This is a genomic window from Pseudomonas sp. 20P_3.2_Bac5 (genome assembly GCF_025466035.1).
Lineage (GTDB): Bacteria > Pseudomonadota > Gammaproteobacteria > Pseudomonadales > Pseudomonadaceae > Aquipseudomonas.
Genome location: NZ_JANLOA010000114.1, coordinates 1 through 56,810 on the forward strand (window position 1 = coordinate 1; position 56,810 = coordinate 56,810).

Genomic DNA, 56,810 nt, shown 5'->3' on the forward strand with positions numbered 1-56,810 from the left:
AGACCCCTTCAGAACGTCTGCCCCAAATTCAGATAAACCGCCTTCTCATCTTCGCTGTTGAAGCCATAACTGAAGCTCAGCGGCCCCAACGGCGTATCGAAACCGACGAAGACACTCGCCGCGTTGACATAGCCACTGTCGAATTCGTTGTCGTTGTTCCAGATCCGCCCGCGCTCCAGCGAGCCACCCAGGTACAGCGGGAAGTCCAGCGGCAGGTAGGCGCGCGGCGTCAGGCGGCGGTAATACACCATGCGCATCAGGCTCAGGTTCTGCCCGGACAGCGAGTTCTGGCGGAAGCCCGAAAGCTGCCGCGGCCCACCCATCACCATGCTCGACACCACCACGTCGGCATCGTCCAGTGTCCGTCCATAACGCCCGCCCAGCACCCAGGTGTTCGGGCCGCTGCTCAGTGCCTTGTCCAGCTTGAAGTCCCATTGCCGGTAGCGTTGATCGGAACCGAGGTCCGGTTCGAACTGGCGCAGGGTCAGGCGGATGTCTTCGCCGCTGTGAGGGAAGTAGACGTTGTCCAGAGTGTCGAAGGAGTACTTCAGCTCGTAGAAACCTTCGTTGAAGTTGACCTTGGGCAGGTCCTGGTCGCCGATTCGCACCTCGGCCTTGCCCCAGGCCTGGCCTACGCCGAAGCGCACTTCACCGCTGTTGCCAATCTGCCGACCGAGGTTCAGGCCGAAGCCGTAGCGCTCCAGGCGGTATTCGGCGACGGGGTCGTTGTCCAGCGTCGCCTCGATGTTCTGCGAGCCGAGGTTCAGGTACGGTGCGACGAAATAGCGCGAGCCGGTGTCCAGCGGCTGGTAGAACTCGCTGTACAACTCCTGCACGTCACCAATCTGTGCTCGGGTCAGCCATTCCGCGCCGAGCCTGTTGATGCCGTTCACCCGGTAGCTAGCGCCGAGGTTGAAAGCGCTGTCGCCGCGCATGTCGTCCGAGAGGTTGAGGCCCAGGCGCAGGTAGTCGGTGCCGCCGCGGCGACCGCGGGCGTTGATTACCAGGGTGTTGTCCTGGCCCTTGTGCACCACGCGGTATTGCACCCGGTCGAAGTAATCCAGGCCGTACAGGGTGCCCATGTCGGTCTGCAGACGGTCCAGTTCCAGCGGCTGGCCGACGGGTTGGCGGATGTAGTAGCGGATCACGTCGTCGCTGACCTTGGAGTCGTTCTCCACTTTGATCGCGGTGATCACCGGGGTCCGTTGCCCTGGCGAGCGGGCCACCGCCAGCTCGGCGCCGCTGCCTTCGACATGGCGCAGGGCGGCCAGGCGAGGTCCGAGAATTTGTGTCGCGCGGTAGCCGGCTTCGACCATTTCCGGGGCGCGCCCGAAGTCGGTGACGCCGAAGCTGGCCAGTGACGGCTGGATAAGTATGTCGTCGCGCTTGAGGGCGGCCAGTTGTTCTTCGGAGTTGCGGCGGGTCATCAGGGTGATGGACTGGTTGAGCACATCGACAACCGTCGCCAGTTGTTTGCGGTTGCGCAGCGGCGTGCCGATATCGACGACGATCGCCACGTCGACACCCATTTCCCGCACGATATCCAACGGGATGTTGTCCACCATGCCGCCATCGACCAGCAACCTGCCCTCCAGCTCGACCGGGGCGAACACCGCCGGGATCGACATGCTGGCGCGAATCACCTGGGGCAGGTGGCCGCGGCTGAACACCACTTTTTCACCGCTGGCGATGTCGGTGGCCACGGCGCGGAAGGGGATCGGCAATTTGTCGAAGTCGCGGGTATCGCTGGTGTGGGCCAGCAGGCTCTCCAGCAGCAGCGCCAGGTTCTGGCCCTGGATCACCCCCAGCGGGAGGCCGAGGCTGCCGTCGTCGCGGAAGCTGATTTTCTGTTTGATCAGGAAGTCGCGGTCGTCCTGTTTGCGGCGGAACGGGACGTCCTTGCGCGGCGGCGCATCGGAAAGGGCCTGCTGCCAGTCGATCGACAGCGCCAGTTTCTCCAGTTCCTCGATCTTGTAGCCGGAGGCATAGAGCCCGCCGATCACCGCGCCCATGCTGGTGCCGGCGATGGCGTCGATCTTCACGCCCTGTTCTTCCAGCGCCTTGAGCACGCCGATATGGGCCAGCCCGCGGGCGGCACCGCCGGACAGCACCAGGCCGACCTTGGGCCGGGTAGCGCCAGGCTTGGCGGTCTCGGCGGCGAACAGGGAAAGGGAGGTGGACAACAGCAGCAGACAGAGCAGCAGGCGGCGCATCGTGGCTCTCGGAGCGAAGGGCAAAGACCGCTAGTATAAGCGCCACACATTTTGTTTGAGGTTGTTACCGTGAGCGCGCCGAAGCCGGAAATTGTCATCACCTATTGCACCCAGTGCCAATGGCTGCTGCGCGCGGCCTGGCTGGCCCAGGAACTGCTCAGCACGTTCAGCGACGAGCTGGGCCGCGTGGCGCTGGAGCCGGCCAGCGGCGGTACGTTCCGCATCACCTGCGATGGCGTGCAGATCTGGGAGCGCAAGGCCGACGGCGGCTTCCCGGAAGCCAAGGTGCTCAAGCAGCGGGTACGCGACCAGATCGACCCCGAGCGCGACCTCGGTCACAACGACCGCTGAGTTTCAGCTTTGCCCGGCGGCGGCCTTGCGAGGTTCGGCGCTGGCGGCGAGGCGACTGGACACCACGATCGCCAGGATAATCAGCGCACCGCCCAGCAGCATGCGCGGGGTGGGCGTTTCGGCGAACAGCAGCCAGGCCATGGCGATGCCGTAGATCGGCTCCATCGCGAAAACCACTGCGGCGGTGCGCGCCTTGATCACCGCCAGCGAGGCGACGAACAGGCTGTGGGCGACTCCGGTACAGAAGACGCCGAGCAAGGCGATCCACAGCCAGTCCATCGCTGGCACCTCGGCCAGGCCCGGCGCCGCGAACGGCAGCAGGCACAGGGCGACCACGAGGTTCTGGCACAGCGCCGCTTGCACTGCCGGGATGCGCCCGGAGCCGGCGCGGTTGGTCAGTGACAGCAATGAGAACAGCAGCCCCGAGAGAAGCGCCCAGAGCAGGCCGCCGGTGGCCTCGCTGGCCAGATTAAATTCCGGGGTGACCAGCACCAGACCGATGCTCACCAGCGCCACCAGCACCAGCTCATTGCCGCGAATCCGCTCGCGGAACAGCAACCCTTCGAGGATCACCGTGAAGGCAGGGAAGCTGGCGAAGCCCAGGGTGGCGATGGCCACGCCACCAACCTTGACCGCGATGAAGAAGCTCACCCAATGCCCGGCCAGCAGCACGCCGCCCAGTCCCAGGCGGCGCCAGTCCTGGGCTTGCAGCGGTCGCCAGGCCGAGCCAGCGAGGCGGGCGAACAGGCCGAGGGCGAGCACCGCGAAGGCGGCGCGGCCGAAAACGATGATCGAGGGCGCGGCGCTGGCGAGCTTGCCGAAAACGCCGGTCAGGCCGAAAAACAGCGCGCCGATATGCAGGGCGCCGAGGGCGGTGCGGTGGTTCATGGGAGTCCTTGATGAGCAGGCGACAGCGCGGCCAGTGTAAGGCGGGCCACGCCGGGGTGTCTGTCGCGATCCTCGCGTCAGTTGTCGCCAGACTCGCGGCGCAGTGCACCGGGGCTGCGACCGAAGGCCTTGAGCATGGCGGCGGCGAAGGCGCTCTGCGAACTGTAGCCGACCCGGCTGGCGATCTCGCCGACCGGCAAGGACGTGGCTTGCAGCAATTGCCGAGCACGCAGCAGCCGGCGCTGGCGAATGTAGTCCATCGGCGTGATGCCGCGCTCGGCGATGAAGCGGGCATGCAGGCGTGCGCTGGACAACCCGGCCAGCCGCGCCAGGTCGGCGACCTGCAGCGGATAGGCCGCGTACTGCTCGATATGGGCGTCGAAGGCGGCGTAGGGCAGTTCGCGCTGGACCGGGCTGGCGCTGACGCCGGCATTCAGGCTGGCGAGCAACAACACCGCGCCCTGGCGCGCGATCAGCGGGTCGCTCACGGGGCTGTGGGCCAGCCAGTCCACCAATTGCTGCTGGCGAGTGTCCAACAGCAGCGGGCCGGGCCGTTCCAGCAGACGGTGGCAGTCACCCGCATGCGCGCCGAGGCTGCTGGCCAGCCAGTTGTCGGCGGGCACATCCAGCACCAGGCAATGGCTGCCGGTGTCGCTGCCGCACGTGTGGTGGGCGCCGGCGGGCACCACCATCAGGTCCTGGCGCTCGACCCGCGCGCCGCGTCCGTCCACTTCGAAATCCAGGCGCCCGCGCAGGCCGAACACCAATTGCGGGTGCTCGTGGCTGTGGGCGATCAGGTCGTCGCGGTAGTGGCGCAGGGTGAGGATCGGGCCGCGGCTCATTGCGAGGGTCCAGGCGGGTGAAAGGCGCCAGTTTACTCTCGCCGCGGCTGTCATGGGACTGCCGCATGGCTGTCATGTTCGATTAACCGCCGACTGGCAAGCTCGCCCAAAGTCTGCCGGAGCCCCGCCCATGACCAGTGCCGCGTTGATCAAACCCTCGCGCAAGCAGCGCGTACGCACCCTGTGGATTTCCGATGTGCACCTGGGCACCCGTGACTGTCAGGCCGAGCACCTGTCGCAATTTCTCAAGCGCTATCACGCCGACCGGATCTACCTGGTCGGCGACATCATCGACGGCTGGAAACTGCGCGGCGGCATGTATTGGCCGCAGGCCCACACCAACGTGATTCGCCGCCTGCTGACCATGAGCAAGCGCGGCACCGAGGTGATCTACGTCACCGGCAACCACGACGAATTCCTCCGGCGTTACTCGAAACTGGTGCTGGGCAACATTCATCTGGTGGACCAGGCCGAACACCTCACCGCCGACGGCCGCCGCCTGCTGGTGATCCACGGCGACCAGTTCGACGTCATCACCCGCTATCACCGCTGGCTGGCCTTTCTCGGCGACTCGGCCTACGAATTCACCCTGACCCTCAACCGCTGGCTGAATCACTGGCGGGCGCGCTACGGCTATGGCTACTGGTCGTTGTCGGCGTACCTGAAACACAAGGTCAAGAGCGCGGTGAACTTCATCAGCGACTTCGAGGAAGCCATCGCCCGTGAGTGTGTGAAACAGGGCTTTCACGGGGTGGTGTGCGGGCATATCCATCACGCCGAAATCCGCAAGGTCGGCGAGATCGACTACCTCAACTGTGGCGACTGGGTGGAGTCCTGCACGGCGCTGATCGAGCACTGGGACGGCCAGATCGAGCTGTATCGGCTGGCGGATGACCAAGCGCGGCAGGCGCAAGCGGACGCGGCGCGGCTGGCTGAATCCGTGCAGGGTTGATTTCAGCCAGGATTCTAGAAACTCACCTTCCCGCGCAGCATGTCGCGGTACATCGCGAAATCTCCCAACAGGCTGTAGAGCGGATAGCTGAAGGTGGCCGGGCGGTTCTTTTCGAAGAAGAAATGCCCGACCCAGGCAAAGCCGTAGCCGGCGAACGGCACGGCCAGCAGCAACAGCCACTTGCCGCTGCCGATGGTGTAGGCGAGCAGCGCAATCACCAGCGTGGTGCCGACGAAGTGCAAGCGCCGGCACGCGGGGTTGCTGTGCTCGCCCAGGTAATAGGGATAGAACTGCTCGAAGCTGTTGAAGCGCTGCAGATTGTCCACGGCTTTAGCCTCCCTGTTCTTGTAAGTTTGCAACCTATAGGGCGTGGAGCCTGAACTGAGTCTAGAGTCAGTAGCTGTATCAGCAAGTGACAATAGGCGCCACTTTAGTATCCTTTGCGTCTCCCCAAAACCTGAGCCCGCCATGAACGAGAGAACCACGTCAGCAAGCTGGGCCTCCGGGATTGTCAAAGCGCTCGAGCTTGAAGGGCTCGACTGTCCTGGCCTGTTTCGCAAGCTCGGCCTGGACTTCGCCGCGTTGGATGACCCTGACGCGCGCTTCACCCAGGACTCGATGACCCGTCTCTGGCAACTGGCCGAGGAATTGTCCGGCAACCACGCCATCGGCCTGAACATGGCCCGGGTGGTGCGACCGGCGTCGTTTCATGTGGTGGGTTATGCGCTGATGTCGAGCCGGACCCTGGCCGAGGGCTTCGAGCGTCTGGTGCGTTACCAGCGGATCATTGCCGAAAGCTCCGACCTGAGTTTTCACCTCGGCCCGGAAGGCCATGCCCTGATTCTTACCGTCCACGGCGACCATCTGCCGCCGACCCGACACAGCGCCGAAGCGTCGCTGGCCTGCGCGTTGTCGTTGTGCACCTGGTTGAGCGGACGGGTGATCCAGCCACGGCGGGTGCTGATCCAGGGCCCGCAACCCCACGATATCGAACCCTACAAGACGGCATTTCACTCGCCGCTGGTGTTTGGCGCGCCCTATGACGCGCTGATCTTCGATCCGCAAGACCTGCAGGCGCCGCTGCCCACCGCCAACGAGGCAATGGCGACCCTGCACGACCGCTTCGCCGGGGAATACCTGGCGCGTTTCTCCGAAAGCCGGGTGACCCACCGCGCCCGCCAGGTGTTGTGCCGGGTGCTGCCGCAGGGCGAACCCAAGCGCGAACTCGTGGCCCAGGCGTTGCACCTGTCCCAGCGCACGTTGCAGCGTCGTTTGCAGGAGGAGGGCACCAGCTTCCAGGCCCTGCTGGATGACACCCGGCGCGAACTGGCCGAGCAGTACCTGGCCCAGCCGGGCATGACCCTGCTGGAAACTGCCTACTTGTTGGGGTTCGCCGACCCGAGCAATTTCTTCCGGGCCTTTCGCCGCTGGTTCGATGTCACCCCCGGCGAATACCGCGCCCGCCGCCACGGACTGAACCAGTCCGAGGCGACGCCAGCGCCGGTCAGTGACGCCAGAACGCCGGCATACATAGAACCAGCACAGTAATGATCTCCAGGCGGCCGAGCAGCATGCCGCCGGCAAGGATCCACTTGGCGGCGTCCGGCAGGGTGGCGAAGTTGCCCGCCGGGCCGATGGTCTCGCCAAGGCCGGGGCCGACGCCGGACACGGTGCTGGCGGCGCCCGTCAGGGCGGTCATCCAGTCGACGCCGAGCAGCGACAGTAGCAGGGCGATCACGCAGATGGTGATGGCGAAGAAGAACGAGAAGGTCAGGATCGAACGGACGATTTCCTCGTCGAGCCGGTGACCGTTGTATTTCTGCTTGATCACCGCCCGTGGGTGGATCAACTGGTTCAGCGAGGCTTTGAGCAGGATGTAGGCGACCTGGAAACGGAAGATCTTGATGCCGCCCGCGGTCGAGCCCGAGCAGCCACCGATGAAGCCCAGGTAGAAAAACAGCATCAGCGAGAAGTTGCCCCACAGGCTGTAGTCGCCCAGGGCGAAGCCGGTGGTGGTGACCACCGAGGTGACGTTCAGCGCGACGTGGCGCAGGGCGTCGAGCCAGTGCAGCTTGGTGGTGGCCCAGTACCAGGTGCCGAGCACCAGCCAGGTCACCACCAGCAACAGCAGCAGGCCCTGGACCTGCTGGTCCTTGATCAGCGCCTTGCGGTTGCCGCGCAGGGTGGCCACATACAGGGTGAACGGCACGCTGCCGCAGATCATCACCACCACCGCGACCCAATGCACTGCCGGCTGTTGCCACTTGGCCAGGGACAGGTCCGAGGTGGAGAACCCGCCGGTGGAAATCGCCGACATGGCGTGGTTGATCGCATCGAACGCGTTCATGCCCGCCAGCCAGAAGGCCAGGCCGCCGACCGCGGTGATGCCGATGTACACCAGCACGATGGACTTGGCGACCATGTGCGAACGCGGCATGACCTTCTCGGAGCGGTCCGACGACTCGGTCTGGAACAGGCGCATGCCACCGATGCGCAGCAGCGGCAGGATCGCCACCGCCATGCCGATGAAGCCGATACCGCCGAGCCAGTGCAGCAGCGAGCGCCACATCAGAATCCCCGGCGACATGTTGTCCAGGCCGCTGAGCACCGTGGAGCCCGTGGCGGTGATGCCGGACATGCTTTCGAAGAAGGCGTCGGTGTAGCTGATGTGCTGGGTCAGCAGGAACGGCAGTGCGGCGAATATACACACCACCAGCCAACTGCTGACGGTCAGCAGGTACATGTCCCGCGGGCGCAGATGCACGTGTTCCGGCCGGCCGGGAATCACCAGCGCGAGGCCCGCGATGAAGGTGATGAGGCTGGACCAGAGGAACGACGGCATGTCGCTGGTGCGTTCGAAGATGACCAGCGTCGCCATCGGCACGACCATGCTGACCGCCAGAGTGATGAGGAAGATGCCGATAATGAAACCGATGATCCTTAAGGTCGGCAACGCCATGTGATCTGCTCTGACTCGAAACGGAAGGGCGCCATTCTACCTGCGGGCCTTTTTAAGTAAACGTCGCTGTGGTGTTTGATCGGCAGGGCACTAGAATGGGCCCTCATTTTTCGACCTGGAGGGTAGCCGATGGAGGCTCTCGACGTTTTGCTCAACCGTGTTTCCGTTCCGCGCCTGACGGACCCGGCGCCCAACGCCGCCCAGCGTGAAGGCCTGTTCCAGGCGGCCTTGCGTGCACCGGATCACGGCCAGTTGCGGCCTTGGCGTTTCCTCACGGTCGAAGGCGAGGCGCGGACCCGTCTGGGCGAGCTGTTCGCCGAAGTGGTCGCGCTCAAGGGTGATGCTACCGAAGCCGCCCTCGACAAGGCGCGCGCCATGCCACTGCGGGCGCCGTTGCTGGTGCTGGTGATTGCCCGGACCCAGGAACACTTCAAGGTGCCGGTGTCCGAGCAGGTGCTGGCGGCGGGGTGTGCCGCCCACGGGATTTTGCTGGCGGCCCATGCGCAAGGCATCGGCGCGGTGTGGCGGACCGGCGAGATGGCCTACTCGGCGCATGTGGCCAAGGGCCTGGGTCTGGAAGCGGGGGAAGAGTTGATTGGCTTCCTGTACCTCGGCACGCCAATGGGTGAGCCGCGGACTGCGCCGGTATTGAAGACCGAGGACTTTGTCAGCGCCTGGGGCTGATTTCCGGGCTCATCGCGACGGCTAGGCGTGCCGAACCGTCGCGAACGCTACAAATCAGGCACCCCCACCCGCCTGAACCGGCAATACCAGCGTCGCCACAAACCCGCCCTGCGGGTGGTTGGCCAACTGCAAACTCCCGCCATGGCGCTCCGCCGCCCGCCGCGCAATCGCCAGGCCCAGACCATGCCCCGGCGCACTCTGCCCAGGTGCACGGAAAAACGGCTCGCCCAACTGCTCCAGATGCTCCGGCGCCACGCCCGGCCCGTGATCGCGCACGCTGATGACGATCCGCTCGCCCTCCTGTAATGCCGTGACCTCGATCGGTCGACCTTCCGGACTGAAGCGCAAGGCATTGCGCAGCAGGTTGTCCAGCGCCCGCTCCACCATCGTCGGCCAGCCCTGAAGCGTGAGGCCGGGGGCTTCCTGGATCTGGATCTCCTGCTCCGGCGCGCTCAGTTGCGCGTCCTTGCACACGCTGTTCAACAGCGCATTGAGGTCGACGGGCTCGGCGTGGGCATGCTCGGCATCGACCCGCGCCAGCACAAGGATCTCGCTGATCAAGGCTTCCAGCCGGTCGCACTCGCGGGTCAGGCGTGGCCAGTAGGTTTCCCGTTGTTCCGGTTCCGCTCGCTCGGCCAAGGCCAGGGCGATGCGCAACCGTGCCAACGGCGAACGCAACTCGTGGGAAACGTCGCGCAACAATTGGCGCTGGCTGCCGATCAGGCTTTGCAGGCGTGAGCCCATGCGGTTGAAGTCGTTGGCCAGAACGCCGAATTCATCACGACGGCTGGCCAGCCGCGCCAGGCTGTTCTGCTGGTAGCTGGCCTGGCCGAGGTCATGTACCGCACCGCGCAGGCGACTGAGCGGGCGGGTAATGGACAGCGTGACCAGCAGGCTGAACAGGGTCAGCACCACCAAGGTGATGCCCAGTGCACTCAGGGGCCAGATCAGGCTCTCGCGGTGCCAGGCATCCAGTTCGGGATGCGGGATGCGATAAATCAACAGGTAGGTAGTGCCGCTGCCGGGGCTGGTGTATTCCTCGGTGAGGCGGCGCCAGGGCAGCGGGCGATCGTCATTGCCTTGCCGCGCTTCGAACACCGCCGCCCGGCGCGGGAACGTACCCGGTACCACGGCTTCGCCGGCCTCGTTGAGCACCTGCGTATCGATGTGGTAGCGGTGTTTGCGTTGTTCGAGGTAGCGCTGGGCGATTTCCGGGCCTTGCTGCTCGTAGCGCTCTGCCCAGTTTTTCGCCAGAACGTTGAGTCCCGGATGACGACTGAGAATCCAGGCGTCCTGGTTGAGTGTGTGCCCGAGCAGGATCGACAGACCGGCGACCAGGGCGATGGCGAGCCAGAAGCTGGCCAGGATACGCCAGAACAGTGAACGCAAGGGCAGTCCCTCTAATGACGGAAGCCCGGCCTGCATGAGCAGGCCGGGCGGGGGAGGTGTGACAGCTTACTGGGCCTTCTTGCCGTTTTCAGCTTTCCAGGCCTGGAACTGTTGCCATTCGGCGCGGCGTTCCTCGCGTTTCTTCTGCAGTTCGTCGAACTGCTTCTGCTGGTCCGGCTTGAGCAGGGCGCGGATGTCAGCCTGGGTCTTGTCCTGTTTGGCCTTGAGCTCGTCCTTCATGGCTTTCTGCTCGGCGGCCGGCAGTTTGTCCAGGTAGCGCTGGGTGACATCGCGGCGGTTCTTCATTTCTTCGCCCATCAGCTTGCCGACTTGCTGGCGCTGCTCGCGGGACAGGTCCAGTTGGGCGAAAGGCGCGTCACCGCGGTGGTGCTCGCCGTGGCGTGGACCAGGGCCTGGGCCGCCTTCGGGCATGGCCATGGCGACGGTGGGCAGGGCGGCAGCGAACATCAGGGCGATAAGGGTCTTGCGCATGGTGTCTCTCCTATCTGTAGGCCGGTCGTTACCGGATGTGGCCAGTCTATGGAGATCAAGGTCAGCGGCGGTCAGCCAAGGGTAAAGCCTGGGTAAAGACCGCCGGGAACCTGACTGACACAGCGCTTACAGGCTGTAGTAGTAGCCGCGGCTGCGCAGCGCGACGATGCGCGGGCGACCGTCAGGGTGGGGGCCGATCTTCTTGCGCAGGTTGCTGACGTGCATGTCGAGGCTGCGGTCGTAGAGCGTCAGTTTGCGGCCCAGGGCGATCTGCGCCAGCTCTTGCTTGTCCAGCGGTTCGCCGGGTTGGCGCAGCAGGGCTTCGAGGATGCGGCTTTCGGAGAGGGTCAGGGTCAGCTCGCGTTCGTCGATCTCGACCACGCCACGCGCCGGGCTGAAGTTCAGGTCGCCAATTTCAAGCTGGCTCGGTGCTGCGGGGGCATGGCTGCGGCGTAATACGGCGCGCAGGCGGGCGGTCAGTTCACGAGGGTCGCAGGGTTTGGCCAGGTAATCGTCGGCGCCCAGTTCCAGGCCGAGGATGCGGTCCAGTGGTTCGCCGCGGGCCGATAGCATCAGCACCGGCAACTCGGGGTGCTCGCTGCGCAACTGCTTGAGCAACTCCAGGCCGCTGCCGTCGGGCAGCATCACATCCAGCACCACCGCTGCCGGAGCCTGTTCGGCCAGGGCTTTGCGGGCGCTCTGGCCATCGTGGCAGGCACGGACCTGGAACCCTTCCTGGCTCAGCCAGTGGGCGAGCAACTCGCAGAGTTCCTGGTCGTCGTCAATCAGTAACAGCTCACTCATGTCTCACTCAATTCAACCATTGCTTGCGCCTTCTGTGGCTACCGCTGACAAAGATACCGCAGAGCACGGCGATCAGGGTGACCGCGCTGCCGATCACGAACCATTGCTGCTGATCGGTCAGCAGTTTAGGGGCCGTGCTGGCCTGAGACTCCTTGAGCATCAGCTTGAGGCGCTGGTTTTCCTGGCGTAGTCGGCCCAGTTGCGCGTTTTCGCGCTCGCTGTCGGTATTTTGCAGTTGCTGGGTCAGTGCTTCGCGTTGAAGCTCGCTCTCTTTCAGTCGCTGCTGCAACTCGGTGATCTGGCTGCCCGCACTCAGCGACAGCGGTGTGGCCTCTTCGGCCTGGGTGAACGGGCTCAGCAACAACAGGCACAGCAGCATGGACAACGGACCTTGACGCATCGGAACTCCTGTAATTCCAGTCGAGTGTTCAGGGTGTTGTCGGCCGCGCGATGAGAATAATGAGCAACTGCCCCGATTAAAAACGGGGCACGGCGCGCCAGGCTCGGCCGGCGCGCCGTGGGTGTTACGGCAGGACTTGCTTGAAGGGCTTGACGATGACGTTGTCGTAGACGCCGGCGGCGATGTACGGGTCGGCGTCGGCCCAGGCCTGTGCGGCGTGCAGCGAGTCGAACTCGGCGACGATCAGGCTACCGCTGAAACCGGCGGCGCCCGGATCGTTGCTGTCGATGGCCGGGTGCGGGCCGGCCAGGACGATGCGTCCTTCAGCCTTCAGTTGTTGCAGACGCTCCAGGTGCGCCGGGCGTGCGGCCAGGCGGTTTTCCAGCGAGTTGGCAACATCGGTGGCGATGATGGCGTAGAGCATGTCATTCCTCGGGTTTGGGAGTGGTGGGGTCGCTGTCGTGCATGTGACGGGACAGGTAGACACCCTGGCCGACCAGGAACAGCACGGTCATGCCCAGGCTGCCGAACACTTTGAAGTCGACCCAGAAGTCCTGGAACGTGAAGGCGACGAACAGGTTGGCCGCGCCGCAGATCAGGAAGAAGGCGATCCAGGCCAGGTTCAGGCGGGTCCAGACCGGGTCCGGGAGGGTCAGCGCGTGGCCCATGATGCGCTTGATCAGCACCTTGTCGCCGACGAAGTGACTGCCGAGGAACGCCAGGGCGAACAGCCAGTTGACCACCGGGGCTTTCCACTTGAGGAAGGTTTCGCTGTGGAAGGCCAGCGTCAGGCCGCCGAACACCAGGCAGGCGACCAGGGTCAGCCATTGGCCTTTTTCCAGCTTGCGCTGGCGGATGAGCAGGGTGCCGTAGACCACCAGCGAGCTGATGATCAGCACTGCGGTGGCGCTGTAGATGCCGCCCAGGCTGAAGCTCTGGCCGGCGACGTCGACGACGCGGGGATCGAGTTTGTAGACGATGAAAAACAGGAGCAGCGGGATGAAATCGATGAATTGTTTCACGGTGGCAGCCAGGAGCGGGATGTGTCGGCATAATAACAAACCTCAATGAGAGGGAAAGCGTCACCCCATGAATGTTGATCTGCACTGCCACAGCACCGCGTCAGACGGCTCGCTGACTCCCACCGATCTGGTTGCCCGCGCCTATGAGCAGGGCGTCCGGATGATGGCCCTGACCGACCACGACACCCTCGAAGGCCAGCTTGAGGCCCGCGAGGCGATGCACGCGCGCGGCATGCAATGGGTCAGCGGGATCGAGCTGTCGTGTACCTGGTCGGGCGTCACCATCCACGTCCTGGGTTACGGATTCCCGCTGGATGCCCCGCCGTTGCTGGAGGCCGTCGAGTCCCTGCACCGCGGCCGCTGGCTGCGCGCCGAGGAAATCAGCCGGCGCCTGGCGGCCAAGGGCATGCCTGGCGCGCTGGAAGGCGCGCGGGCGATCCAGCAGGCGCTCGGTGACAGCGGCAACGCGCCGGCGCGCCCGCATTTCGCCGACTTCCTGATCAGCGCCGGCTACGTCAAGGACCGCGCCGAAGCGTTCCGCAAATGGCTCGGCGCCGGCAAGCTGGGTGACGTCAAGCTGCACTGGCCGACCCTCGACGACACGGTAGAGACCCTGCGCGCCGCTGGCGCCTGGGTCAGCCTGGCCCATCCGATGCATTACGAACTCACCCGCAGCAAGCGCCGCCGGCTGATTGCCGACTATATTCAAGCAGGGGGACAGGCGCTTGAAGTGGTCAACGGCATGCAGCCGGCCGAACAGGTCGGCACGTTGTCCATCCTGACCCGTGAGTTCGGTCTGCTGGCCAGTGCTGGCAGCGACTTCCATGGCCCGGGCACCTGGTCCGAAATCGGTGTCTACCGGCCTCTGCCGGAGGATCTGCCACCTCTGTGGCGTCGATTCAAACATGAGCAGCCATCCGCGGCCGTCTGAACAGGAAGACAATGTGAGTCAATTTTTCCAGATACATCCGGAGAATCCGCAGCCGCGCCTGATAAAACAGGCGGTCGAGATTATCCGCAAGGGCGGGGTGGTGGTGTATCCGACCGACTCGTCCTACGCCATGGGTTGCCAGATCGGCGACAAGAACGCCGTGGAGCGGGTACGTCAGTTGCGCAAGCTGGACAAGAACCACAACTTCACGCTGATCTGCTGCGACATGTCGCAACTGGGGCTGTTCGCCAAGATCGACACCGGCACCTTCCGCCTGCTCAAGGCCCATGTGCCGGGGCCTTACACGTTCATCCTCAACGCCACCCGCGAGGTGCCGCGCCTGCTCTTGCATGAAAAGCGCCGCACCATCGGCCTGCGCGTGCCGGACCATCCCATCGCCCTTGCGCTGCTGGAAGAACTCGGCGAGCCGCTGATGAGCGTCAGCCTGGTGATGCCCGGCGAGTCCGAGCCGATGACCGATCCCTATGAAATGCGCCAGGCGCTCGAGCACCACGTCGACCTGATCATCGACGGCGGTTTCGGCGGCCTTAAAGCCTCCACCGTGATCAACCTGGCCGGAGACGAGCCGGAAGTCGTGCGGGTCGGTTGCGGCGACCCCGCGCCTTTCATGGTCGAAGCGTGAGCATGGTCGAAGAGGTAGAGGCTCCGGTCGATCCCCAGGCCGGCGCCCAACAGGAACTGCCGCTGGTCATGGTCTATGGCCAGGCCCTGACCGAAATGCCGGTGGACCTGTACATCCCGCCGGACGCGCTTGAAGTGTTCCTCGAAGCCTTCGAAGGCCCGTTGGACTTGCTGCTCTACCTGATCCGCAAGCAGAACGTCGACATCCTCGATATCCCGGTGGCGGAAATCACCCGCCAGTACATGGGCTATGTCGAGCTGATGAAGACCGTGCGCCTGGAACTGGCCGCCGAGTACCTGGTGATGGCGGCGATGCTGGCCGAGATCAAATCGCGCATGCTCCTGCCGCGGGCCGAGCAGGCCGAGCAAGAAGAAGACGACCCGCGCGCCGAGCTGATTCGTCGCCTGCAGGAGTACGAACGCTTCAAGGCCGCCGCCGAGGACATCGACCAACTGAGCCGGGTCGGCCGCGACATCATCGTGCCGCGCCTCGACGCCCCGCAGGCCAAGGCGCGCAAGCTGCTGCCGGATGTCTGCATCGAAGAAGTGCTGATGTCCATGGCCGAGGTGTTGCGCCGCAGTGATCTGTTCGAAAGCCACCAGATCAGCCGTGAGGCGCTGTCGACCCGCGAGCGCATGAGCGAAGTGCTTGAGCGCCTCAAGGGCGGTGGCTTCGTGCCGTTCGTCGAGCTGTTCACCGCGGACGAGGGCAAGCTTGGCGTGGTGGTGACCTTCATGGCGATTCTTGAGCTGGTCAAGGAATCGCTGGTCGAACTCGTGCAGAATGAGCCCTTCGCGCCGATCCACGTCCGGGCCCGGGCAGAATGAATTCAAGAGCAACCGCATGAACCTGAACGACCCGCGCGACCTGGCGCCCCTGCTCGAAGCCTTCCTCCTGGCCTCGGGTAAACCGCAATCGCTGGAGCGGCTTTTCGAGTTGTTCGAGGAAGCCGAGCGCCCTGACTCCAGCGTGTTCAAGGAAGCCCTCGAAGTGCTGCGGGCATCTTGTGCCGGGCGGGCTTTCGAGCTGGTGGAGGTTGCTTCCGGTTATCGCCTGCAGATTCGCGAGACCTACGCGCCGTGGGTCGGCCGGTTGTGGGAAGAGCGTCCGCAGCGCTATTCCCGAGCCTTGCTGGAGACCCTGGCGTTGATCGCCTATCGCCAGCCGATCACCCGCGGCGAGATCGAGGATGTGCGTGGCGTCGCGGTCAACACCAATATCGTCAAGACGCTGCTGGAGCGCGAGTGGGTGCGGATCGTCGGTTACCGCGAAGTGCCCGGCCGGCCAGCGATGTTCGCCACTACCAAGGGCTTCCTCGACCACTTCAACCTGAAAAGCCTCGATGAACTGCCATCTCTGGCCGAACTGCGGGAAATGGAGCCGGCGCCGATGCCGCCAATGGACCTTGACGACTTGCCTGTGCCCGCGCATTTGCAGGCCCTGGCCGACGCCAGCGCCGAGCCTGACGGCGAGGCGCCGGTGGAAGAAACCAGCTTCCGCACCTTGCTGGTGGAGCTGGACGCAATGGAAGAAGGCTTGAAAACCGACTTCGACGACCTGCTGCGTGACCTGCCCGAAGCGCCTGAAGAGGCGGCGGATGAAGCGCTGGACGAAGATGACAGTCACGACGCGTTGCCCGAAGCAACCCGCGACTGATCCACCGTCCGGCGCAAAAGCACGGCGGCGATGGCGATATACCGCTACGCTCTGATGCGTTTGCGCCGGGATCAGCGTATGATTCGCGACCTTTTTGGTGCTTGGCGCACCTGAAGCCCAGATTTGAATCTCTACACCGGGAGGTGCCCAGATGAGTGAACAAGACCTGCAAGACAGCCCGCCACGTCCGTCCGGCGAAAAACTGCAAAAAGTACTCGCGCGCATTGGCGTGGGTTCGCGCCGTGACGTAGAAGCCTGGATCGGCGAAGGTCGCATCAAGGTCAACGGCGTTGTCTCCACCCTCGGCCAGCGCGTCGACCTGCACGACGCCATTTCCGTCGACGGTCGCCTGATCAAGCGCGAAGAAAAAGCCGAAGCCGTACGCCGCGTCATCATGTACAACAAGCCTGACGGCGAGATCTGCACTCGTGACGACCCGGAAGGCCGTCCGACCGTGTTCGACCGCCTGCCGCGGCCGAAAGAAGGCCGCTGGATCAACGTCGGCCGCCTCGACATCAACACCACCGGCCTGCTGCTGTTCACCACCGACGGTGAACTGGCCAACCGTTTGATGCACCCGTCCTACGAGATGGACCGTGAGTACGCCGTGCGCGTGCGCGGTGAAGTCGACGACGACATGATCGCCCGCCTCAAGGAAGGCGTGGTGCTGGAAGACGGTCCGGCACGCTTCACCGATATCCAGCAGGCGCCGGGCGGTGAAGGTTTCAACCACTGGTATCACTGCGTGGTGATGGAAGGCCGTAACCGTGAGGTTCGCCGCCTGTGGGAATCCCAGGGTCTGGTGGTCAGCCGCCTGAAGCGCGTGCGTTTCGGTCCGGTGTTCCTCAACTCCGACCTGCCGATGGGTCGCTGGCGCGAAATGAGCCAGGGCGAAATCGACATCCTGGCCGCCGAAGTGGGCCTGACCCCAGTGGCGATGCCGGCGATGAACGCCAAGGCCAAGGACAAGTTGGAGCGCATGCAGCGTAAATCCAGCAAGCCGGTCGGCCGTGGCGAGCGCGTGCGGACCCTGCGTCCGGCCAAGGACGGCGCGACCGAGCGTTCGCCGCGCCAGCCGCGTGACGATTCCCCGCGCAAAGGCCGCAGCACCGTTGCCGAGCGCCCGAGCGATGTCCGCCGCAAGCCGGCGGGCGCGCCGAAGCGTCCGGGTGGCGGCGGTAGTGGTCGTGGCAAGCCTCGCTCTGAGTAAGGGCTGAGAAAGAAAAAAGCCAACCTTCGGGTTGGCTTTTTTTTTGGTTGTGTCCCGTCCTGAATAAGGTTTACACCTCCCATCCCGAATTTCCGGAGAGTCAGATGGAGCAAGGTGTAAAGCGCACACAGCGTGATTACTCACTGTCTTTTAAATTGGCAGTGATTGATCAGATTGAAAAAGGCGAACTGACCTACAAGCAGGCCCAGGCGCGGTATGGCATCCAGGGTCGGTCGACGGTTCTGGTATGGTTGCGTAAGCACGGTCGGCAGGATTGGAGCCAGGGGGCGTCGATCCGCGACAAGAGGAGCTGCGCGATGTCTGACCCCAAAACGCTCACTCCAGAGCAGCGGATCAAAGAGCTTGAGCAGCAGCTTGAGCTGATGAGCCAGAAGGCCCAGTTCTTTGAGACGGTCGTTGATGTTCTGAAAAATGACTATGGTGTCTCGGTCGTAAAAAAGCGATCCGGCAAGTCCTCTCGCAAGGTCAAGTCGCAGGACTGAGCATTGCCAGGGCTTGTCAGTTTCTAGGCATCAGTCGACAGGCTTACTACAAGCGCAACCGAGTTGCTGATGGCAAAGAACGCCAGGCAGACCGGGTGGTTGAGTTTGTACAGCAAGTCCGGATGCGCCAGCCTCGCCTGGGTACACGCAAGCTGCACTATCTGCTGCATTGCCAACCTGACAGACGATTCCAGGTCGGCCGAGATAGGCTGTTCCAAGTCTTGGGAGAGCGCCGTTTGCTAGTGCTGCCTAAGCGGGCCTACCACAAGACAACACAAAGCTTTCATCGTTTCTATCGCCATCCCAACTTACTCAAGCCCGGCCCAAGCCAGATCGTTCCGACAAGGCCGGAGCACGTCTGGGTTGCCGACATTACTTACCTGCCTGCACGTAATGGCGCGCTGTACCTGAGCCTGGTAACGGATGCTTACTCCAGGAAGATTGTTGGCCACCACGTCCATGAAAGCCTGCATGCCGAGTCAGTGGCGCAAGCCTTCAAGCAGGCATTACGAAAGCGCCGTCGTCGCCAGCCATTAGTCCACCATTCGGATAGAGGAATCCAATATTGCTCGGCGCTATACCAGTCACTGCATCAACGGCACGGCGTTCAGTGCTCCATGACTGATGGGTATGACTGCTACCAGAACGCGCTGGCCGAGCGAGTCAACGGAATCCTCAAGATGGAGCTGCTGTTGAGCAGCCCCGAAGATCTGGAGCAAGCGAGGCAGATGGTTGACGAGGCAGTGCAGATCTACAACACAGAACGGCCTCATATGGCTCTGAAAAACAAAACGCCCGATGCGGTGCATCGGGCGTTTTGAGGCCTGTCGGCCTACCTGAACAGGTGTAAACCTATTTCAGGACTAGACATGGTGAACTCAGAAGCGGAACACTTCCATGTCCGTGCGGATCGGCGAAGCCATCGGAATCTTTGGCTTTTCCGGCTCCTTGCGAACCTGTACCGGAGCGGCTTGCTTCTTCGGCGGCGCCTCTTCAACGATTGCCGGCTGGTTGGCCAACGGTTTCAACGCCGTGCTCAACTGCTCGGCCAGACGCTGCAGCAACTGGCCCTGGGCCTGCACCTGCGCCGAGGAACTGCCGGCATGCGGCTGTTCAAGGTGAATGATGCGGTTGTCGCGAACCTGACCACGACGGTCCAGCAGACGCCATTGCGCATCGAGGATCGCCGGTTGATTCGCGCCCGAGTCCAGGCGGGTGATCGACAGCAGCACCTGCACATCAGGACTGAAGCCGGTGCTGGCCGGAGCCAGGATCACGCGCTGGCTGTCCAGACGCCATGCCAGCTGGCGAACCAGCAGTTGATCGATATCAGCGGAAAGACTGCCCGCCCAACGACCGTCCGTCGCCGCGGTGAGGCTGCCATCGTTTTGCCGCTGCAGCAGCGTCTCACGCTGCAGGTAGTCGGCGACCGATACCGGACCCAGTACTACCGCCATACCGGCACTTTGCTTCGGTTGTCCTGGCTCGCCACTGTCAAGCTGATACAAGGCGACCGGCTGGTGCATGCTGCACCCCGCCAGGCCCAGTACGCCCGTGAGCAAGAGAACAAATGGAAGGCGCAGAAAAGTCATCATCCCATCCAGGCGGCCACCACACGGCACCGCAGTGATACTCATGAATTCATTCGGGCACCCAGCCACGCTGGCACCACAGGGCGCCTATCATCCGCGAAATCAAGCTCTAACTCCAGTGTTTACGCCCGGAACGTGTGGGAAAAACCCCGTTCCAGGCGTCTGGAACGCTTACTCCGGATTGTCGACCAACAACGCATCGACCCGCTGGAAGCCGCGCGGCAGTTTGTTGCCGCGACGGCCACGCTCGCCTTTGTAATGCTCCAGGTCTTCACCCTTGAGCGATAGCGTACGCTTGCCGGCTTGCAATACAAGGGTCGCGCCGTCAGCCAGAACGGCCATATCCGTGACGTATTCCTCACGGCTGGCCACCCGGTCACCGGGAATCCCGATGATCTTGTTGCCCTTGCCTTTGGCCAACTGCGGCAGGTCACTGATCTTGAACACCAGCAGGCGACCCTCGGTCGTCACCGCTGCCAGCCAGTTCTGCTCGCGGTCCGCCACCGGACGAGGTGCAAGCACCTTGGCACCGTTAGGCAGGCTGAGCAGTGCCTTGCCGGCCTTGTTCTTGGCCTGCAGGTCCTCGCCCTTGACCACGAAGCCGTAACCGGCGTCGGAGGCGATCACGTACAGCGCGTCGTCATCCGGCAGCAGCACGCATTCGAAGGAAGCGCCTGGCGGCGGTGTCAGACGACCGGTCAGCGGTTCGCCCTGGCCCCGCGCCGACGGCAGGGTGTGGGCTGCCACCGAGTAACTGCGGCCGGTGGAGTCGACAAACACCGCGAACTGGTTCGAGCGCCCCGCCGCCGCCACCTTGAAGCCGTCGCCAGCCTTGTAGGAAAGGCCGGTAGCGTCGATGTCGTGGCCCTTGGCGCAACGTACCCAGCCCTTTTCGGACAGGACCACGGTTACCGGTTCGGTCGGCATCAGCTCGTTTTCCGACAGCGCCTTGGCTTCCGCCCGGGCGATGATCGGCGAGCGGCGGTCGTCGCCGTAGGTTTCGGCGTCCTTGATCAGTTCGGTGCGCACCAGCTTGCGCAGCTTGGCGTCGCTGCCGAGCAGGGCTTGCAGCTTGGCCTGTTCCTTGAGCAGTTCGTCCTGCTCGCCGCGGATCTTCATCTCTTCCAGCCGCGCCAGTTGGCGCAGGCGGGTTTCGAGGATGTATTCGGCCTGGATCTCGGTCAGCTCGAAGCGGGCAATCAACGCCTGCTTGGGATGGTCTTCGGTACGAATGATGTGGATCACTTCGTCCAGGTTCAGGAACGCAACCAGCAAGCCATCCAGCAAGTGCAGGCGACGCTCGACCTTGTCCAGGCGGAATTGCAGCCGGCGGCGTACCGTGTTGATACGGAATTCCAGCCATTCCACCAGCAGCGCGCGCAGGTTCTTCAACTGCGGGCGACCATCCAGGCCGATGATGTTGACGTTGACGCGGTAGCTGGACTCCAGCTCGGTGGTGGCGAACAGGTGTTGCATCAGCTCGTCCAGCTCGACCCGGTTGGAGCGCGGAATGATGACGATCCGGCACGGGTTCTCGTGGTCGGACTCATCGCGCAGGTCGGCGACCATCGGCAGCTTTTTCGCCTGCATCTGCGCGGCAATCTGCTCCAGCACCTTGGCACCGGAAACCTGATGCGGCAGCGCGGTGACGATGATGTCGCCGTCTTCGATGCGGTACACCGCGCGCATGCGGACCGAGCCGCGACCGGTTTCGTAGATTTTCAGCAGGTCGGCGCGCGGGGTGATGATTTCCGCTTCGGTCGGATAGTCCGGCCCCTGGATATGTTCGCAGAGCTGCTCGACGGTGGCCTTTGGCTCATCGAGCAGACGCACGCACGCCGAGGCGACTTCCCGCAGGTTGTGCGGCGGTACATCGGTGGCCATACCGACGGCGATGCCGGTAGTGCCGTTGAGGAGGATATTCGGCAAACGTGCCGGCAAAACGGCAGGTTCGTCGAGGGTGCCGTCGAAGTTCGGCACCCAGTCCGCAGTGCCCTGCCCCAGCTCGCTGAGCAGCACTTCGGAATAACGCGACAGTCGCGCTTCGGTGTAGCGCATGGCCGCGAAGGATTTCGGATCGTCCGGCGCACCCCAGTTGCCCTGGCCGTCGACCAGGGTGTAGCGGTAGCTGAACGGCTGGGCCATCAGCACCATGGCTTCGTAGCAGGCCGAATCGCCGTGGGGGTGGAATTTACCGAGTACGTCACCGACGGTACGCGCCGATTTCTTGTGCTTGGAATCAGCATCCAGGCCCAGTTCGCTCATGGCGTAGACGATACGCCGCTGGACCGGCTTCAGGCCGTCGCCGATGTGCGGCAGCGCCCGGTCCATGATCACGTACATGGAATAGTTGAGGTAGGCCTGTTCGGTGAAGTCAGCCAGTGACCGGCGCTCTACGCCGTCGAGGCTGAGATCAAGGGAGTCGCTCATGCGGGCCTCATCATTTCAAGGTCTGGCGCAGCAGCAAGGTGCCGCCGCGCTGGGTGAATTCAAGTTGTTTCAGGGCACTCATGCCCAACAGCACCTGTTCGCCATCGAGCCCCGGAACCACCAGGGCGCGAACGTCGCGCAGGAGGATATCGCCCAATTGCAGGCTGTCCAGACGGGTCCGGTAGCCCTCGGTCCGGCCATTGGCGGTACTGACGGTCACCGGGGCGCCGCGCTCCAGGCCGAAACCGCGGGCCAGGGGCTCCGGGATCGCCACATCGGTGGCCCCGGTATCGAGCAAAAAATGAACAGCCTGACCGTTGATCAGGCCGTCAGCGACGAAGTGGCCCTGGCCATTGCCGGCCAGGCGCACCTCGACGTAACCCTCACCATGCTGCGAGGTGATCTGGCTGTTGGGGTTCACCTGCTTCTCTTCCCAGGCGCCGAAAAAGCGCGTGGCAAGGAACAACCCGGCGGCCCAGGCCAACACCATGAACACCCGCCCGATACGCTGACCCGGCGACTGGCTCATTTCTTCGCGCTCCAGCCGCCTTTCGGCGCGGCGAACCGCCAGACCACCGGACGGTCTTCGCCGTCCGCACGCGTGCCGCCGTTGTTGTCCAGGCCGATCCAGGCGCCTTCGGCGTCGATCACCAGCGCCTCGGCCAGCCCGTAAGGCTGGGTGTAGCGCCGCGAATCGACCAGCGCATCAGCGGCGAACGACCAGCAACGCTCTACCACACCGCTCTGTGCGTCACGACGACAGATGCGATAGGCATTGCGCTCGAGGGTGAACAGCTTGCCCTCAAACAACGCCAGGTCAGAAAAATCCCGCGAGACTTCACGCGCCTTGGGAAACTGCTCCGGCTGCATCTCGGTGCCGGCTTCGCTGAGCAACACGCAGGAGTCGCCGCAGGTCCAGGTGGTCTGCTTGCGATTGATCAGCAGCAGGCCGCGGCGCTCGCGTTCGGCCGCCAGCCACAGACGGTCACCCGCCGGGCTCACCGCCAGCCCTTCGAACAGGGCGTTGAAGTGCAGCAGCATACCGCTGGCGCGGGCCTGGCGGATCATGCTCGGATCGATTCGCAGCCAGGTCGGCGGGCCGTCCTGCGGTACTTGCAGCACTGCGGCGTGGGCTTCGCTGATGATGTAGTGGTTACCCGCCGCGTCGCAACTCAGGCCCTCGAAATCGAGGTCACCGCCGCGCACCAGCGAGGCGGCCCATTGCCGCGAGCGCAGGCCCAGCGGAAAACCGGAGTCCGGCACCGGCGGCACGGCCAGTTGCAGGCCGGTGGCCTGCCAGACCTGGGCGCTGGTATCGAGCTTGTAGAGCAGATCGTCGTCGCGGTCGGAGATGGTCCACAGCGCGCCGCTGCACATCGCCAGCCCCGACAGATTGCCGCCGCGCATGCCTTCGACAGGATGCTCGGAGAGCATCTTCAACTCCGGCCAGGGCTCGGCCAGCGAAGGCAGCGCGACCAGCGACAGCAAGGTCGCCAGCAGCAGACGGATCAAGCCATGACCTCGGCCAGGTTGCCGTTGCTCTCCAGCCAGGTCTTGCGGTCGCCCGCGCGCTTCTTGGCCAGCAGCATGTCCATGATTTCGCGGGTGTGCTCGAGGTCGTCCAGGGTCAACTGGACCAGGCGCCGGGTGTTCGGGTCCATGGTGGTTTCGCGCAGTTGCGGCGGGTTCATTTCGCCCAGACCCTTGAATCGGGTGACCTGCGGCTTGCCGCGCTTCTTCTCGGCCACCAGGCGGTCGAGGATGCCGTCACGTTCGGCTTCGTCGAGGGCGTAGTAGATTTCCTTGCCCAGGTCGATGCGGTACAGCGGCGGCATCGCCACATAGACGTGGCCGGCTTCCACCAGCGGGCGGAAATGCTGGACGAACAGGGCGCAGAGCAAGGTGGCAATGTGCAGGCCGTCGGAGTCGGCGTCGGCGAGGATGCAGATCTTGCCGTAGCGCAGTTGGCTCAGGTCGGCGGCACCCGGGTCGACACCGATGGCCACCGCGATGTTGTGCACTTCCTGGCTGGCCAGGACTTCACCGCCATCCACTTCCCAGGTGTTGAGGATCTTGCCGCGCAGCGGCAGGATCGCCTGGAATTCCTTGTCCCGTGCCTGCTTGGCCGAGCCACCGGCGGAATCACCCTCGACCAGAAACAGCTCGGCGCGCATCGGGTCCTGGCCCGCGCAGTCGGCCAGCTTGCCCGGCAGCGCCGGCCCCTGGGTGACGCGCTTGCGCTCGACCTTCTTGCTCGCCTTGAGGCGACGACCGGCATTGTTGATCGCCAGTTCGGCCAGTTGCATGCCCAGCTCGGGATGCTCGTTGAGCCACAGGCTGAAGGCATCCTTGACCACGCCGGAGACGAACGCCGCTGCCTCGCGGGAGGACAGGCGTTCCTTGGTCTGACCGGAGAACTGCGGCTCCTGCATCTTCATCGAGAGCACGAAGCTGATGCGCTCCCAGACGTCTTCCGGCGCCAGCTTGACGCCGCGCGGCAGCAGGTTGCGGAACTCGCAGAACTCGCGCATGGCATCGAGCAAGCCCTGGCGCAGGCCGTTCACATGGGTGCCGCCCTGGGCGGTGGGGATCAGGTTGACGTAGCTTTCCTGGACGCTGTCGCCGCCTTCGGGCAGCCACAACAGCGCCCAGTCCACGGCTTCCTTGTTACCGGCCAGGCTGCCGCAGAACGGCTCGTCGGGCAGGCGCAGGAAGTCGCTGACGGAATCGACCAGGTAAGAACGCAGGCCATCCTCGTAATGCCACTCGACCTTCTCGCCGGTGCCTTTGTCCTCGAAGCTGACCAGCAGCCCGGGGCACAGCACGGCCTTGGCCTTGAGCACATGTTTCAGGCGGCTGATGGAAAATTTGGGGGAGTCGAAGTATTTCGGGTCCGGCGAGAAATACACGCTGGTGCCGGTGTTGCGCTTGCCGACCGTGCCGATGACTTCCAGGTCGCTGGCTTTGTAGCCATCGGCGAAGGTCATCTGATACTCGTTGCCGTCACGCTTGACCCGCACGCGGACCTGGTTGGACAGGGCGTTGACCACCGAGATGCCGACGCCGTGCAGACCACCGGAGAACTGGTAGTTCTTGTTGGAGAACTTGCCGCCGGCGTGCAGCTTGGTGAGGATCAGCTCGACCCCGGACACACCCTCCTCGGGATGGATGTCCACCGGCATGCCGCGACCGTCGTCGCAGACTTCCAGGGAATGGTCGGCATGCAGGATCACCTGCACCGAACGGGCATGCCCGGCCAGGGCTTCGTCGACGCTGTTGTCGATGACTTCCTGGGCCAGGTGGTTGGGGCGGCTGGTGTCGGTGTACATGCCCGGACGCTTGCGTACCGGGTCAAGGCCCGAGAGGACTTCGATGGCGTCTGCGTTATAGGCGCTAGCGCTGGGATTGGCCATGGGTTCTCGTCGTCATTCGTAGATGAAAATAAGCAATCAAAATACAGAAAAATCGAGGCTTTGATACGCCTGCGGATCAATGCCGGCAAAACTCAGCAGTGCCGGCAGGTGCAAGGCAAAGCCCTGGAAACTGTGATCGCCGCCGGCTTCGATACGCAGGGCACAGGCCCGGTAGAAGCGTTCGGCGTGGCGGTAATCGAGGGTTTCGTCACCGGTCTGCAACCAGACCTGGTAACGCGCCGGGTCGACAGGCGGCGCCACTTCCAGTTCGGCCAGGGCCTGCACATGGTCGTGGGTCAGCTCCCAGGTTTCACCGGTGTAGTGGTTGGTCTGGGTGCCCAGGTAGCCGTCGAACAACCGATGCGGGTTGACCGCCGGGTTGATCAGCAGTGCTTTCAGCCCGTGGCGCTCGGCCAGATGGGTGGCATAGTAGCCGCCGAGGGAACTGCCGACCAGCAAGGGCTGGCCCAGTTCGGCAATGTGAGCTTCGAGTTGCGCAATGGCCTGGCGCGGATGGTGATGCAGGGCCGGAACGCGCAACTGCCCGGCAAGGCCGAGTTGGTCGATGACGGCCTGCAACTGGCTGGCCTTCATGGAACTCGGCGCACTGTTCAAACCGTGGATGTAAAGGATCGAGCCCGACATTCCGCCCCCAGTCTCAGGTGAATCGCCCGGATTGACCGGGCAGAAAAACGCGCAGTTTAGCCTGTTAACCGGGAAATGATTCAGCTTTAGAGTTTGCCTGATGCGTCAGTAACCGTTGCCGTAGTCCACGGTGTAGGCGAAATCCTTCAGCCGCGAGACGCCCGTCTCGATCCGCCCGTCGTCGTGCAACGCCAGCCAGCGGTAACCGGGGGCGCGCTCGTCAACCTTGAAGTCGTCGCTGCCGGGCTCGAACTGGACGCAGGTCGATGGCGACGCCAGCAGCCGCAGACCGTCCACTTGTTGGTCCCACTCCTGATGGATATGCCCCCAGAGCAGCGCGCGGGCCTGTGGATAAGGTTTCAGCACCTGAAACAGCGCCTCGGGGTTGCGCAGGCCGATCGGCGCCATCCACGCGCAACCGATGGACACCGGCTGATGATGGAAGCAGATCAGGCAATGCCGTCCATCGGCACTTTCCAGGGCCTGTTTCAGCAGGCTCAACTGGCTGTCGTCGAGAAAACCCGGCACGGAGCCGGGAATCGCCGAGTTGAGCATCAACACCCGCCAATTGCCGATATCGGTCACCGGATCAAGCACGTCGGTCCCGGCCGCGACGCGCTCCATCGGTAGCGGCTCGTCGTGATTGCCCGCCAGCCAGCGGGCCGGCGCATCGATGACGGCGGTCATACGGCGGAATTGCTCGTAGGACGCTTCGGTTCCATCCTGGGAAAGGTCGCCCGTCGCCAGCACCAGGTCCACCCGCTCCTGCTCGACCAGAACCCGCTCGATCACCCGTTGCAGGCTCTCGTGGGTATTCATGCCCAATAGCGAGCCGTCGGCATCGGCAAACAGATGACTGTCGGAAAGCTGCACCAACAGAATCGGCGCCGCCTCGGGGTTCGTGCTCGGCAAGACGTAGTCCTCGGAAGAAAGGCCAGATTATGCGGCCAGCCAATTGGCCGGGCCAAGCCCCGGAATGCGGGGCCGATCACACATGTTCGGTTGATCTCAACATTTCATGGGTCTGCAACCCGGCAGTGTTCGCCTCACCGACCAGCGGTCTGCTGTGAATCTCGTGCCGGGCGGTGTCCAGCACCCCGTCCTTCACATAGCACAGGCCATCCCGTTCCACGCAAACCTCGCCCTCAAGCAATGCCAGCACTTCATCCCCCGCCTGCAGCACATTGGTGATTTTTCCCGGGAACACATGAATGATGCCCGCCTGCTCGAACACCACCGCACTGCGAAATTCCGAACGCGTCTTGAGCTTTGCCAGCACTACGCCCTTCCAGCCGGTATAGCGGAAACGCGGCAGGAACCCCGACCAGAAGCGGCACATCTGTTGCTCGCTGAGCGGGCGCACCCGCGACTCGACGAAAGCGTCATCCAGCGACGCCAGCAGCGCCTCGGCCTGCGCGGGCGTCGCATAAGAGCCCAGGATCGTGTAGCAGCCATGCGTCAGCACGTAGTTGCAGGACTGTTGGGCATGGCTGTCTATTTGCGGCATCAGGCACGGAAACCAGCCGTCCATGACAATGAACGAGATCGGCTTCAGCCCGGGCCGGCTGTCTTCGTACTGCAAGCCAAGGCAGACCTGATAAACCACTTCGAGCCCCGTCTCGGGCGCCGCCGCCTCGATTTGCGGGACCAGTGACTGATACCCGGTGGCGTTGATCACCCGATCGACCTGCACCACCTCACCACCGTCCAGCAGCAACCTGAACTGTCCGGCCGACTCGGCCGCTTCCAGGACCTGGCTGTTGCAGCGGACCTCGATGCTCGCCGCAGCCAGCCGCGCACGAAAGTAGTCGCGCAGACGCCCGCCGAGCACGGCGCTTGGCTCGTCCAGGTCGTAGGCTGCTTCGAGGTTGGTGTAGCCCCACGCCGAAGGATCGATCTGACGGCATTCCGGCGATTCGTGACAGACCTCGGCGAATACCTCGTTCGACACTTTCGAGGGGTGCCCGATTGCGTCCAGCGTGCCATGGGCATACACCGCGTACTCATGCCCCACTACCAGTTCCGGGTAGTGGGCGCAGAAGCGCTCCAGCGTCGCCGCGCAGACTTCGCGCGTCGAGCGCGAGCGCGGGTAATGCGGCCCTTTATGCAGGCGGATGCCGAAGCTTCCGGACACCCCGTTGAAAATGTCCGGCTCACGCTCGATCAGCAGGACCCGATGCCCCCGCCCGGCCAACTCCAGCGCAACGTGACAACCACTCCAACCCGCTCCAATCACTGCGATTTGCATGCCTCTCTCCTGCGTTCGATCACAAAGGCGTGATGAAACGCAGGAGAGGCATAAGCCAGGATTAAGAGTTTGGCGCTAAACGGCTGTATCGATATTTCGTACGCAATTCAGCGAACGATCGCTAGTTCATGCCCACAAGCAAGGCAGTGCGTCAGCCATTCGCCAAGAAACAGGTTGAGCTGGGCTTTCTCGTCCGGCTGGTGCATCGATTCGTTGGGATAGGGATAGACGCTGCGAAAACGCCGCGCGTGCTCGGCGCTGATCACTTCGGCCATGCGCGCGTCGTGGTAGACCTGCACTTCCAGTTGCGGCACCGGCAGCCACGGCAGGCTGTGTTCCTGGCGAACCCGCAAGGTGGTGGTGTAAGGGCAGGCCAGCACCACTTCCAGGGTCAGCACGCCCAGCATCTGGTCGCCCTGGGTCATGCCGATGCGGCGGGAACTGGTGGCGTTGCGCATGTCTGGCAGCAGGCGCATCAGGCGGGCGTAATTGGCCTCGCAGGCAGCCTGCAAGCCAACCAGATCGACCCGATAACGCTCGCGTGCAAGGTTCACGACCACAGCCCCCTGACTTCATCACGGTTCAAGGCCAGCCATTGCAAGGCGATAATCGTCGCCGCATTGGCAATCTGCCCATCACGCACGGCCTGCAAGGCATCCTCGAATGCCCAGACCCGCACGCGAATGTCTTCGCCCTCTTCTTCCAGGCCATGCAGCCCGCCAGCCCCCTCGCTGCTGCAACGCCCCAGATACAGATGCACCAGTTCGTCGCTGCCGCCAGGTGACGGGAAGTAGCGGGTCATCGGCCACAGCGCGCTGAACACGAGCCCAGCTTCCTCCTGCGCTTCGCGGTGCGCAACTTCTTCCGGCTGCTCTTCCTTGTCGATCAGACCGGCGACCAGCTCCACCAGCCAGGGGTTTTCAACCTTGTCCAGAGCGCCCACACGGAACTGCTCGATCAGCACCACTTCGTCGCGTTGCGGGTCGTAGGGCAGAACGCACACAGCGTCGTGACGGACGAACAGCTCGCGGCTGATCTCGCGTCCCATACCGCCGGCGAACAGTTCATGCCGCAGGTGCAGCCGGTCCAGCCGGTAGAAGCCCTGGAAACAGTTCTCGCGCCGGACGATCTCAACGGCGGTCGGAACGGTGTTCGTTTTGTCTGTCATGAAAATCCCCAATACCCCACGTGCTACTTCGCGCCATCCTACCCCGCGTACCCTCGGCTTTCACCCTCTTTAAAGTCAACCCGGAGGCTGCGAGGATAGGCACCGCCGGTCTATTCAAGCTTAGTGGCGAACCGAAGGCAGTGCCTACGGTCCAAGCCCGATCACCGTTGTTCTACAAGGATCATCATGACACTTGTCAAACTGACCACCGTGGCTGTCCTGGCCCTTACCCTGGGGGCGTGCCAGAGCTTTTTCCAGCCCAACATGCGCAAGCCGCTGGAGGTCAAGCGCGACGCCTGGGAGCACATCAAGCCCGGTTGCAGCGCCAGCGATTGCCCACTGGTGAACATCGACACCCTGCATTTCCCGGGTGAGCCGCAGCTCGATCCGATCATCGAACGCGGCCTGCTGCAACTGACCCGCGACGGCGACGGCGCTGCCGTGCCGAGTTCACTCAAAGCCTACGAAGATGCCTTCCTGCGCTCGGCCGAAAGCCGCCACAGCACTTACCTGCAAGCCAAGGTACGTGAGCAGCATGACGGACTGGTGATCATCGAACTGTCCAGTTATCTGGACACTGGCGGCGCCCACGGCGCGCCGGGCCGCGCGTTCATCAACTGGTCGCGCCAGCAGGAAAAGGTCCTGACCCTGCAGGACATGCTGGTGCCGGGTCAGGAAGCGACATTCTGGAAGACCGCCGAGGAAGCGCACCGTGGCTGGCTGATCAGCAGCAAACTCGACCAGGATGCCGAGTTCGTGAAGACCTGGCCGTTCCGCCAGACGCCACACATCGCCCTCACCTACGGTGCCGTGGTGCTCAAGTACGACGTGTACGCCATCGCGCCTTACGTGATGGGCCACGTCGAACTGAAGATCCCCTACCCGCGCCTGAACGGGGTGATCAAGCCAGAGCTGTTTCCCGGCCGCGGTTGAAACCCAGCACGCCGTAAAGCAGCCCCGCCAGCAGTAGCGCCGGCAGGGTTGCACCGACGTCCGGCGCGTAGTTGGCCAGCGCATGGTAGATCACAACCCCGCCAGCCCACGCCACCAGCGCGCCGCCGTGCAGCGATTTGACGTGCAGCGGCAAGCGCCGGCGGCGCAGGACGAAGTGGTCCATCAGCACCACGCCGAACAGCGGCGCGAACACCGAGCCGATCAGCAGCAGGAAGTTCTGGTACTGCGCCAACGGCGCGAAGCAGGCGATCAGGGTGCACAGCACGCCGATCGCCAGGGCCAGGTGTTCCACTTTCAGGCGCAACAGCAGGCCGCTTGATACCGCCGCCGAGTGAATGTCGGCGAAGGCGTTTTCCGATTCATCCAGCAGAATCAGCAGCAGCGGAATACCCAGCCCGGCGCCCGCCAGGGCCAGCAGCAGCGCGTTGACCTCGCCGCTCGGGGCGAAGGCCAGGGTGTAGGCCACGCCCAGGCTCATCAGCCAGAAGTTACCGATGAAAAAGCCCAGCGCGGTGCCGCCAAAGACGCGGGTGGCGCGCATGCCGAAGCGCGAATAGTCGGCGATCAGCGGCAGCCACGACAGCGGCATGGCAATGGCGATATCGAAGCCCACCGCCAACGACATCGAACCGTCACCGGCACGCGCCCAGAGGTCCGCCAGGTCGGCCTTGGCGAACAGGTTCCAGGTCAGCCACAGACAAGCGCCGAGCAACAGCCAGATCCCCCATTTGCGCAGCACCCGCCGCACGAAGGTCAGCGGGCCGCTCACCGCCAGCAACGTGGCCAGGCCGCCGAAGAACAAGGTCCAGAGCAGTGGACTGTTCCACAGGCTGTTCTCGCCGAACGACTGGGCGCCGAGCAGACTGGCGGCGTCGCGCATGACGATGATTTCGAACGAGCCCCAGCCGATCAGTTGCAGCAGGTTCAGCACCGCCGGCAATGCCGCGCCATGCCGTCCCAGGCTCAGGCGCAAAGCAGCCATGGCCGACAGGCCGGTGTCGCTGCCGATCACCCCGACGGCGGCCAGCAACAGCACCCCGACCAGCGTCCCCAGACCGATCGCCAGGATCGACCCGGCCAGGCCCAAGCCCGGCGCGAGCAAGGCGCCGGTCTGTAGCACCATCAGGCCAATGCCGAGGGAGAACCACAGGGAGAACAGGTCACGCGCGCCGAAGGTGCGCTGGTGGGTGGGGACGGGGGCGTCGGGGGAGTAGTGGCTGGGTGTGGACACGACAGTGGTCTCGGCAGGTTTTATTGTTTGATTCGAGGGATTCATCGCTGGCAAGCCAGCGCCCACAGCACCTGTGGGCGCTGGCTTGCCAGCGATTGGGGCCGCTCGCGCGGCCCCGGTTTTCCTCAGACTTTCTTGTACAACTGACTGCCTTCCTGGCGGAACCGCTCGGCCTGCTCGCGCATGCCGTCCTCGACCGCCACGTCCACCGCTTCGATGCGCTGGTTGGCGGCGTATTCACGCACTTCCTGGGTGATCTTCATCGAGCAGAACTTCGGCCCGCACATCGAGCAGAAGTGCGCCACTTTGGCCGAGTCCTTCGGCAGGGTCTCGTCGTGGAACGAGCGCGCGGTGTCCGGGTCCAGGCCGAGGTTGAACTGGTCTTCCCAACGGAACTCGAAGCGCGCCTTGCTCAGGGCGTTGTCGCGGATCTGCGCGCCCGGGTGACCTTTCGCCAGGTCGGCGGCGTGGGCGGCGATCTTGTAGGTGATGATCCCGGTCTTCACGTCATCCTTGTTCGGCAGGCCCAGGTGCTCCTTGGGCGTGACGTAGCAGAGCATGGCGCAACCGAACCAGCCGATCATCGCCGCGCCGATACCCGAGGTGATGTGGTCGTAGCCCGGCGCGATGTCAGTGGTCAGCGGGCCGAGGGTGTAGAACGGCGCCTCGTCGCAGCACTCGAGCTGCTTGTCCATGTTCTCCTTGATCAACTGCATCGGCACGTGGCCAGGGCCTTCGATCATGCACTGGACGTCGTGTTTCCAGGCGATCTTGGTCAGCTCGCCGAGGGTTTCCAGCTCGCCGAACTGGGCTTCGTCGTTGGCATCGGCAATGGAGCCCGGACGCAGGCCGTCGCCCAGCGAGAAGCTGACGTCGTAGGCCTTCATGATTTCGCAGATTTCGTCGAAATGGGTGTAGAGGAAGTTCTCTTTGTGGTGCGCCAGGCACCACTTGGCCATGATCGAGCCGCCACGGCTGACGATCCCCGTCACCCGCTTGGCGGTCAGCGGCACATAGCGCAGCAGCACGCCGGCGTGGATGGTGAAGTAGTCCACGCCCTGCTCGGCCTGTTCGATCAAGGTGTCGCGGAACAGCTCCCAGGTCAGGTCTTCGGCCACGCCGTTGACCTTTTCCAGCGCCTGGTAGATCGGCACGGTGCCGATTGGCACCGGCGAGTTGCGAATGATCCACTCGCGGGTTTCGTGAATATGCTTGCCGGTGGACAGGTCCATCACGGTGTCCGAACCCCAGCGGATGCCCCAGGTCAGCTTGGCCACTTCTTCTTCGATGGACGAGCCCAGGGCGCTGTTGCCGATGTTGCCGTTGATCTTCACCAGGAAGTTGCGGCCGATGATCATCGGCTCCAGCTCCACGTGGTTGATGTTGGCCGGGATGATCGCGCGGCCGCGGGCGATCTCTTCGCGGACGAATTCGGCGGTGATTTCTTTCGGGATGCTGGCGCCGAAGCTGTGGCCGGCGTGCTGCTGCTTGAGCAGGCCGGCGGCGCGGGCTTCCTGGAGCTTCATGTTTTCGCGCAGGGCGACGTATTCCATCTCGGCGGTGATGATGCCTTTGCGCGCGTAGTGCATCTGGCTGACGTTGGCCCCGGCCTTGGCGCGGCGCGGGTTGCGCACGTGGGCGAAGCGCAGTTTGGTCAGTTCGACGTCGTTCAGGCGCTGCTGGCCGAAGTTGGAGGACAGGCCTTCGAGGCGCTCGGTGTCGCCGCGGTCGTCGATCCAGGCCGAACGCACGTCGCCCAGGCCCTTGCGCACATCGATGACGACGTTCGGGTCGGTGTACGGGCCGGAGGTGTCATAGACCAGCACCGGGGCGTTGGCTTCGCCGCCAAAGTCAGTGGGGGTGTCATCCAGGCTGATTTCGCGCATCGGCACGCGGATGTCCGGGCGCGAGCCCTCGACATAGATTTTGCGCGAACGGGTGAAGGGTTGTACGGACTGCTGATCGACCTGCGCGGACTCGCTCAGGTTGGCGGGATATTTTTCTTGTTTGGTCATCACAGGCTCTCCAGACGGGTTGGATGTCGGAGTGAACCTGATGAAGGCACGGACGCACCGGAGGCGGTGCTGTGCTGAATGCGGGGGTGTCGGTTGCCTCTGAGGCTGACTCGACATTTCCCGGACCCGGCACAAGAGGGCTCGCGGGAAAGCGAGCAATCTTGTTCCCTACGCAGGCGCTAACCTGATCAGGTTCAACGGGATCCGGAATTATCCGATCTCAGCCTCAACGCAAGGCACCCCGACAAGAACCCGGCCAGTCTAGACTGGAGTCGCGGCAAACGCCAACCCTCCAAGCACAGGCACGATAAATGGCGCAAATGTCAGATTGTTGCAAAGTGTCCACGCAACTACACTCGCAGGGCTGAATTACCCTCTTCGTTCAAGGACCGCCCTATGCTGCGCAAACTTTCACTGGCGCTTGCCGTGTCTTTTGCTTCCAACGGATTGGCCTGGGCAGCAGACGCACCCCTGTCGGCCAGGACCGACCTGGTCAGTGTCTACCAGGAAGCCGTGAACAATAACGCCGACCTCGCCGCCGCCCGCGCCGACTACGGCGCCCGCCGAGAAGTCGTGCCCCAGGCGCGCGCCGGGCTGCTGCCGAACCTCTCCGCCGGCGCCGAGATGATGAACAGCCGCACGCACATCGACCAACCGTCGGTGACCGCCAACCGCAGCGGCAATTCCTGGCAGGCGACCTTGTCCCAGCCGATCTTCCGCGCCGACCGCTGGTTCCAGTTGCAAGCCGCCGAAGCGGTGAACGAGCAGGCCGCGCTGGAGCTGTCCGCCACCGAGCAGAACCTGATCCTGCAAAGCGCCGAGAACTACTTCGCGGTGCTGCGCGCCCAAGACAACCTGGCCTCGACCAAAGCCGAGGAAGCAGCGTTCAAGCGCCAGCTCGACCAGTCCAACGAGCGCTTCGACGTCGGCCTCTCGGACAAGACCGACGTGCTGCAATCCCAGGCCAGCTACGACACCGCCCGGGCCAACCGGCTGATCGCCGAACGCCGCGTGCAGGACGCCTTCGAGGCCCTGGTGACGCTGACCAACCGCGAATACAACGCGCTGCAGGGCGTCGTCCACACCCTGCCGGTGCAAGTGCCGGTGCCAAACGACGCCAAGGCCTGGGTCGACACCGCCACCCAGCAGAACCTCAATCTGCAAGCCACCAACCACGCCGTCAGCGCCGCCGAAGAAACCCTGCGCCAGCGCAAGGCCGGCCATGCGCCGACCGTCGATGCGGTGGCCCGTTACCAGAAGGGTGACAACGACAGCCTCGGCTTCACCAACCCGAACGCGAGCCTGGGCGGCCAGTCGTACCGTGGCGATGTCGAGCAGACCACCATCGGCCTGCAACTGAATATCCCGCTGTACAGCGGCGGCCTGACCAGCTCGCAAGTGCGCGAGGCGTACCAGCGCCTGAGCCAGACCGAGCAGCAGCGCGAGAGCCTGCGCCGCCAAGTGGTGGAAAACACCCGCAACCTGCACCGTGCGGTCAACACCGACGTTGAGCAGGTGCAAGCGCGCAAACAGTCGATCATCTCCAACCAGAGCGCGCTGGAAGCCACGGAAATCGGTTATCAGGTCGGTACGCGCAATATCGTCGACGTGCTCGACGCGCAGCGTCAGCTCTACACCTCGGTGCGCGACTACAACAACACCCGCTACGACTACATCCTCGACAACCTGCGGCTGCGGCAGGCGGCGGGGACGTTGAGCCCGCAGGACCTGCAAGACCTGGGACGCTGGCTGAAGCCGGACTACAACCCGGACAAGGACTTCCTGCCACCGGATCTGGCGGCAGCGGCCAAGGCCAATTTCGAGGCTCGGCCGTAAGAGACTCATCGCTGCGGTTCGGGGCACCGAACCGCAGCGATCAGCTTGAATCGATTTATCTGATCAGCGCCCCCAGCCCATCCAGCAAGCGCTGCAACGCCCCCTGATTGGCCCGCATCACCGCCACGCCCGCCTCGCCCATCTTCCGCGCATCCTGCGGCAACTCCACCAGCCGCCGCACCGCCGCCGCCAGACCCTCGGCATCGTCCACGTCCTGCAAGGCTCCCGCCTCGCGCAGCATCGCGCTGATCTCAAGGAAGTTGAACACGTGCGGCCCCATGATCACCGGCAACGCCAGCGCCGCCGGCTCCAGCGGGTTATGCCCGCCAGTCGGAACCAGGCTGCCGCCGACGAAAGCGATATCCGCCAGGGCATAGAGAAACAGCAGTTCGCCCATGGTGTCGCCGAGCAGCACGCGGGTCTGGCCATCCACCGACGCACCGGAAGAGCGGCGCACCGTAGCGAATTGCTCGCTGCACAGCGCATGCACCGCGTCGAAACGCTCCGGGTGCCGCGGCACCAGGATCAGCAGCGCATCGGCATGCACTTCCAGCAGTTGTCGGTGGGCGTCGAGCATCAGCGCGTCCTCACCATCGTGGGTGCTGGCGGCGATCCACACCGGCCGCTGACCCGCGCCCCACTGTTCGCGCAGCGCTTGTGCGCGAGGCAGCAGTTGCTCATCGATCTTCAGGTCGAACTTGATCGAGCCGGTCACCTGCACGCATTCAGGCCGCGCGCCCAACTGGCGGAAGCGCTCGGCCTCGGTTTCGGTCTGCACCGCGAACAGGCTCATTTCCGCCAGCATCGGCCGGGTCAGCCCGGCGAACCGCGCGTAGCCACGGGCAGAGCGCTCGGACAGGCGGGCGTTGGCCAATGCCACCGGAATCCCGCGCTTGGCGCACTGGTGAATATGGTTGGGCCACAGCTCGGTTTCCATGATCACCGCCAGCCGTGGCTTGGCCCGATCGAGGAACCGCGCTGCCGCCCAGGGCAGGTCATACGGCAGGTAGCAGTGCTGGATGCGCGGCTCGCCGGCGAACATGGCCTTGATCCGCTCCGAGCCGGTCGGGGTCATGCAGGTCACGGTGATCGGCAACTGTGGATGACGCTCCAACAGCGCCCGGATCATCGGCGCCGCCGCGATGCTCTCACCGACTGAGACCGCATGGACCCAGATGCCGCCCGGCTGCAACGGCGGCAGGCCGAAGGCGAAGCGCTCAGCGATGCGCTGGCGATACGCCGGCGCCTTGCGCCCGCGCAGGAACAGGCGCAGCGCGACGAGCGGCAGGCCCAGGTGGAATAGCAAGGTATAGAGGGTTCTGTTCATGGCGCGGAAGTTTACAAGGAGTGCTGATGGTTTTGGAGGCGCCGTGCAGCCCATCGCGAGCAAGCGCCGCCGCAGCCCACTGTTTGTATTGTAGGAGCGAGCTTGCTCGCGAAGGCCCCTCACCCCATCGCCCGCAGATGCTCCGCAAACCGCTCCGCCAACCACTGCGCCGCCGGCCCCAGCGGCTCATCCCGACGCCACGCCAGTTCCACCACCAACGCCGGCGGATGCCATTCACAGTCCAGCTCGATCATGTGCTGTTGATACATCGGGTACTGCGCCACATGCCGTGGCAGCCAGGCCCAACCCAGCCCGCGCATCAGCAGTTCGGCCATGACATAGAAACTGTCCGCCCGCCACACCTGCGGGCTGGCCGGTTCGCCGCCGGCGTAACCGCTGTCTCGCGGGTTGACCAGCAACTGCCGGTGGCGCGACAGATGCTCACACGTGACCCGCTCCAGCTTCGTCAGCGGATGCCCGACCGTGCACACCGTGACCATCTCGATACTGCCCAGTGCCCGACGCTCCAGCGCATCCGGCACACGCTGGTGATGGAACATCAGGCCGAGGTCGGCGCGCCGCTCGACCAGTTGGCGAGCGACATCGCCTTGAGCGCTACTGGCCAACTGAACTTCCAGCAACGGGAAGCGCTGCGACAACTCATCCAGGCTCTCGACCACCGGCGAATACGGCATCGCCTCGTCATGCGCCAGACGCAAACACGGCTCCTGCCCGCGCAATAGCGCCGAGGCCCTGCCTTCAAGACGCTCGCACTGGCGCAACAGCTCGCGAGCATCCTCAAGCAACGCCGCGCCGGCTTCGGTCAGTTGCGGCTGGCGGCCGCTGCTACGCTCGAACAGGGTCAGCCCCAGATCATCCTCCAGCAGTGCGATGGCGCTGCTGACCGCCGATTGCGCCCGCCGCTCGGCCCGGGCCACCGCCGAAAACGAACGCTGCTCCGCCACTTCGACGAACAGACGCACCTGCTCCAGATTCCACTGCGGATGAATCATGCGACCTATCTCCAAACCCGATAGGAAATGACTTTACCGCATCTGGCCAATCCCTAGAATGCTCGACCAGAACCCAGGAGCAACCACCATGAATGCCTACGCCTACCTCGCTATCGCCATCTGCGCCGAAGTCATCGCCACCGCCTCGATGAAAGCGGTCAAGGGCCTCAGCACCCCACTGCCACTGGCGTTGATGGTCGGTGGCTACGCGGTGGCGTTCTGGATGCTGACCCTGGTGGTGCGCAGCATTCCGGTGGGCATCGCCTACGCGATCTGGTCGGGCCTGGGCATCGTGCTGATCAGCATCGCCGCGCTGGTGATTTACGGCCAGAAGCTCGACATGCCGGCCATCTTCGGCATGGCGATGATTGTCGGCGGCGTGGTGGTGATCCAGCTGTTCTCGAAAACCACCGGACATTGACACCAGAAGGGGTCACCCGCGTAACAGGCTGTATACTTGCCCACCTGTCCAAGCTTGTGAGGTAAGTGCATGCCATCGGTAATTTCCACCGACGTCCTGATCGTCGGCGCAGGGGTCGCGGGTCTCTGGCTCAATGCCCGGCTGCGGCAACTGGGCTATTCGACGGTATTGGTGGAACGGGCCAGCGTTGGCGGCGGGCAAACCCTCAAGTCTCAGGGCATCATCCACGGCGGCGCCAAGTACGCGCTGCACGGCGCCCTCACCGGCGCCTCCGAAGCCATCGCCGACATGCCGCGGCGCTGGCGCGAGGCGCTGGCCGGCAACGGCGAGCTGGACCTGTCCGGCGTTCGTTTGCTGTCCGAGGCCCACTATCTCTGGTCTCCCGGCACCCTCGCCGGCAACCTCACCAGCTTCTTCGCCAGCAAGGCCGTGCGCGGCCGGGTCGATCAGGTCAAGGGCGAGCAATTGCCGCCAGCCCTGCAGGACCGCGCCTTCAAGGGCAAGGTCTATCGCCTGGCCGAACTGGTGGTCGACGTGCCGAGCCTGCTTGAACGTCTGGCCGAGCTTGCCGGCGACAGCCTGCTGGCCGGCGAGCGAATCGAAGCCCTGCGCGACGGTGACGAGCTGGTCGGCCTGCGGGTCGATGATCGCGAGATTCGCGCTCAACGCGTGATCCTCAGTGCCGGCGCCGGCACCGCTGACCTGCTGGCCGATCTCGGCCTGAGCCAGCCAGCGATGCAACGCCGGCCGCTGCATATGGTCCTGGCCAAGGGCCCGAGTCTCAAGCCGCTTTATGCCCACTGCCTGGGAGGCGGACCGAAACCGCGCATCACCGTGACCACTCACCCGGCCGCCGACGGCCAGTGGGTCTGGTACCTCGGCGGCGACCTGGCCGAAGCCGATGGCGTGGCCCGCGAACCCGACGCGCAGATTGCCGCGGCGAAGAAGGAAGTCGCCAACCTGCTGCCATGGGTCGATCTGAGCCAGGTGCGTTGGGCCACCTTGCGGGTCGACCGCGCCGAGCCTGCACAATCCGGGCTGGTCCGGCCAGACAACGCCTTTATCGCCGACCAGCAGCGGCTGCTGGTCGGCTGGCCGACCAAGCTCGCGCTGGCACCGGATTTCGCCGATCGCGTCCTACACGCGCTGGAGCGCGACGGCATCAAGCCCGGCAATCTCCCCGCCCTGCCCGACTTGCCCAAGCCACCGCTGGCGGAACCGGTATGGGAGCAACTGCTGCCATGACCTTGCCCACTCTGCACGACCTGCATCGCCCCTTGGGCAGCACCGGCCTGTCGGTTTCGCCGCTGGGCCTGGGCACCGTCAAACTCGGCCGCGACCAAGGCGTCAAATACCCCAACGGCTTCACCATCCCGGACGATCACGAAGCCCGTCAGTTGCTGGCCCAGGCCCGCGAACTGGGCATCAACCTGATCGACACCGCGCCGGCCTATGGCCGCAGCGAAGAACGCCTCGGCCCGCTGCTGCGCGGCCAGCGCGATGAGTGGGTGATCGTCAGCAAGGTCGGCGAAGAGTTCGACGACGGCCAGTCGCGCTTCGACTTCAGTGCCGCGCACACCCGCGCCTCGGTGGAGCGCAGCCTGAAGCGCCTGGAAACAGAATGTATTGATTTGGTCCTGGTGCACTCCAACGGTGACGACCTGCATATCCTCGACACCGAGGAGGTCTACCAGACTCTCGCCCTGCTCAAGCAGGAAGGCAAGATTCGCGGCTTCGGCTTCTCCGGCAAGACCGCCGCGGGCGGCCTGAAAGCCCTGGAACAGGGCGACTGCGCCATGGTCACCTACAATCTCAACGAACAGGACGAGCGTCCGGTGCTCGATTACGCCGCCCGCCACAACAAGGCCATTCTGGTGAAGAAGGCCCTGGCCAGCGGCCATGTCTGCCTGAGCCCGGGCGTCGATCCGGTGCGTGCCAGCTTCGAGTTGCTGTTTGGCCATCCCGGCGTGAGCAGTGCTATTGTCGGCACCATCAATCCGGTGCACCTGGCCCACAACGTGGCCACCGTTTCCCAGGTGCTACGCAAGCGCTGAACCCGCTGAGCCGCCGCCGCGGCCGACCCCAACGCAAGAAGGAGCCGACATGCCGCGAACGCTGATCCGCAAGAATCCGAGCAACTTCAAGACCCTGCCCTTGCACGTTGAAGCCGGCCCCGACGGCCTGAGCTACCAGAGCATCGGCCGGCCATTGAACTTCGCCCAGACCTTGCAACGGCGCAAAGCCATCCAGGTCCCCGACAGCGAGCGCTTCGCCGTCGAACTGGCCAACCTCGGGGTTTCTGTCCGCCTGACCCTGCACTGGCAGAACCGCGATTACTGGGTGCTGGTCCGCCAGCGTCGTCAGGACCGCGGCGACGTGGTGCTCAAGCTGATCTCCGGTTACGTCCCCGCCCAGGAACTCAATCTGCCGTTGCACACGGCAGTGCAGGAAGTCGCCGAAGAGTGCCTGCTGGAAACCCCGGAAGGCTGGCTCGGCGGTCGCTTCAACGAAACCTGGCTACCGGCCCCGTACGCTGAAGCGTTGCACTATCGCGAAGCACTGCCCTTCGTCCTCACCCCGCACTCCGGCGCGGCGCGGCCGGTGCGTTGCGGCAACCTGCAATTGATCGAGCGCCCGCGCGCCTACGTGCACCTGCCGACCGCGTCGCTGCAACTGATCTACGACCTGCGCCTGCAGGTGCCGAAGGAAGCCAAGTCGCTGAGCCTGTTCCATGTCGATGAGCGTCTTGAAGGTGATCAACTGGTCGCCCGGCTCAACCGCAGTCGTCCCGATCTCTACCTGATGCCCCTCGAAGACGGCCAGCCGCTGCCCGAGCTGTACCACCTGAAAAAAGACCGCCTGCTGCCGGCAAGCACGCGCGGTCTTTACCTGGCCGAGAGCTTCGCCCGGCAGGACGGTTGGGTGGTGCGGGAAGAAAGAATTCGCTGGAAGGATTGGCTCAGGCAGCAAGGCCTGGCCCCGACGAAGCCGGCCAGCGGGTTGCAGCGGTTGACTGGCAAGCTGCTGCAGATTGCCCGGGGTAGCCTGGGCAAATGATTCGGGCCCCGTTCGCGACGTTTCATCGCGAACGGGGCCGGTCTTTTTCTTGAATCAGTTCTTGCGGATCTTCTCGACAATCGCCGTGGTCGAGCTGTTTTCCACCAGCCCCAACACCTTAACCGTCCCGCCATAGGCCTTGACGATATCGGCGCCGACCACTTGATCGATGCCGTAGTCACCGCCCTTGACCAGCACATCCGGCTTGACCTGGCTCAGCAGGTTTTCCGGGGTGCCTTCAGCGAAGCTGATGACCCAATCCACCGCACCCAGCCCGGCCAGCACGGCCATGCGCCGGTCGACGCTGTTGATCGGACGGCCCGGCCCTTTCAGGCGACTCACCGAAGCGTCGTCGTTGACCGCGACGATCAGACGATCGCCTTGGGCGCGTGCTTGTTCCAGGTAGGTCACGTGACCGGCATGCAGAATGTCGAAGCAGCCGTTGGTGAAGACGATCTTCTCGTTGTGCGCCCGCGCATCATCGATGGCCAGCAGCAACTGATCGAGGCTCAGCACACCGCGCTCGGAGCCTTCTTCGCGCTGGATCGCCCGGCGCAGTTCCGGGGCACTGATCGCAGCGGTACCCAGCTTGCCGACCACGATACCGGCAGCAAGATTGGCCAGACCGACCGCGTGGGGCAGGTCCTCACCGGCGGCGATGGCGGCGGCCAGGGTGGAAATCACCGTGTCGCCGGCACCGGTCACATCGAACACTTCACGGGCGCGGGCTGGCAGGTGCAGGGCCGGGTGCTCCGGGCGCAGCAGGGTCATGCCGTGCTCGCCACGGGTCACCAGCAAGGCGCCCAGTTCCAGGTCACGCATCAGCTCACCGCCCTTGGCCACCAGTTCGGCCTCGTCGGCGCAACGGCCGACGATGGTTTCGAATTCACTGAGGTTCGGGGTGATCAGGCTGGCGCCGCGGTAGATGGAAAAATCCTTGCCCTTAGGGTCGGCCAGCACCGGAATGCCGCGCTCGCGAGCGGCCTGGATGAGGCTCTGGTGATTCTTCAGTGCGCCCTTGCCGTAGTCGGACAGGACCAGCACTTTCACCCCTTCCAGCAAGGCGTCGACTTCCGCGCCGAGGGAGAGCGGGTCGGTTGCAAAGGGCTCTTCGAAATCGATACGCAGCAGTTGCTGGTGACGGCTCATGACCCGCAGCTTGACGATGGTCGGCTGGTGGGCGATGCGCTGGAACACCGAGCGCACGCCCGCTGCTTGCAGGCTGTTGGCCAGGCTGTCGGCTGCCTCGTCCTGGCCGGTGACCCCGACCAGCGCAGCCGGCGCGCCGAGCGCGGCAATGTTCAACGCAACGTTGGCCGCACCGCCCGGACGGTCCTCGATCTGCTCGACCTTGACCACCGGCACCGGCGCTTCAGGCGAGATTCTGGAGGTACCGCCATGCCAGTAGCGGTCGAGCATGACATCGCCGACCACCAGTACCGGGGCTTGATCGAAACGCGGCATGGACAACTTCATGGAGAACCCATCAGACAAAATGAACAGGGGCGGGATATTAGCACAGGCTTCGCGCCAGCCAGATTACAGCCAGCGCCGCGCCGTGCGGGCCAGGGCGCAAGACGCCCTGGCGAAGGTGTTTCAGGTGATGTCAGCCTTGCTTGGCTCATCCAGCCCCATGGCATGCAGGCGGGCGTAGTAGCCGTTCTCGGCGAGCAACTGCGGATGCGTGCCGCGCTCGACGATCCGGCCCTGATCCATGACCAGGATCAGGTCGGCCTTTTCGATGGTCGACAGGCGGTGGGCGATCACCAGGGTGGTGCGGCCCTTCATCACCTGATCCAGGGCTGCCTGGATATGCCGCTCGGATTCGGTATCCAGCGCCGAGGTGGCTTCGTCGAGGATCAGCAGCGGAGCGTTCTTCAACAAGGCGCGGGCGATTGCGAGTCGCTGGCGCTGGCCACCGGACAGCAGCACGCCGTTCTCGCCGACCTGGGTGTCGAAGCCCTGCGGCAGTTGCTCGATGAACTCCTTGGCGTAGGCATCGGCGGCGGCGGCCTCGATCTGCTCGCGGGGCGCGCCGGCCAGATCGCCATAGGCGATGTTGTTGGCGACGGTGTCGTTGAACAGGGTCACATGCTGGGTCACCTGGGCGATGTGCTTGCGCAGGTTACGCAGCCGGTAGTCCTCGACCTCGACGCCATCGAGCAGGATCTCGCCATGCTCGTGCTGGTAGAACCGCGGGATCAACCCGGCCAGCGTCGATTTGCCGCTACCCGAACGTCCGACCAGAGCAATCATCTGCCCCGGCTCGGCGCTGAAGTTGATGTCGCTGAGCACCAGGCGCTCGGTGCCCGGATAGGAGAAGGTCAGATTGCGCACTTCCAGCCGGCCGCTGACGCGATCACGCTCGACAGTGCCGCTATCGACTTCAGGCTCGACGTCCAGTTGTTCGAAAATGCTCTCGGCACCGGCCACGCCTTTCTGGATGGTCGAGCTGACTTCCGAGAGCTGGCGGATCGGCTTGGGCAGCAGGCCCGCAGCGGTGATATAGGCTACGAGGTCGCCCGCGGTGGCATCACCGCGCAGGAACAGCACCAGGAACATCAGCACCGCCATGGCGGTGTAGATCACCAGTTGCAGCATCGGCGTGTAGACCGCGCCGGTCTTGGTCATGCGCAGTTGCTTGTCGGTGTTGCTCTGGCTGGCCTTGGCAAAGCGCTCCTGCTCGTACTGCTCGCCGCCGAAGCTGCGCACTACGCGGTAGCCCTGGATGGTTTCCGACGCGACGTGGGTCACGTCGCCCATGGCCACCTGGATCTTCTTGCTCTGCTTGCGGAATTTCTTGCTCGCGCTGCTCACCATGACGGCAATCAGCGGCAGGATCGCCAGCATCACCAGGGTCAGTTGCCAGTTCATCCACAGCAGGTAGATGAACAGGAACACTACGGTCAGGCCTTCACGGATCACCACCTTGATGGCGTCGGTCGCAGCGCCGGTGACCATGGTCACGTTAAAGGTGATACGCGAAATCAGGTGACCGGAGTTGTTGTTGTCGAAGTAGCGGTTGGGCAGGACCAGCAGCTTGTTGAACAGCTCGACCCGCAGGTCGTGCACCAGGCCCAGGGAGACCTTGGCCAGAAAGTAGTTACCCAAGAATGAACCAAGACCCTGCCACGCCGCGATCAGTACGATCAGCAGGGGCACGGCCTGGAGCAGCTGCAGGTCCTTCAGATACGGCACGGTGGGGAACAGCACCGCTTCGGGGTTGCTCAATCCATCGACGAAATACTTGAGGATGCCGGCCAGCATGGGCTGGGTCGAGGCGAAGATAACGAACCCGACGATACTGAGCAGGAAAACGCCGACATAAGGCTTCACATAGCTCAGCAGACGCAAGTAGATCTTCATACTCGAAGGGGCAGACGATTCGGGGGCGGTCATGAGAATCCGTCATGTGAAAAAGAGGCGGGATTGTATCACAAGCACTTTTTGCCACTTCCTGCTGAGGTAATATAGCCGGCTGGCCTTTACACCGGAGTTTCGATGCAAGCGCTCGACCATGCCCGCTACCTTGCCCTGCGCGAAGGTGCGCACGTTCTGGAGGCCGACGGCACCGGAGACAAGGTATTACGCCTGCGTGACGGCTCGATGTTGAAGCTGTTCCGCCGCAAGCGCCTGATCAGTTCGGCTGCCTGGTACCCCTACGCGCGCCGTTTTGCCGACAACTGCAAGACCCTGGCCGAACGCGCCATCCCTTGCCCTCGCGTGCGCGAGGTCTATCGCATCGCCGAGATTGCTCGCGATGCGGTGCACTACGACCCGCTGCCGGGCAAGACCCTGCGCCAGTTGCTGGATGACCCCGACAGCGGCGACAACCTGCGACGTCAATTGGGGATCTTCATCGCTCAGTTGCACGAGAAAGGCATCTACTTCCGCTCCGCGCACCTGGGTAACGTGGTGCTGACGCCCGAGGGCGAACTCGGCCTGATCGACATCGCCGACATGCAGACCTATCGACGCCCGCTGCGCAAGACCCAACGGCTGCGCAACTTCAAGCACATGCTGCGTTACAAGGAGGATCGCGCCTGGTTGCTGGGCAACGGCAGCGATGTGTTCGCCAGCGCTTACCTGTCGGCGCAGACCACCTGCAAGGTCGCCGATCTCGCCACGGCCCTGGCGAAGGCCTGAAACGAAGCGACCACCCGAAGGTGGTCGCCAGATGTATCAGATCAACCAACGCTTTGGCGCCTGTACCACTCGCCCCAGCACCACCGCTGCCGGCAACAGCACCAGAGGCCAGAGCTCGTCAGGATTGCCGATGAGCTTGCTGCCATCGAAGTTCAACATCACCAGCGCAGCAACCAGGAATAAACCCCAGGCATCACGCAGGCGCCAGGCTTGCCAAAGCGTGGCTGACATCACCACGGCGAACAAAGCCAGCGATACCCCACCGGTATACAGCCCAAGTGCCACGAAGATGTTATGTGGATGTTGAATGGGCATGAACCCACCGAGCAATTTATCGGTCTTGAACTCAATCCCGCAGCCCAGCAACCAACCGCAATTGCGCCACTCACCAACCATCACCTGGAATAACTCGATCCGGAAGGAATCACCACGCGCCATCATTGCGTGGAACCAGGCCTGGTTACTGATGACCCAGAACAGGCCCCCTGCCACTGCGGCGCCAATGACCAGCCCTGTCAGCCCATACTTCGGGAATCGCCAGATGCCATAAGCCGCCCAGAGCCCCAGCAGCAAGACTGCGCCAACAAGCGCCGTACGCGTCTGCAAGATGAAGACGACGGCAAAGAGGCTTAGTACTACCGCACTGATCGCTTCGATCCAGCGACGCTCCTTCAACCACAGGGGAAACGCCAGGGCCAGCGAACACAGCAACCAGACACTTGCGTAAATGACGTTCTGCAAACGGGCGGGCAGCAGGTCAACTCGCTCGCCGAACGCATGGAGCCCGCTCAGATAGGCATAAGCTGCAAAGCCGTAAATGTAAGCACAGAGAATCCAGAACATGCACCGCACAAACGCCGGATGCCGGAAGAAACCAGGTTCGACCAATGCCCCGATGATGAAGACGAACAGCCCCACATACAGGATGTGTTTGTAGAACTGGCCATCCCCCGCAATAGCTGCAGGAACCAGGAACCACAACAGGAAAACCAGCCAGGCCCAGGCCAACGGCTGCTGTACCAGACCGGCTCCGCGCTCCTTGATCAGGAACACCAGACCCGGCAATGCAATGAGGGCGTAAAAGATGTTATTCGTCCATTTCGACGATGCCATCAGGATGTAGCTCAAAAGAAATATGATCGTGGCTACAGCGAAGTAGCTTCGACTTGTCCTGCTTCCCACACTTGACCTCACAAAACAGCGTTAATCAGAAAACCTATCACCACCCCAACGGCAACGCTGCCTATGAGCTTGATGCGATCCCTGCGTTTACGTCGAAGTTTGTTGACGCGCTCTTGCGGCAATTCGACATGCTCTCCAAATCCGGTGTGCAACACCGCATCATTTTCCAGAATCAATGCATAGCGGTTTTCCGCTGCGTACAAGCGGGAAAGGCTCTTTTCGCCAGAGTGCGCAGCATAGGGGGCATGCTGCTGGTAATCCGCCAGGCGACGCAGCCCCGGGTTGAACGAAAACCCCTGCCAGTCGGCCTTTTCCGAGCCCAACTGATAGAACGGGATGCCCTGTACCAGTTGCCGCTCATTGAGAAAGACGTACGGGCTGTGCACCTGAAGGTCGTGGTTGAAACTGCGCAGCCACACCTGCAGGGCTTGCGGGTCAGCTTCCAGCAGAACTTGCGAGTCCTCGATGAAGCACGGACGGTAGAAGTCCCAGTCGTCCTCGCAATGGAACACCCAGAACGTCTTGATCTGCGCGTAAGCGGCGTCGATCGAGCGCATCTGGCCCAGCTTGGGTTTGTTGACGATGAACGTGGTGTGCTCCCGCCAACCGGCCGGGATGCAATCGCGCACGGCTTCGTCACCCGAGTCTTCGGTGATGAACACCTCGCGAATGGGAGCCGTGTTGAAGCGGTCGAAAGTTTCGAGCGTACGCTTCAACAGGTCGAACCGACCACAGCTGGTCACCATCAAGGTGATCTCACTGCTCTCGCTGAAGACCATTGTCATTCTTCCTCGGTAAAAACGATTGAACGGCCTTACAGGCCGACGACGTTGCGCAATTTGTTCCACCAGCCCGGCGCCACATGCGGGCGCAACGGGGGACGCATGGCATCGACGATGGCCTTGCCCAACGCATGGAATGTGAAGCGCTGCTCGGCCAGCAACTGGCCGTTGCGCGATATTGTCAGGGCCAGTTCGGGCTGCTCGCGCATGTACCGCAACTTCTCGCGAAACTCTTCGAGATCCCGGTACAGCACAATGTTGTGCAGATCGACGAAACCAAGCGCGCGGTTTTCTTCCTCGCCCTGGTCGAAGGCGAACAGCACGCAACCGCACGCCATGGCCTCGAAGTTCTTGATCATGTACTCGCCCATACCGACATCGGCACTGACGAAGAAACGGATTCGGCTCAGGGTTTCCCTGTATTCCTCACCCGACTTGGTACGGGTGATGAGCAGGTTTTCGACTGCCGCGATCGACTCGAGCATCGCCTTGCGCCCGGAATAGGCCACGCTGCGCAGGCTACCGACAAACGCCAGTTCGATATCACGCTCACGCTGTTCATTGCTCAACAGGGCCTGATCGTAGCCCTTGGGAATGAACACCGCGTCGAAGCCTTCATCACACAGGCGGCGAGTCACCACTGCCCCGGACGTGATAACCCTCGCCCACGGCAGATTTCGGTAATACTCGCTGAACTTGCCGGTGTACTTGCATGGGATGTAATTCTGGTAGGCGTCGTGCTCCAGAATCACCAGGTTAGGCAAGGTACGGATGAAGTTGACCTGTCGAATTTCCTTCTTGAAACGCAGGAAGAACAGAATCCGATCGTAGTCCTCGACCTTCACATGCTCCCGGAAGTACTTGCGCAAGTTGTCCTGCTCGGCATCGGTAAGCCAGCGGGTATCGCATTCGCACTCAGCCGCGATGCCGTCGTAGAGACGATCGAGAATCGCGCGCTGATCTTTCTGAACCAGGAAAAGGACTTTCACCGTTGCTCTCTCTTGTCGGCCGTGGCGTTGACCCAGAAGAGTTCATGCCGGCGTACGGCCTTGCGGAAGAACTCGTTTTCGCCAAAGGCAGGCCATCTTCGGGCGGCCAGATAATGCTGGAACACTCGCCGCAAACGCCGCTTGAACGGGGGGCTGGGTTGAAGGTCGTGCATCATGCCCAACGACATAGCCTTTTGCCACTGCTGTTGCGAAGTCACGGCATGGGCCCAGGGCCTCATCGGCGCCTCGCCGTCAAAATGCGGTGGCAGCGCCACGCCGCTACCGGCATTGCCCATCGGCCAGCGATCGTTGTCGTGAAGATGATTGGCGTAATGCAACAGCCAGCGTGGCTGCCAGTCGGTCCGCGTCAACGCTTCGATCAGCGCGTCACGGGCGCAGATGTGGTCGGGATGAGGATCGAGGAGTGGCTCGGGCAGCACGATGGTCAACGGGCGAATCCGCTCGATCAGTTCGCACAGATCCTGGATCAGGTTGCGCCAGGAGGGCGTGCCATCTGCGTCGCTGGTCAGTGACAGGTTGTTGAAACGCCGAAACAGGCGGGTATCCAGCAGATCCGCTTCACGGGAGCCAACGGCTTTTTCCGGCTCGGCCTTCATCGCAGGCAGTTGCAGACAGAAGTAGCCGAGTTGCACGCAGCGCTCCTGCGGCACCCCCGCCCACAGCGGCACGCTGATGCTGTCCCAGGCGCGAAGCTGGCCCTTGAGACGGGCGGCAGCAACCGGCTCAAGGCCCATGTCGCGGTAATGTTCGGTCTCGATCTCACCGGCGGTCAGGGTGACGATCCAGCTTTCCTGCGCCCCACTATAAGTGGCGAAGGCAGCCAGTTCGGCATCGTCGGCATGCGGCGCAATGACCAGCAGCGGCCCGGCCAGATAGTCGGGGTGGCGACAGACAAACAGCTCGGTCTGATCATCCAGCCGGCAGTGCTGCCCGCCCAACCAGAGCTGGCCCTCGTTCAGCGCAAGATGCTGACCCGTCAGGTTCAGGTAGCGGACACCGGCCACACCGCGCTCGAACGCCTGGCAGTCCTCTTCGTCGCCGCGAATCTTCACCGCAGGATCAAGAAAGCGCCCCAGAAAGCCAGCCCGCAAACTCACCTTGAGCACCAGCGTGTCGCCCGCCTGCAACTGACAGCCCGATGGCAAGCTCAGACGCCCTTGATTCAGAGTCAATGCATGGCGCTCGTCGGCGTCGATACGGTAGTCGTAATCGCTGGCCGGAGAGTAAAACAGGTGATCGGCAAACCACGCCTCATGCGCCACCCAGGCGACCACCGCCAGCAGCAGCGGCAACCACCAGGCCACCAGCACGCCAACCACGACCAGCAATAGCAGACCGAGCAACAGGCCCATTCGCTTGTTGCGGCGGTGCCGTTTGAGCAACTGCTGTTTGCGGTTCACACCTGGAACACCGGCACGGGGTTGCACCATCGGTCCTTGTACTCGCGGTCAGAACGGCCAAAGGAGAAACGCAACGGCTTGTTGCGTGCACGGGCATCCTCCCAGGCACTCTGGGTATTGAGGAAGCTGAGTACGCTGCCCGGACTGAATTCGCGGGTCTGTGGGTCAACACCGCCGTTGACGTATTCCACACTGATCCATTCTGGCGCTTCAACCCTGTACACCAGCTGAATGGCAATCGGCGCATCATTGAGAAACACCACCGAACCGATCAACAGCGACCGCAGCCGCTCGATGACTTCCGCCATGCGCTCGGCACCGGTGGCCGGGAAGGTCCAGCGACGCAGGAACAGGTCGCAGTACATCGCGGCGATTTCAGCGCTGTCGAAATCCTGGATCGGCCGCACCACACCACCCGCCTCTTCCAGCAGGCGCAGTTCGCGGCGTTGGTTGTAACGGAATTTTTTTGACAGGTCTTCCGGCTGCCGCGCCATGGCCAGCGATTCGGCCTGTGGCTTAAGTGTGCTGAAACGCCCCTGATTCAGTTCCGACAGGTAGCGCCCGGCATGCCGTAGCGGGGCCTGGGCGTCGGCTGCGGCGGGAAGGATGGTCTCGGCGTTGCCGAGGTCAAAGAGACCTTTTTTGCCGTGGCGTTTAAGGACGTCCTTGGACAAAGCCAGGTGACGCCCCCAGACCGGAATCGCAGCTTTGGTCTCGCCGGATTTTTGCCAGGCCAGGTAACGCACCGGGATTTCGGACATTTCGGCGAGCTGTGCGACCACCAGCGGGTGTGTCGCGACGCTGCCGCCGAAGCGCGCCCAGGCCTGTTCGTAAGTCTGAGCGTCGACAACGCTCCAGCCGCGCTCACGCCAGCCTTGAAGTCGATTGAGCATCAAGCCTCCGCAGTCAGCGCAACGACATGAGGCAGGCGCCAGAACACCTCGCGTACCGCCTCGTCGGAGAATCGCTCGCGCAACCGTTGAAGCATGCGCGCCTGGCACTCCTGGCGTTGCTCGTCAGTCATCTGCGCGAGCACTTGCAGCGCCTGGGCCAGCGCCGTGGCATCCCCTAGCGGGAACAGCACACCGACACCTTCCACCACTTCGACAGCACCGCCACACGCCGTCGCTGCCACCGGCGCACCTGCCACCATGGCTTCCAGCAGGACCATGCCGAACGGCTCGTGGTCCGAGCTCAGGGCGAACGTGTCGAACGCGGCGAAGTAGCGCCTGGCATCAGGCACCTGACCGAGGAAGTCTACCTGGGCAGCAATGCCCAGCTCGGCGGCCAGCGCCTTGAGCGAACTTTCCAAGCGTCCCTTGCCGAGGATCGCCAGTCGCGCCCCCGCCGGCAGACTCGGCAGGGCCTGGGCAAAACCGCGCAACAAGGTCACCTGGTCCTTGTCAGGGTGAAGCCGGCCGACGTTGCCGACGATCCAGGCTTGCGGGTCCAGCTTCAGCGCGACGCGGGCTTCGGCGGCCGGCACCAGCGCCCCCTGCAGGGCCTCGATATCAATACGGTTGTATAAGGTCTGGATCCGCTCGGCCGGCCATTTCGGCAGGCAGCGGCGCATATCGTCACGCACCGCGTCGGAAACACCCAACAGGCTCAGGCGCTTGCTGAACAGATTGGCGAACAGTTGCCGGCTGCCGCGCTTGTAGTCATCGAAGGCGTGATGCACGCCAATGACCGGCAGGCGCGTGGCCAGCAGGGTGATATAGATAGGCTTGAAGCGATGGGCGATGCAGAAGCTGAAGTCGCGCGCGGCGGCAATGCGCCGCAACGCACGAATCGCACCCAGCTTCAGGCCACGAATGGCACTGGAGCTGAATTCGAGAAACAACACTTCGTCACTGGCGCAGCCCGATGCCACCTGGGCGTCGGCCTTGCCAGTGAGAAATACCGTAGTGACCTTGTAGCCACTGCCGACGAACAGGCTGGCGTACTGACGGGCGCAATCGAGAAAGGGCCCGTCGTAGCCATGGCAGAACTGCAGGACACGCTTGTCAGTCGAGCGTGTCATAGGCTTTCGCGCCGTCCTTCACGACCAGGATGTCTTCCATGATCAGGTACTGCAGGTCGGAGCCGAAGAACATGTTCAACGCGTCGGTCGGCGAGCAGATCATCGGCTCGCCACGGCGGTTGAGCGAGGTGTTCAGCGATACGCCGTTACCCGTCAGTGTTTCCAGCGCTTTCATCATGTCGTAGTAACGCGGGTTGTACTCGCGCTTGAGCACCTGGGCACGGGAAGTACCGTCTTCATGGACGACTTCCGGCACGCGGGTTTTCCACTCCTCCGAAACTTCGAAGGTGAAGGTCATGAACGGCGCCGGGTGATCGACCTTGATCATCTGCGGGCCGACGGTGTCGAGCATGGACGGGCAGAAAGGCCTCCAGCGCTCGCGGAACTTGATCTGTTCGTTGATCCGGTTGGCCACACCCGGCACGCTCGGGCAGCCGATGATCGAACGACCACCAAGGGCACGCGGGCCGAACTCCATGCGGCCCTGGAACCAGGCCACCGGGTTGCCATCGACCATGATCTGGGCGATGCGCTCCGGCATGTCGTCGATCTTGCGCCATTTCGGTGCACTTGGGTGACGGGCGCAGGCGGCGATGACATCTTCGTTGGAGTACGCTGGGCCGAGATAGACGTGTTCCATCTTCTCCACCGGCACGCCACGGGCGTGGGAAACATAGGCTGCGGCGCCAACTGCGGTGCCGGCATCGCCGGACGCCGGCTGGACGAACAGCTCTTTGAGGTCCGGGCGGGCGATGATTTTCTGGTTCAGCTTGACGTTCAGCGCACAGCCGCCGGCGAAGGCAAGCTTGCCGGTTTCCTTGAGGACGTCGCCCAGGTAGTGGTCGATCATCTGCAGCGCCAGCTTCTCGAACAGCGCCTGCATGCTGGCGGCGTAGTGGATGTACGGCTCGTCGGCGATGTCGCCTTCGCGCTTCGGACCCAGCCACTCGATCAGCTTCGGCGTGAAGTAGAAGCCCTTGCCCTTCTCTTTATAGCGACGCAGGCCGATGACGTTGGCGTACTCGGTGTTGATCACCAATTCGCCATTTTCGAAGCTGGCCAGGCGCGAGAAGTCATATTTGCTGGCATCGCCGTACGGCGCCATGCCCATGACCTTGAACTCGCCGTCGAGCATTTCGAAACCGAGGAACTCGGTGATCGCACCGTACAGGCCACCCAGCGAATCCGGATCGAAGAATTCCTTGATCTTGTGGATCTTGCCGTTCTCGCCATAGCCGAAGAAGGTGGTGGCGTACTCGCCCTTGCCGTCGATACCGAGGATCGCGGTCTTTTCCTTGAAGCCCGAGCAATGGTAGGCACTGGAGGCGTGCGCCAGGTGGTGCTCGACCGGCTCGATCTTGATCTTCTTCGGATCGAAGCCCAGTTGCTCCAGGCACCAGACGATCTTCTTGCGGTAGCGCTTGTAGCGACGGTTGCCCATCAGGATCGCGTCGAGGGCGCGGTCCGGGGCATACCAGTAGCGTTTGGCATAGTGCCAGCGAGCCTTGCCGAACAGGCTGATGGGCGCGAACGGGATCGCGACCACATCGACGTCGGAAGGCTTGATGCCAGCCTGCTCCAGACAGAACTTCGCCGATTCATAGGGCATGCGGTTCTTTGCATGTTTGTCGCGCACGAAGCGCTCTTCTTCAGCGGCGGCAATCAGCTTGCCGTCGATGTACAGGGCCGCGGAAGGATCATGGCTAAGGGCGCCGGACAGGCCAAGAATCGTCAATGCCAAGGGTCTAGCCTCTTTATTCGGTAAAAATGCGCTGCGGCCTCATCGGGCTGGCGGCGGCGAAAGGGCGGGATTATAACGCAAAGCGAGGGGGCAATAGGAGGGTTGCTGCAGGGCCCGCTCTGGACCCCGCGAGAGGCCGGAATCACTCGGCGATCAACCAATCCATCCGCCAACTTCCGCCTGTCTGCCCCAGGCACTGCGCCAGCCATGGCAGCAACTCACGCAACTCCTCTTCCAGCCCCCACGGCGGGTTGGCGATAGCCAGGCCCGAGCCGTTCAGGCTTTGCGGGGTGTCCTGCGGGTGCACGTACAGCTCGACACGCAGCAGCTTTGGCGCACCGGTGCTGGTCAGGTCCTGGTAGTAACGCACCAACTGGCGCTGATCCTTGATCGGGTACCAGATCGCCGCGACGGTCTGCCGCATGCGGCCGATCGTCTCTTTCATCGCGTTGGTGCAGCGTTTCAGCTCGTCAGGCTTCTCGAACGGCGGGTCGATCAGCATCACCGCGCGCTTTTCCTGCACCGGCAGCAACGCCCGCGGCACATGCCAGCCTTCGCCCAGGTGCACGGCGACACGCGGGTCCTTCTTCATGTTGTCCTTGAGCAGGGCGCCGTCTTCGGGATGTTTCTCGTTGAGCAACACCCGGTCCTGCTGCCGCGCCATGCGCCGCGCCAGCTCGGGCGAGCCCGGGTAGTAGCGCAGTTCGCCGTCGGGATTGAGCTTGCGCACGATACGCAGGTAATCCTCGGTGATGGCCGGCAGGTCGTCGCGCCCCCAGAGTCGGCCGATGCCTTCGACCCATTCGCCGGTGCGGGTTGCCTGGTCACCCTGCAGGTCATACAGGCCAAGGCCGGCGTGGGTGTCGAGATAGGCGAAAGGCTGCTCCTTGCGCGACATCAGGGCAATCAGACGGGTCAGCACGATGTGCTTGAAGACGTCGGCGTGGTTGCCGGCGTGGAAGGCGTGACGATAGTTCATGGCAACTCCTGGGAGGGCCGGGAAGTTTACCTTGTCGGGCCCGCGCCGTCAGGTTGCGCCCGCCGAAACGACAACGGCCCGCACCTCGGGAGAGATGCGGGCCGTCTCAAGCAACGATGTCAGCGCAGGTTACTTGTTGGCGTGGTAGTCCGCGTCGGCTTTCTCGAACCGCGAAACCATGCTCTTCGAAGCACGGCCCACCTTGCTCACCAGCACGATGGCGAGGGTGGCAAACAGGAAGCCTGGGATGATTTCGTACAGGCTGGTACCGCTGTAGTTCTTCCACAGGATCACCGTCAACGCACCGACCACGATACCGGCCAGCGCACCATTGCGGGTCATGCCTTTCCACAGCACCGAGAGCAGCACCACCGGACCGAAGGCGGCACCGAAGCCGGCCCAGGCGTAGGCAACCAGGCCCAGGACGCGGTTGTCCGGATCAGCGGCCAGGGCGATGGCGATCAGCGCAACCGCCAGCACCATCAGACGACCGACCCATACCAGCTCAACCTGCGAGGCATTCTTGCGCAGGAAGGTCTTGTAGAAGTCTTCGGTCAGGGCGCTCGAGCACACCAGCAACTGGCAGCTCAGAGTGCTCATGACCGCCGCCAGGATGGCGGACAGCAGAACACCGGCGATCCACGGGTTGAACAGGAGCTTGGCCAGCTCGATGAACACACGCTCGCGGTTCTCGGTAACGGGGGCTGCCACTTCCGGATGCGCCGCGAAGTAGGCGATACCGAAGAAGCCCACGGCGCAGGTGCCGGCCAGGCACAGGATCATCCAGGTCATGGAGATACGACGGGCTTTGGCGATCGACTTCACCGAGTCAGCCGCCATGAAACGCGCCAGGATGTGCGGCTGGCCGAAGTAGCCCAGGCCCCAACCCATCAGCGAGATGATGCCGATGAAGCTGGCGTCGCGGAACATGTCGAAGTTGGCAGGGTTCTGCGCTTCGATGGCAAGGAAGGTGGTATCGACGCCGCCGGTGGCGAGCAGCACGAAGATCGGCGTCAGGATCAATGCGAAGATCATCAGCGAAGCCTGCACGGTGTCAGTCCAGCTCACCGCCAGGAAACCACCGACGAAGGTGTAGGCGATGGTCGCGGCAGCACCGGCCCACAGCGCTGTCTCGTAGGACATGCCGAAGGTGCTTTCGAACAGGCGGGCACCGGCGACGATGCCGGATGCGCAATAGATGGTGAAGAACACCAGGATGACCACGGCGGAGATGATCCGCAGCAGGCCGCTATGGTCTTCGAAACGGCTGGCGAAGTAGTCCGGCAGGGTCAGCGCATCGCCGTTGTGCTCGGTCTGGACCCGCAGGCGACCGGCGACGAACAGCCAGTTGAGGTAGGCACCGACGGTCAGGCCGATGGCGATCCAGGCTTCCGACAGGCCCGACATATAGATGGCGCCCGGCAGGCCCATCAGCAGCCAGCCGCTCATGTCCGAGGCGCCGGCGGAAAGCGCGGTCACCACGCTGCCGAGGCTGCGGCCACCGAGGATGTAGTCGGAAAGGTTCTTGGTGGAGCGATAGGCCATGAAGCCGATCAGCACCATTGCCGCGATGTAGATCACGAACGTAATCGTGATGGGATTGCTAGTCATGTATTGCGCCCTGGCGTTTGTTTTTATGTAGTGACAGCCCCTGACGAGGTTGCACCCAGGCCGCGAATGCTATGCAACAACGCAAACGAGGTGCAACCGTTTTCACGCAACCAGTTGCACCTCGTCGGAAAAATCACACTACAACGTGTTTTTGCTCCTTTTTGGCGCAAGAACAGCCGATCTCAGAAGAAAACGCACCCTATAAAGCCTTTTTTGTCGTGTGGTTTTACCCGCCAGACGAGTTGCACTTCTTTCATGACGTTTTTGGGTTGCACTAGGTTGCACCCGGAAAGCGGCACGGATAATCTTGGCGCCAGCTTAGCCACGGCCCAGTGGCAATAACGAGGATAAGAAATGGCGACGACCACCCTTGGGGTCAAACTCGACGACCCGACCCGTGAGCGACTCAAAGCAGCTGCGCAGTCCATCGACCGCACACCGCATTGGTTGATCAAGCAAGCGATCTTCAATTACCTGGAGAAGCTGGAGGGTGGCGCCACTCTGACCGAGCTCAACGGTCAGCCGGGCACGCTTGCCGACGACGCGGGCGACGTGCAGCCCGATCATGTCCATCAGTGCTTCCTCGAATTCGCCGAAAGCATCCTGCCGCAGTCCGTTCTGCGCGCCTCGATCACCTCCGCCTACCG

General features: G+C 63.4%; 54 protein-coding genes and 1 riboswitch (1 of these 55 running past the window's edge). Of the genes, 18 read left to right on the forward strand and 36 right to left on the reverse strand.

The window, feature by feature from the left end; all coding sequences use genetic code 11:
* Positions 1–8 precede the first annotated feature (8 nt).
* A complete protein-coding gene (locus NTD88_RS21015; RefSeq protein WP_262155744.1) occupies positions 9–2,213 on the reverse strand; it encodes a patatin-like phospholipase family protein in 2,205 nt (734 codons plus the stop codon).
* A gap of 69 nt (positions 2,214–2,282) precedes the next feature.
* Here NTD88_RS21015 and NTD88_RS21020 point away from each other — a divergent pair, with 69 nt between their 5' ends.
* Positions 2,283–2,564 (forward strand): SelT/SelW/SelH family protein, encoded by a 282-nt coding sequence (locus NTD88_RS21020; RefSeq protein WP_095156800.1) that lies wholly within the window; start codon positions 2,283–2,285, stop codon positions 2,562–2,564.
* Between the two features lie 3 nt (positions 2,565–2,567).
* Here NTD88_RS21020 and NTD88_RS21025 read toward each other — a convergent pair whose 3' ends face one another.
* Together NTD88_RS21025 and NTD88_RS21030 are read right to left on the reverse strand one after the other, a co-directional pair.
* A complete protein-coding gene (locus NTD88_RS21025) occupies positions 2,568–3,452 on the reverse strand; it encodes a DMT family transporter (protein ID WP_262155742.1) in 885 nt (294 codons plus the stop codon).
* Positions 3,453–3,529: 77 nt separating this feature from the next.
* Positions 3,530–4,294: an AraC family transcriptional regulator gene (locus NTD88_RS21030; RefSeq protein WP_262155741.1), complete on the reverse strand. Its 765-nt coding sequence runs from the start codon at positions 4,292–4,294 to the stop codon at positions 3,530–3,532.
* A gap of 130 nt (positions 4,295–4,424) precedes the next feature.
* Here NTD88_RS21030 and NTD88_RS21035 point away from each other — a divergent pair, with 130 nt between their 5' ends.
* A complete protein-coding gene (locus tag NTD88_RS21035) occupies positions 4,425–5,246 on the forward strand; it encodes a UDP-2,3-diacylglucosamine diphosphatase (RefSeq protein ID WP_262127469.1) in 822 nt (273 codons plus the stop codon).
* Between the two features lie 14 nt (positions 5,247–5,260).
* Here the strand turns inward: NTD88_RS21035 and NTD88_RS21040 are convergent, their stop codons facing one another.
* Entirely contained in the window at positions 5,261–5,572 is a 312-nt protein-coding gene (locus NTD88_RS21040; protein WP_262127470.1) for a DUF962 domain-containing protein, read from the reverse strand.
* Positions 5,573–5,714: 142 nt separating this feature from the next.
* Between NTD88_RS21040 and NTD88_RS21045 the strand changes: the two genes are divergently transcribed.
* Positions 5,715–6,794, forward strand: a complete 1,080-nt coding sequence (locus NTD88_RS21045; RefSeq protein WP_262155740.1) for an AraC family transcriptional regulator — start codon at positions 5,715–5,717, stop codon at positions 6,792–6,794.
* Here NTD88_RS21045 and NTD88_RS21050 read toward each other — a convergent pair.
* Positions 6,751–8,205 carry a TrkH family potassium uptake protein gene (locus tag NTD88_RS21050; RefSeq protein WP_262155738.1) on the reverse strand — a complete coding sequence of 485 codons (1,455 nt, stop codon included), beginning with the start codon at positions 8,203–8,205 and terminating at the stop codon, positions 6,751–6,753. The genes NTD88_RS21045 and NTD88_RS21050 overlap by 44 nt on opposite strands.
* 129 nt (positions 8,206–8,334) lie before the next feature.
* On the opposite strand from NTD88_RS21050, the gene NTD88_RS21055 reads away from it, so the two are divergent.
* A complete protein-coding gene (locus NTD88_RS21055; RefSeq protein WP_262155736.1) occupies positions 8,335–8,889 on the forward strand; it encodes a nitroreductase family protein in 555 nt (184 codons plus the stop codon).
* 54 nt (positions 8,890–8,943) lie between these two features.
* Here NTD88_RS21055 and NTD88_RS21060 read toward each other — a convergent pair whose 3' ends face one another.
* The 6 genes from NTD88_RS21060 to NTD88_RS21085 all read right to left on the reverse strand — a co-directional run bounded on the left by NTD88_RS21060 (position 8,944) and on the right by NTD88_RS21085 (position 12,996).
* A complete protein-coding gene (locus tag NTD88_RS21060) occupies positions 8,944–10,284 on the reverse strand; it encodes a sensor histidine kinase (protein WP_262127531.1) in 1,341 nt (446 codons plus the stop codon).
* Positions 10,285–10,344: 60 nt separating this feature from the next.
* Positions 10,345–10,770: an LTXXQ domain protein gene (locus tag NTD88_RS21065; protein WP_262155735.1), complete on the reverse strand. Its 426-nt coding sequence runs from the start codon at positions 10,768–10,770 to the stop codon at positions 10,345–10,347.
* Positions 10,771–10,896: 126 nt separating this feature from the next.
* Positions 10,897–11,574 (reverse strand): response regulator transcription factor, encoded by a 678-nt coding sequence (locus NTD88_RS21070; protein WP_095156810.1) that lies wholly within the window; start codon positions 11,572–11,574, stop codon positions 10,897–10,899.
* A 7-nt stretch (positions 11,575–11,581) separates the two neighbouring features.
* The gene (locus NTD88_RS21075; RefSeq protein ID WP_095156811.1) at positions 11,582–11,974 is read right to left on the reverse strand and encodes a translation initiation factor 2; all 393 of its coding nucleotides are present in this window, start codon (positions 11,972–11,974) and stop codon (positions 11,582–11,584) included.
* 124 nt (positions 11,975–12,098) lie between these two features.
* Positions 12,099–12,398 (reverse strand): YciI family protein, encoded by a 300-nt coding sequence (locus NTD88_RS21080; RefSeq protein WP_095156812.1) that lies wholly within the window; start codon positions 12,396–12,398, stop codon positions 12,099–12,101.
* Between the two features lies 1 nt (position 12,399).
* Positions 12,400–12,996: a septation protein A gene (locus NTD88_RS21085; RefSeq protein ID WP_095156813.1), complete on the reverse strand. Its 597-nt coding sequence runs from the start codon at positions 12,994–12,996 to the stop codon at positions 12,400–12,402.
* Between the two features lie 67 nt (positions 12,997–13,063).
* Between NTD88_RS21085 and NTD88_RS21090 the strand changes: the two genes are divergently transcribed.
* The 6 genes from NTD88_RS21090 to NTD88_RS21115 all read left to right on the forward strand — a co-directional run bounded on the left by NTD88_RS21090 (position 13,064) and on the right by NTD88_RS21115 (position 18,760).
* On the forward strand, positions 13,064–13,927 hold the full coding sequence (locus tag NTD88_RS21090; protein WP_095156814.1) for a PHP domain-containing protein: 864 nt from the start codon (positions 13,064–13,066) through the stop codon (positions 13,925–13,927).
* A gap of 13 nt (positions 13,928–13,940) precedes the next feature.
* Positions 13,941–14,570 (forward strand): L-threonylcarbamoyladenylate synthase, encoded by a 630-nt coding sequence (locus tag NTD88_RS21095; protein WP_262155734.1) that lies wholly within the window; start codon positions 13,941–13,943, stop codon positions 14,568–14,570.
* Positions 14,571–14,638: 68 nt separating this feature from the next.
* Complete coding sequence (locus tag NTD88_RS21100; protein WP_177454441.1) at positions 14,639–15,397, forward strand: segregation and condensation protein A; 759 nt, start codon at positions 14,639–14,641, stop codon at positions 15,395–15,397.
* A 16-nt stretch (positions 15,398–15,413) separates the two neighbouring features.
* Positions 15,414–16,226: an SMC-Scp complex subunit ScpB gene (gene scpB, locus NTD88_RS21105; protein ID WP_262155733.1), complete on the forward strand. Its 813-nt coding sequence runs from the start codon at positions 15,414–15,416 to the stop codon at positions 16,224–16,226.
* 151 nt (positions 16,227–16,377) lie between these two features.
* Complete coding sequence (rluB, locus tag NTD88_RS21110; protein WP_262155731.1) at positions 16,378–17,436, forward strand: 23S rRNA pseudouridine(2605) synthase RluB; 1,059 nt, start codon at positions 16,378–16,380, stop codon at positions 17,434–17,436.
* A 104-nt stretch (positions 17,437–17,540) separates the two neighbouring features.
* A protein-coding gene (locus NTD88_RS21115; RefSeq protein ID WP_262155729.1) for an IS3 family transposase occupies positions 17,541–18,760 on the forward strand; the annotation gives its coding sequence in 2 pieces (ribosomal slippage) (positions 17,541–17,889 and positions 17,889–18,760; 1,221 coding nt in all).
* Positions 18,761–18,817: 57 nt separating this feature from the next.
* Here NTD88_RS21115 and NTD88_RS21120 read toward each other — a convergent pair.
* The 10 genes from NTD88_RS21120 to NTD88_RS21165 all read right to left on the reverse strand — a co-directional run bounded on the left by NTD88_RS21120 (position 18,818) and on the right by NTD88_RS21165 (position 29,435).
* On the reverse strand, positions 18,818–19,531 hold the full coding sequence (locus tag NTD88_RS21120; protein ID WP_095156117.1) for a membrane integrity-associated transporter subunit PqiC: 714 nt from the start codon (positions 19,529–19,531) through the stop codon (positions 18,818–18,820).
* Positions 19,532–19,702: 171 nt separating this feature from the next.
* On the reverse strand, positions 19,703–21,961 hold the full coding sequence (gene parC / locus NTD88_RS21125; RefSeq protein WP_095155930.1) for a DNA topoisomerase IV subunit A: 2,259 nt from the start codon (positions 21,959–21,961) through the stop codon (positions 19,703–19,705).
* A gap of 10 nt (positions 21,962–21,971) precedes the next feature.
* Positions 21,972–22,490, reverse strand: coding sequence for a TIGR02281 family clan AA aspartic protease (locus NTD88_RS21130; RefSeq protein ID WP_095155929.1), 519 nt, complete (start codon positions 22,488–22,490; stop codon positions 21,972–21,974).
* Complete coding sequence (locus tag NTD88_RS21135) at positions 22,487–23,473, reverse strand: esterase-like activity of phytase family protein (RefSeq protein WP_095155928.1); 987 nt, start codon at positions 23,471–23,473, stop codon at positions 22,487–22,489. The genes NTD88_RS21130 and NTD88_RS21135 overlap by 4 nt, the downstream gene beginning before the upstream one ends.
* Complete coding sequence (gene parE / locus NTD88_RS21140; protein WP_110971448.1) at positions 23,470–25,374, reverse strand: DNA topoisomerase IV subunit B; 1,905 nt, start codon at positions 25,372–25,374, stop codon at positions 23,470–23,472. The genes NTD88_RS21135 and parE overlap by 4 nt, the downstream gene beginning before the upstream one ends.
* 36 nt (positions 25,375–25,410) lie before the next feature.
* Positions 25,411–26,019, reverse strand: a complete 609-nt coding sequence (locus tag NTD88_RS21145) for a YqiA/YcfP family alpha/beta fold hydrolase (RefSeq protein ID WP_175653929.1) — start codon at positions 26,017–26,019, stop codon at positions 25,411–25,413.
* A gap of 105 nt (positions 26,020–26,124) precedes the next feature.
* Positions 26,125–26,931 (reverse strand): 3',5'-cyclic-AMP phosphodiesterase, encoded by an 807-nt coding sequence (gene cpdA / locus NTD88_RS21150; protein WP_095155925.1) that lies wholly within the window; start codon positions 26,929–26,931, stop codon positions 26,125–26,127.
* Positions 26,932–27,007: 76 nt separating this feature from the next.
* Positions 27,008–28,267 carry an FAD-dependent oxidoreductase gene (locus NTD88_RS21155; RefSeq protein WP_262155727.1) on the reverse strand — a complete coding sequence of 420 codons (1,260 nt, stop codon included), beginning with the start codon at positions 28,265–28,267 and terminating at the stop codon, positions 27,008–27,010.
* 107 nt (positions 28,268–28,374) lie between these two features.
* Entirely contained in the window at positions 28,375–28,827 is a 453-nt protein-coding gene (locus NTD88_RS21160; RefSeq protein ID WP_095155923.1) for a DUF1249 domain-containing protein, read from the reverse strand.
* On the reverse strand, positions 28,818–29,435 hold the full coding sequence (locus NTD88_RS21165) for an NUDIX domain-containing protein (RefSeq protein WP_262155726.1): 618 nt from the start codon (positions 29,433–29,435) through the stop codon (positions 28,818–28,820). The genes NTD88_RS21160 and NTD88_RS21165 overlap by 10 nt, the downstream gene beginning before the upstream one ends.
* Positions 29,436–29,621: 186 nt before the next feature.
* Between NTD88_RS21165 and NTD88_RS21170 the strand changes: the two genes are divergently transcribed.
* Positions 29,622–30,368 carry an RsiV family protein gene (locus NTD88_RS21170; RefSeq protein WP_095155921.1) on the forward strand — a complete coding sequence of 249 codons (747 nt, stop codon included), beginning with the start codon at positions 29,622–29,624 and terminating at the stop codon, positions 30,366–30,368.
* On the opposite strand, the gene cytX is transcribed toward NTD88_RS21170, so the two are convergent.
* Positions 30,337–31,665, reverse strand: coding sequence for a putative hydroxymethylpyrimidine transporter CytX (cytX, locus tag NTD88_RS21175; RefSeq protein WP_262155725.1), 1,329 nt, complete (start codon positions 31,663–31,665; stop codon positions 30,337–30,339). The two genes, NTD88_RS21170 and cytX, sit on opposite strands and share 32 nt — an antisense overlap.
* Before the next feature lie 80 nt (positions 31,666–31,745).
* Positions 31,746–33,635 carry a phosphomethylpyrimidine synthase ThiC gene (gene thiC / locus NTD88_RS21180; RefSeq protein WP_095155919.1) on the reverse strand — a complete coding sequence of 630 codons (1,890 nt, stop codon included), beginning with the start codon at positions 33,633–33,635 and terminating at the stop codon, positions 31,746–31,748.
* 148 nt (positions 33,636–33,783) lie between these two features.
* Positions 33,784–33,889: riboswitch (TPP riboswitch) on the reverse strand.
* Between the two features lie 142 nt (positions 33,890–34,031).
* Here thiC and NTD88_RS21185 point away from each other — a divergent pair.
* A complete protein-coding gene (locus tag NTD88_RS21185) occupies positions 34,032–35,471 on the forward strand; it encodes a TolC family outer membrane protein (RefSeq protein ID WP_095155918.1) in 1,440 nt (479 codons plus the stop codon).
* A gap of 55 nt (positions 35,472–35,526) precedes the next feature.
* Here NTD88_RS21185 and waaA read toward each other — a convergent pair whose 3' ends face one another.
* Together waaA and NTD88_RS21195 are read right to left on the reverse strand one after the other, a co-directional pair.
* On the reverse strand, positions 35,527–36,798 hold the full coding sequence (gene waaA / locus NTD88_RS21190; RefSeq protein WP_262153495.1) for a lipid IV(A) 3-deoxy-D-manno-octulosonic acid transferase: 1,272 nt from the start codon (positions 36,796–36,798) through the stop codon (positions 35,527–35,529).
* 119 nt (positions 36,799–36,917) lie between these two features.
* Positions 36,918–37,808, reverse strand: a complete 891-nt coding sequence (locus tag NTD88_RS21195) for a LysR family transcriptional regulator (protein WP_262153498.1) — start codon at positions 37,806–37,808, stop codon at positions 36,918–36,920.
* A gap of 91 nt (positions 37,809–37,899) precedes the next feature.
* Between NTD88_RS21195 and NTD88_RS21200 the strand changes: the two genes are divergently transcribed.
* The 4 genes from NTD88_RS21200 (at position 37,900) to NTD88_RS21215 (ending at position 41,289) form a co-directional block, all read left to right on the forward strand.
* The gene (locus tag NTD88_RS21200) at positions 37,900–38,232 is read left to right on the forward strand and encodes a DMT family transporter (RefSeq protein ID WP_095155916.1); all 333 of its coding nucleotides are present in this window, start codon (positions 37,900–37,902) and stop codon (positions 38,230–38,232) included.
* A 69-nt stretch (positions 38,233–38,301) separates the two neighbouring features.
* The gene (locus NTD88_RS21205) at positions 38,302–39,477 is read left to right on the forward strand and encodes an NAD(P)/FAD-dependent oxidoreductase (protein WP_262153494.1); all 1,176 of its coding nucleotides are present in this window, start codon (positions 38,302–38,304) and stop codon (positions 39,475–39,477) included.
* On the forward strand, positions 39,474–40,286 hold the full coding sequence (locus NTD88_RS21210; protein WP_262153493.1) for an aldo/keto reductase: 813 nt from the start codon (positions 39,474–39,476) through the stop codon (positions 40,284–40,286). Before NTD88_RS21205 ends, NTD88_RS21210 begins: the two co-directional genes overlap by 4 nt.
* 49 nt (positions 40,287–40,335) lie before the next feature.
* Positions 40,336–41,289 (forward strand): metal ABC transporter ATPase, encoded by a 954-nt coding sequence (locus tag NTD88_RS21215; RefSeq protein ID WP_262153492.1) that lies wholly within the window; start codon positions 40,336–40,338, stop codon positions 41,287–41,289.
* Positions 41,290–41,343: 54 nt separating this feature from the next.
* On the opposite strand, the gene hldE is transcribed toward NTD88_RS21215, so the two are convergent.
* Together hldE and msbA are read right to left on the reverse strand one after the other, a co-directional pair.
* A complete protein-coding gene (hldE, locus tag NTD88_RS21220; protein WP_095155912.1) occupies positions 41,344–42,765 on the reverse strand; it encodes a bifunctional D-glycero-beta-D-manno-heptose-7-phosphate kinase/D-glycero-beta-D-manno-heptose 1-phosphate adenylyltransferase HldE in 1,422 nt (473 codons plus the stop codon).
* Positions 42,766–42,885: 120 nt separating this feature from the next.
* Entirely contained in the window at positions 42,886–44,688 is a 1,803-nt protein-coding gene (msbA, locus tag NTD88_RS21225; protein WP_262153491.1) for a lipid A export permease/ATP-binding protein MsbA, read from the reverse strand.
* 102 nt (positions 44,689–44,790) lie between these two features.
* Here msbA and NTD88_RS21230 point away from each other — a divergent pair, with 102 nt between their 5' ends.
* Positions 44,791–45,435 carry a toluene tolerance protein gene (locus NTD88_RS21230; protein WP_262153490.1) on the forward strand — a complete coding sequence of 215 codons (645 nt, stop codon included), beginning with the start codon at positions 44,791–44,793 and terminating at the stop codon, positions 45,433–45,435.
* Between the two features lie 36 nt (positions 45,436–45,471).
* Here the strand turns inward: NTD88_RS21230 and NTD88_RS21235 are convergent, their stop codons facing one another.
* The 9 genes from NTD88_RS21235 to putP form a co-directional block, all read right to left on the reverse strand.
* Entirely contained in the window at positions 45,472–46,563 is a 1,092-nt protein-coding gene (locus NTD88_RS21235) for an O-antigen ligase domain-containing protein (RefSeq protein ID WP_410017304.1), read from the reverse strand.
* Between the two features lie 62 nt (positions 46,564–46,625).
* On the reverse strand, positions 46,626–47,396 hold the full coding sequence (locus tag NTD88_RS21240) for a glycosyltransferase family 2 protein (protein WP_262153489.1): 771 nt from the start codon (positions 47,394–47,396) through the stop codon (positions 46,626–46,628).
* 35 nt (positions 47,397–47,431) lie between these two features.
* Positions 47,432–48,388 carry a glycosyltransferase gene (locus tag NTD88_RS21245; RefSeq protein WP_262129890.1) on the reverse strand — a complete coding sequence of 319 codons (957 nt, stop codon included), beginning with the start codon at positions 48,386–48,388 and terminating at the stop codon, positions 47,432–47,434.
* Positions 48,385–49,809, reverse strand: coding sequence for a PIG-L deacetylase family protein (locus NTD88_RS21250; RefSeq protein ID WP_262153488.1), 1,425 nt, complete (start codon positions 49,807–49,809; stop codon positions 48,385–48,387). Before NTD88_RS21250 ends, NTD88_RS21245 begins: the two co-directional genes overlap by 4 nt.
* Complete coding sequence (locus NTD88_RS21255) at positions 49,806–50,702, reverse strand: antimicrobial resistance protein Mig-14 (protein WP_262153487.1); 897 nt, start codon at positions 50,700–50,702, stop codon at positions 49,806–49,808. The genes NTD88_RS21250 and NTD88_RS21255 overlap by 4 nt, the downstream gene beginning before the upstream one ends.
* On the reverse strand, positions 50,702–51,832 hold the full coding sequence (locus tag NTD88_RS21260; protein WP_262153486.1) for a glycosyltransferase: 1,131 nt from the start codon (positions 51,830–51,832) through the stop codon (positions 50,702–50,704). Before NTD88_RS21260 ends, NTD88_RS21255 begins: the two co-directional genes overlap by 1 nt.
* Entirely contained in the window at positions 51,816–53,573 is a 1,758-nt protein-coding gene (locus NTD88_RS21265; protein WP_095155904.1) for a carbamoyltransferase, read from the reverse strand. Before NTD88_RS21265 ends, NTD88_RS21260 begins: the two co-directional genes overlap by 17 nt.
* 142 nt (positions 53,574–53,715) lie before the next feature.
* Positions 53,716–54,552, reverse strand: a complete 837-nt coding sequence (locus tag NTD88_RS21270; protein WP_095155903.1) for a 23S rRNA (adenine(2030)-N(6))-methyltransferase RlmJ — start codon at positions 54,550–54,552, stop codon at positions 53,716–53,718.
* 129 nt (positions 54,553–54,681) lie between these two features.
* Positions 54,682–56,163: a sodium/proline symporter PutP gene (gene putP / locus NTD88_RS21275; protein WP_095155902.1), complete on the reverse strand. Its 1,482-nt coding sequence runs from the start codon at positions 56,161–56,163 to the stop codon at positions 54,682–54,684.
* A 354-nt stretch (positions 56,164–56,517) separates the two neighbouring features.
* Here putP and putA point away from each other — a divergent pair, with 354 nt between their 5' ends.
* Positions 56,518–56,810 carry the start of a trifunctional transcriptional regulator/proline dehydrogenase/L-glutamate gamma-semialdehyde dehydrogenase gene (gene putA / locus NTD88_RS21280; RefSeq protein ID WP_262153485.1) on the forward strand. 3,661 nt of this gene lie beyond the right edge of the window, so only the first 293 of its 3,954 coding nucleotides appear in the window; it begins with the start codon at positions 56,518–56,520; its stop codon lies beyond the right edge, outside the window.

Coding starts and splice junctions, on each gene's coding strand:
- NTD88_RS21215 (WP_262153492.1), top strand. CDS start 40,336: ATGCCGCGAACGCTGATCCGCAAGAATCCGAGCAACTTCAAGACCCTG.
- NTD88_RS21075 (WP_095156811.1), bottom strand. CDS start 11,974: ATGCGTCAAGGTCCGTTGTCCATGCTGCTGTGCCTGTTGTTGCTGAGC.
- NTD88_RS21090 (WP_095156814.1), top strand. CDS start 13,064: ATGAATGTTGATCTGCACTGCCACAGCACCGCGTCAGACGGCTCGCTG.
- NTD88_RS21035 (WP_262127469.1), top strand. CDS start 4,425: ATGACCAGTGCCGCGTTGATCAAACCCTCGCGCAAGCAGCGCGTACGC.
- NTD88_RS21155 (WP_262155727.1), bottom strand. CDS start 28,267: ATGCAAATCGCAGTGATTGGAGCGGGTTGGAGTGGTTGTCACGTTGCG.
- hldE (WP_095155912.1), bottom strand. CDS start 42,765: ATGAAGTTGTCCATGCCGCGTTTCGATCAAGCCCCGGTACTGGTGGTC.
- putP (WP_095155902.1), bottom strand. CDS start 56,163: ATGACTAGCAATCCCATCACGATTACGTTCGTGATCTACATCGCGGCA.
- NTD88_RS21050 (WP_262155738.1), bottom strand. CDS start 8,205: ATGGCGTTGCCGACCTTAAGGATCATCGGTTTCATTATCGGCATCTTC.
- NTD88_RS21080 (WP_095156812.1), bottom strand. CDS start 12,398: ATGCTCTACGCCATCATCGCCACCGATGTTGCCAACTCGCTGGAAAAC.
- NTD88_RS21170 (WP_095155921.1), top strand. CDS start 29,622: ATGACACTTGTCAAACTGACCACCGTGGCTGTCCTGGCCCTTACCCTG.
- NTD88_RS21100 (WP_177454441.1), top strand. CDS start 14,639: ATGGTCTATGGCCAGGCCCTGACCGAAATGCCGGTGGACCTGTACATC.
- NTD88_RS21030 (WP_262155741.1), bottom strand. CDS start 4,294: ATGAGCCGCGGCCCGATCCTCACCCTGCGCCACTACCGCGACGACCTG.
- NTD88_RS21240 (WP_262153489.1), bottom strand. CDS start 47,396: ATGGTCTTCAGCGAGAGCAGTGAGATCACCTTGATGGTGACCAGCTGT.
- rluB (WP_262155731.1), top strand. CDS start 16,378: ATGAGTGAACAAGACCTGCAAGACAGCCCGCCACGTCCGTCCGGCGAA.
- parC (WP_095155930.1), bottom strand. CDS start 21,961: ATGAGCGACTCCCTTGATCTCAGCCTCGACGGCGTAGAGCGCCGGTCA.
- waaA (WP_262153495.1), bottom strand. CDS start 36,798: ATGAACAGAACCCTCTATACCTTGCTATTCCACCTGGGCCTGCCGCTC.
- NTD88_RS21070 (WP_095156810.1), bottom strand. CDS start 11,574: ATGAGTGAGCTGTTACTGATTGACGACGACCAGGAACTCTGCGAGTTG.
- NTD88_RS21270 (WP_095155903.1), bottom strand. CDS start 54,552: ATGAACTATCGTCACGCCTTCCACGCCGGCAACCACGCCGACGTCTTC.
- NTD88_RS21260 (WP_262153486.1), bottom strand. CDS start 51,832: ATGACACGCTCGACTGACAAGCGTGTCCTGCAGTTCTGCCATGGCTAC.
- cytX (WP_262155725.1), bottom strand. CDS start 31,665: ATGAATCCCTCGAATCAAACAATAAAACCTGCCGAGACCACTGTCGTG.
- NTD88_RS21165 (WP_262155726.1), bottom strand. CDS start 29,435: ATGACAGACAAAACGAACACCGTTCCGACCGCCGTTGAGATCGTCCGG.
- NTD88_RS21185 (WP_095155918.1), top strand. CDS start 34,032: ATGCTGCGCAAACTTTCACTGGCGCTTGCCGTGTCTTTTGCTTCCAAC.
- NTD88_RS21055 (WP_262155736.1), top strand. CDS start 8,335: ATGGAGGCTCTCGACGTTTTGCTCAACCGTGTTTCCGTTCCGCGCCTG.
- NTD88_RS21255 (WP_262153487.1), bottom strand. CDS start 50,702: ATGCTCAATCGACTTCAAGGCTGGCGTGAGCGCGGCTGGAGCGTTGTC.
- NTD88_RS21205 (WP_262153494.1), top strand. CDS start 38,302: ATGCCATCGGTAATTTCCACCGACGTCCTGATCGTCGGCGCAGGGGTC.
- NTD88_RS21210 (WP_262153493.1), top strand. CDS start 39,474: ATGACCTTGCCCACTCTGCACGACCTGCATCGCCCCTTGGGCAGCACC.
- NTD88_RS21025 (WP_262155742.1), bottom strand. CDS start 3,452: ATGAACCACCGCACCGCCCTCGGCGCCCTGCATATCGGCGCGCTGTTT.
- parE (WP_110971448.1), bottom strand. CDS start 25,374: ATGGCCAATCCCAGCGCTAGCGCCTATAACGCAGACGCCATCGAAGTC.
- scpB (WP_262155733.1), top strand. CDS start 15,414: ATGAACCTGAACGACCCGCGCGACCTGGCGCCCCTGCTCGAAGCCTTC.
- msbA (WP_262153491.1), bottom strand. CDS start 44,688: ATGACCGCCCCCGAATCGTCTGCCCCTTCGAGTATGAAGATCTACTTG.
- NTD88_RS21015 (WP_262155744.1), bottom strand. CDS start 2,213: ATGCGCCGCCTGCTGCTCTGTCTGCTGCTGTTGTCCACCTCCCTTTCC.
- NTD88_RS21200 (WP_095155916.1), top strand. CDS start 37,900: ATGAATGCCTACGCCTACCTCGCTATCGCCATCTGCGCCGAAGTCATC.
- NTD88_RS21230 (WP_262153490.1), top strand. CDS start 44,791: ATGCAAGCGCTCGACCATGCCCGCTACCTTGCCCTGCGCGAAGGTGCG.
- thiC (WP_095155919.1), bottom strand. CDS start 33,635: ATGACCAAACAAGAAAAATATCCCGCCAACCTGAGCGAGTCCGCGCAG.
- NTD88_RS21120 (WP_095156117.1), bottom strand. CDS start 19,531: ATGACTTTTCTGCGCCTTCCATTTGTTCTCTTGCTCACGGGCGTACTG.
- NTD88_RS21130 (WP_095155929.1), bottom strand. CDS start 22,490: ATGAGCCAGTCGCCGGGTCAGCGTATCGGGCGGGTGTTCATGGTGTTG.
- NTD88_RS21065 (WP_262155735.1), bottom strand. CDS start 10,770: ATGCGCAAGACCCTTATCGCCCTGATGTTCGCTGCCGCCCTGCCCACC.
- NTD88_RS21145 (WP_175653929.1), bottom strand. CDS start 26,019: ATGTCGGGCTCGATCCTTTACATCCACGGTTTGAACAGTGCGCCGAGT.
- NTD88_RS21045 (WP_262155740.1), top strand. CDS start 5,715: ATGAACGAGAGAACCACGTCAGCAAGCTGGGCCTCCGGGATTGTCAAA.